At 71.0% G+C, this 55,015-nt stretch carries 58 protein-coding genes; 29 read left to right on the top strand and 29 right to left on the bottom strand.

Going from position 1 to position 55,015, the window contains the following annotated elements; translation table 11 throughout:
• Nucleotides 1–93: 93 nt before the first annotated feature.
• On the bottom strand, nucleotides 94–294 hold the full coding sequence (locus ACFHWE_RS13070; protein ID WP_028646613.1) for a BldC family transcriptional regulator: 201 nt from the start codon (nucleotides 292–294) through the stop codon (nucleotides 94–96).
• Nucleotides 295–726: 432 nt separating this feature from the next.
• Between ACFHWE_RS13070 and ACFHWE_RS13065 the strand changes: the two genes are divergently transcribed.
• Complete coding sequence (locus ACFHWE_RS13065; RefSeq protein ID WP_416601544.1) at nucleotides 727–1,047, top strand: DUF4229 domain-containing protein; 321 nt, start codon at nucleotides 727–729, stop codon at nucleotides 1,045–1,047.
• Between the two features lie 618 nt (nucleotides 1,048–1,665).
• Here ACFHWE_RS13065 and ACFHWE_RS13060 read toward each other — a convergent pair.
• Nucleotides 1,666–2,937 carry a delta-60 repeat domain-containing protein gene (locus ACFHWE_RS13060; RefSeq protein WP_416601543.1) on the bottom strand — a complete coding sequence of 424 codons (1,272 nt, stop codon included), beginning with the start codon at nucleotides 2,935–2,937 and terminating at the stop codon, nucleotides 1,666–1,668.
• Nucleotides 2,938–3,060: 123 nt separating this feature from the next.
• Nucleotides 3,061–3,333 (bottom strand): hypothetical protein, encoded by a 273-nt coding sequence (locus ACFHWE_RS13055; RefSeq protein ID WP_416601541.1) that lies wholly within the window; start codon nucleotides 3,331–3,333, stop codon nucleotides 3,061–3,063.
• 117 nt (nucleotides 3,334–3,450) lie between these two features.
• On the opposite strand from ACFHWE_RS13055, the gene ACFHWE_RS13050 reads away from it, so the two are divergent.
• From ACFHWE_RS13050 to ACFHWE_RS12970, 17 genes are all read left to right on the top strand, one after another.
• Nucleotides 3,451–4,161, top strand: a complete 711-nt coding sequence (locus tag ACFHWE_RS13050) for a demethylmenaquinone methyltransferase (RefSeq protein WP_416601539.1) — start codon at nucleotides 3,451–3,453, stop codon at nucleotides 4,159–4,161.
• A 403-nt stretch (nucleotides 4,162–4,564) separates the two neighbouring features.
• The gene (locus ACFHWE_RS13045) at nucleotides 4,565–5,869 is read left to right on the top strand and encodes a geranylgeranyl reductase family protein (RefSeq protein ID WP_416601538.1); all 1,305 of its coding nucleotides are present in this window, start codon (nucleotides 4,565–4,567) and stop codon (nucleotides 5,867–5,869) included.
• A 129-nt stretch (nucleotides 5,870–5,998) separates the two neighbouring features.
• Nucleotides 5,999–6,358 carry an NADH-quinone oxidoreductase subunit A gene (locus ACFHWE_RS13040; RefSeq protein WP_028646596.1) on the top strand — a complete coding sequence of 120 codons (360 nt, stop codon included), beginning with the start codon at nucleotides 5,999–6,001 and terminating at the stop codon, nucleotides 6,356–6,358.
• Nucleotides 6,359–6,410: 52 nt separating this feature from the next.
• On the top strand, nucleotides 6,411–6,956 hold the full coding sequence (locus tag ACFHWE_RS13035) for a NuoB/complex I 20 kDa subunit family protein (RefSeq protein ID WP_416601537.1): 546 nt from the start codon (nucleotides 6,411–6,413) through the stop codon (nucleotides 6,954–6,956).
• Nucleotides 6,957–6,961: 5 nt separating this feature from the next.
• A complete protein-coding gene (locus ACFHWE_RS13030) occupies nucleotides 6,962–7,705 on the top strand; it encodes an NADH-quinone oxidoreductase subunit C (protein ID WP_416601536.1) in 744 nt (247 codons plus the stop codon).
• Between the two features lie 43 nt (nucleotides 7,706–7,748).
• A complete protein-coding gene (locus tag ACFHWE_RS13025) occupies nucleotides 7,749–9,044 on the top strand; it encodes an NADH-quinone oxidoreductase subunit D (RefSeq protein WP_416601535.1) in 1,296 nt (431 codons plus the stop codon).
• On the top strand, nucleotides 9,041–9,787 hold the full coding sequence (gene nuoE, locus ACFHWE_RS13020) for an NADH-quinone oxidoreductase subunit NuoE (protein WP_416601534.1): 747 nt from the start codon (nucleotides 9,041–9,043) through the stop codon (nucleotides 9,785–9,787). The genes ACFHWE_RS13025 and nuoE overlap by 4 nt, the downstream gene beginning before the upstream one ends.
• Nucleotides 9,784–11,109: an NADH-quinone oxidoreductase subunit NuoF gene (gene nuoF, locus ACFHWE_RS13015; protein WP_416601533.1), complete on the top strand. Its 1,326-nt coding sequence runs from the start codon at nucleotides 9,784–9,786 to the stop codon at nucleotides 11,107–11,109. The genes nuoE and nuoF overlap by 4 nt, the downstream gene beginning before the upstream one ends.
• Nucleotides 11,106–13,568 carry an NADH-quinone oxidoreductase subunit G gene (locus ACFHWE_RS13010; RefSeq protein ID WP_416601531.1) on the top strand — a complete coding sequence of 821 codons (2,463 nt, stop codon included), beginning with the start codon at nucleotides 11,106–11,108 and terminating at the stop codon, nucleotides 13,566–13,568. The genes nuoF and ACFHWE_RS13010 overlap by 4 nt, the downstream gene beginning before the upstream one ends.
• Nucleotides 13,565–14,935, top strand: a complete 1,371-nt coding sequence (gene nuoH, locus ACFHWE_RS13005) for an NADH-quinone oxidoreductase subunit NuoH (protein WP_416601529.1) — start codon at nucleotides 13,565–13,567, stop codon at nucleotides 14,933–14,935. The genes ACFHWE_RS13010 and nuoH overlap by 4 nt, the downstream gene beginning before the upstream one ends.
• Nucleotides 14,928–15,467, top strand: coding sequence for an NADH-quinone oxidoreductase subunit NuoI (gene nuoI / locus ACFHWE_RS13000; protein ID WP_028646588.1), 540 nt, complete (start codon nucleotides 14,928–14,930; stop codon nucleotides 15,465–15,467). The genes nuoH and nuoI overlap by 8 nt, the downstream gene beginning before the upstream one ends.
• Entirely contained in the window at nucleotides 15,464–16,399 is a 936-nt protein-coding gene (locus tag ACFHWE_RS12995; RefSeq protein ID WP_416601527.1) for an NADH-quinone oxidoreductase subunit J, read from the top strand. Before nuoI ends, ACFHWE_RS12995 begins: the two co-directional genes overlap by 4 nt.
• Nucleotides 16,387–16,686: an NADH-quinone oxidoreductase subunit NuoK gene (gene nuoK, locus ACFHWE_RS12990; protein WP_416601525.1), complete on the top strand. Its 300-nt coding sequence runs from the start codon at nucleotides 16,387–16,389 to the stop codon at nucleotides 16,684–16,686. The genes ACFHWE_RS12995 and nuoK overlap by 13 nt, the downstream gene beginning before the upstream one ends.
• Before the next feature lie 14 nt (nucleotides 16,687–16,700).
• Nucleotides 16,701–18,644, top strand: a complete 1,944-nt coding sequence (gene nuoL, locus ACFHWE_RS12985; RefSeq protein WP_416601628.1) for an NADH-quinone oxidoreductase subunit L — start codon at nucleotides 16,701–16,703, stop codon at nucleotides 18,642–18,644.
• 3 nt (nucleotides 18,645–18,647) lie between these two features.
• The gene (locus tag ACFHWE_RS12980) at nucleotides 18,648–20,183 is read left to right on the top strand and encodes an NADH-quinone oxidoreductase subunit M (RefSeq protein ID WP_416601523.1); all 1,536 of its coding nucleotides are present in this window, start codon (nucleotides 18,648–18,650) and stop codon (nucleotides 20,181–20,183) included.
• Nucleotides 20,180–21,844: an NADH-quinone oxidoreductase subunit NuoN gene (nuoN, locus tag ACFHWE_RS12975; protein ID WP_416601522.1), complete on the top strand. Its 1,665-nt coding sequence runs from the start codon at nucleotides 20,180–20,182 to the stop codon at nucleotides 21,842–21,844. The genes ACFHWE_RS12980 and nuoN overlap by 4 nt, the downstream gene beginning before the upstream one ends.
• Nucleotides 21,845–21,984: 140 nt before the next feature.
• Complete coding sequence (locus ACFHWE_RS12970; protein ID WP_416601521.1) at nucleotides 21,985–22,989, top strand: polyprenyl synthetase family protein; 1,005 nt, start codon at nucleotides 21,985–21,987, stop codon at nucleotides 22,987–22,989.
• 71 nt (nucleotides 22,990–23,060) lie between these two features.
• Here the strand turns inward: ACFHWE_RS12970 and ACFHWE_RS12965 are convergent, their stop codons facing one another.
• The 3 genes from ACFHWE_RS12965 to rarD form a co-directional block, all read right to left on the bottom strand.
• Nucleotides 23,061–23,945, bottom strand: a complete 885-nt coding sequence (locus ACFHWE_RS12965) for a hypothetical protein (protein WP_416601520.1) — start codon at nucleotides 23,943–23,945, stop codon at nucleotides 23,061–23,063.
• 205 nt (nucleotides 23,946–24,150) lie between these two features.
• Complete coding sequence (locus tag ACFHWE_RS12960; protein WP_416601518.1) at nucleotides 24,151–24,933, bottom strand: hypothetical protein; 783 nt, start codon at nucleotides 24,931–24,933, stop codon at nucleotides 24,151–24,153.
• Nucleotides 24,934–25,052: 119 nt separating this feature from the next.
• Nucleotides 25,053–25,967 carry an EamA family transporter RarD gene (gene rarD / locus ACFHWE_RS12955; RefSeq protein ID WP_416601516.1) on the bottom strand — a complete coding sequence of 305 codons (915 nt, stop codon included), beginning with the start codon at nucleotides 25,965–25,967 and terminating at the stop codon, nucleotides 25,053–25,055.
• Between the two features lie 114 nt (nucleotides 25,968–26,081).
• On the opposite strand from rarD, the gene msrA reads away from it, so the two are divergent.
• Together msrA and ACFHWE_RS12945 are read left to right on the top strand one after the other, a co-directional pair.
• Nucleotides 26,082–26,747, top strand: coding sequence for a peptide-methionine (S)-S-oxide reductase MsrA (msrA, locus tag ACFHWE_RS12950; protein ID WP_416601514.1), 666 nt, complete (start codon nucleotides 26,082–26,084; stop codon nucleotides 26,745–26,747).
• A 216-nt stretch (nucleotides 26,748–26,963) separates the two neighbouring features.
• Nucleotides 26,964–28,085, top strand: coding sequence for a hypothetical protein (locus tag ACFHWE_RS12945; RefSeq protein ID WP_416601512.1), 1,122 nt, complete (start codon nucleotides 26,964–26,966; stop codon nucleotides 28,083–28,085).
• 70 nt (nucleotides 28,086–28,155) lie between these two features.
• Here ACFHWE_RS12945 and ACFHWE_RS12940 read toward each other — a convergent pair whose 3' ends face one another.
• The 3 genes from ACFHWE_RS12940 to ACFHWE_RS12930 all read right to left on the bottom strand — a co-directional run bounded on the left by ACFHWE_RS12940 (nucleotide 28,156) and on the right by ACFHWE_RS12930 (nucleotide 31,190).
• A complete protein-coding gene (locus tag ACFHWE_RS12940) occupies nucleotides 28,156–29,151 on the bottom strand; it encodes a LuxR C-terminal-related transcriptional regulator (RefSeq protein ID WP_416601511.1) in 996 nt (331 codons plus the stop codon).
• A gap of 228 nt (nucleotides 29,152–29,379) precedes the next feature.
• Nucleotides 29,380–29,859: a hypothetical protein gene (locus tag ACFHWE_RS12935; protein ID WP_416601510.1), complete on the bottom strand. Its 480-nt coding sequence runs from the start codon at nucleotides 29,857–29,859 to the stop codon at nucleotides 29,380–29,382.
• Nucleotides 29,860–29,864: 5 nt separating this feature from the next.
• Nucleotides 29,865–31,190: an MFS transporter gene (locus ACFHWE_RS12930; protein ID WP_416601509.1), complete on the bottom strand. Its 1,326-nt coding sequence runs from the start codon at nucleotides 31,188–31,190 to the stop codon at nucleotides 29,865–29,867.
• Nucleotides 31,191–31,261: 71 nt separating this feature from the next.
• Between ACFHWE_RS12930 and ACFHWE_RS12925 the strand changes: the two genes are divergently transcribed.
• Nucleotides 31,262–32,260 carry a GlxA family transcriptional regulator gene (locus tag ACFHWE_RS12925; RefSeq protein WP_416601507.1) on the top strand — a complete coding sequence of 333 codons (999 nt, stop codon included), beginning with the start codon at nucleotides 31,262–31,264 and terminating at the stop codon, nucleotides 32,258–32,260.
• Between the two features lie 73 nt (nucleotides 32,261–32,333).
• Here ACFHWE_RS12925 and ectA read toward each other — a convergent pair whose 3' ends face one another.
• From ectA to ACFHWE_RS12885, 8 genes are all read right to left on the bottom strand, one after another.
• Nucleotides 32,334–32,855: a diaminobutyrate acetyltransferase gene (ectA, locus tag ACFHWE_RS12920; protein WP_416601505.1), complete on the bottom strand. Its 522-nt coding sequence runs from the start codon at nucleotides 32,853–32,855 to the stop codon at nucleotides 32,334–32,336.
• 49 nt (nucleotides 32,856–32,904) lie between these two features.
• Nucleotides 32,905–33,309 carry an ectoine synthase gene (locus tag ACFHWE_RS12915; RefSeq protein ID WP_416601503.1) on the bottom strand — a complete coding sequence of 135 codons (405 nt, stop codon included), beginning with the start codon at nucleotides 33,307–33,309 and terminating at the stop codon, nucleotides 32,905–32,907.
• Between the two features lie 27 nt (nucleotides 33,310–33,336).
• A complete protein-coding gene (locus tag ACFHWE_RS12910) occupies nucleotides 33,337–33,594 on the bottom strand; it encodes a phosphopantetheine-binding protein (protein WP_416601501.1) in 258 nt (85 codons plus the stop codon).
• 58 nt (nucleotides 33,595–33,652) lie between these two features.
• Nucleotides 33,653–35,158 (bottom strand): class I adenylate-forming enzyme family protein, encoded by a 1,506-nt coding sequence (locus tag ACFHWE_RS12905; protein WP_416601499.1) that lies wholly within the window; start codon nucleotides 35,156–35,158, stop codon nucleotides 33,653–33,655.
• Nucleotides 35,155–35,613 carry a 3-aminobutyryl-CoA ammonia lyase gene (locus tag ACFHWE_RS12900; RefSeq protein ID WP_416601498.1) on the bottom strand — a complete coding sequence of 153 codons (459 nt, stop codon included), beginning with the start codon at nucleotides 35,611–35,613 and terminating at the stop codon, nucleotides 35,155–35,157. The genes ACFHWE_RS12905 and ACFHWE_RS12900 overlap by 4 nt, the downstream gene beginning before the upstream one ends.
• The gene (locus ACFHWE_RS12895; RefSeq protein ID WP_416601496.1) at nucleotides 35,594–36,013 is read right to left on the bottom strand and encodes a holo-ACP synthase; all 420 of its coding nucleotides are present in this window, start codon (nucleotides 36,011–36,013) and stop codon (nucleotides 35,594–35,596) included. The genes ACFHWE_RS12900 and ACFHWE_RS12895 overlap by 20 nt, the downstream gene beginning before the upstream one ends.
• Complete coding sequence (locus ACFHWE_RS12890; protein ID WP_416601494.1) at nucleotides 36,010–37,275, bottom strand: type III PLP-dependent enzyme; 1,266 nt, start codon at nucleotides 37,273–37,275, stop codon at nucleotides 36,010–36,012. The genes ACFHWE_RS12895 and ACFHWE_RS12890 overlap by 4 nt, the downstream gene beginning before the upstream one ends.
• Nucleotides 37,276–37,578: 303 nt before the next feature.
• Nucleotides 37,579–37,872 (bottom strand): hypothetical protein, encoded by a 294-nt coding sequence (locus tag ACFHWE_RS12885; RefSeq protein ID WP_416601492.1) that lies wholly within the window; start codon nucleotides 37,870–37,872, stop codon nucleotides 37,579–37,581.
• Between the two features lie 218 nt (nucleotides 37,873–38,090).
• On the opposite strand from ACFHWE_RS12885, the gene ACFHWE_RS12880 reads away from it, so the two are divergent.
• Both ACFHWE_RS12880 and ACFHWE_RS12875 read left to right on the top strand, forming a co-directional pair.
• On the top strand, nucleotides 38,091–38,690 hold the full coding sequence (locus ACFHWE_RS12880; protein ID WP_416601490.1) for a hypothetical protein: 600 nt from the start codon (nucleotides 38,091–38,093) through the stop codon (nucleotides 38,688–38,690).
• Between the two features lie 281 nt (nucleotides 38,691–38,971).
• A complete protein-coding gene (locus ACFHWE_RS12875; RefSeq protein WP_416601488.1) occupies nucleotides 38,972–39,565 on the top strand; it encodes an RNA polymerase sigma factor in 594 nt (197 codons plus the stop codon).
• A gap of 22 nt (nucleotides 39,566–39,587) precedes the next feature.
• Here ACFHWE_RS12875 and ACFHWE_RS12870 read toward each other — a convergent pair whose 3' ends face one another.
• On the bottom strand, nucleotides 39,588–40,835 hold the full coding sequence (locus tag ACFHWE_RS12870) for an MFS transporter (RefSeq protein WP_416601486.1): 1,248 nt from the start codon (nucleotides 40,833–40,835) through the stop codon (nucleotides 39,588–39,590).
• Nucleotides 40,836–40,991: 156 nt separating this feature from the next.
• Between ACFHWE_RS12870 and ACFHWE_RS12865 the strand changes: the two genes are divergently transcribed.
• From ACFHWE_RS12865 to ACFHWE_RS12855, 3 genes are all read left to right on the top strand, one after another.
• A complete protein-coding gene (locus ACFHWE_RS12865; protein WP_416601484.1) occupies nucleotides 40,992–41,714 on the top strand; it encodes a methyltransferase in 723 nt (240 codons plus the stop codon).
• Nucleotides 41,711–42,496 (top strand): Rossmann-like domain-containing protein, encoded by a 786-nt coding sequence (locus ACFHWE_RS12860; RefSeq protein ID WP_416601483.1) that lies wholly within the window; start codon nucleotides 41,711–41,713, stop codon nucleotides 42,494–42,496. Before ACFHWE_RS12865 ends, ACFHWE_RS12860 begins: the two co-directional genes overlap by 4 nt.
• A gap of 83 nt (nucleotides 42,497–42,579) precedes the next feature.
• On the top strand, nucleotides 42,580–43,599 hold the full coding sequence (locus ACFHWE_RS12855) for a pyridoxal-phosphate dependent enzyme (protein WP_416601481.1): 1,020 nt from the start codon (nucleotides 42,580–42,582) through the stop codon (nucleotides 43,597–43,599).
• A 62-nt stretch (nucleotides 43,600–43,661) separates the two neighbouring features.
• On the opposite strand, the gene ACFHWE_RS12850 is transcribed toward ACFHWE_RS12855, so the two are convergent.
• From ACFHWE_RS12850 to ACFHWE_RS12830, 5 genes are all read right to left on the bottom strand, one after another.
• Nucleotides 43,662–44,660 (bottom strand): ABC transporter substrate-binding protein, encoded by a 999-nt coding sequence (locus tag ACFHWE_RS12850; protein WP_416601480.1) that lies wholly within the window; start codon nucleotides 44,658–44,660, stop codon nucleotides 43,662–43,664.
• Nucleotides 44,657–45,451 (bottom strand): ABC transporter ATP-binding protein, encoded by a 795-nt coding sequence (locus ACFHWE_RS12845; RefSeq protein WP_416601478.1) that lies wholly within the window; start codon nucleotides 45,449–45,451, stop codon nucleotides 44,657–44,659. Before ACFHWE_RS12845 ends, ACFHWE_RS12850 begins: the two co-directional genes overlap by 4 nt.
• Nucleotides 45,451–46,557, bottom strand: a complete 1,107-nt coding sequence (locus tag ACFHWE_RS12840) for a FecCD family ABC transporter permease (protein ID WP_416601476.1) — start codon at nucleotides 46,555–46,557, stop codon at nucleotides 45,451–45,453. The genes ACFHWE_RS12845 and ACFHWE_RS12840 overlap by 1 nt, the downstream gene beginning before the upstream one ends.
• A gap of 275 nt (nucleotides 46,558–46,832) precedes the next feature.
• Entirely contained in the window at nucleotides 46,833–47,240 is a 408-nt protein-coding gene (locus ACFHWE_RS12835) for a type II toxin-antitoxin system VapC family toxin (RefSeq protein ID WP_416601475.1), read from the bottom strand.
• A complete protein-coding gene (locus ACFHWE_RS12830) occupies nucleotides 47,233–47,472 on the bottom strand; it encodes a FitA-like ribbon-helix-helix domain-containing protein (protein ID WP_416601473.1) in 240 nt (79 codons plus the stop codon). Before ACFHWE_RS12830 ends, ACFHWE_RS12835 begins: the two co-directional genes overlap by 8 nt.
• Nucleotides 47,473–48,090: 618 nt before the next feature.
• Between ACFHWE_RS12830 and ACFHWE_RS12825 the strand changes: the two genes are divergently transcribed.
• The 3 genes from ACFHWE_RS12825 to ACFHWE_RS12815 all read left to right on the top strand — a co-directional run bounded on the left by ACFHWE_RS12825 (nucleotide 48,091) and on the right by ACFHWE_RS12815 (nucleotide 50,550).
• Nucleotides 48,091–49,038, top strand: a complete 948-nt coding sequence (locus ACFHWE_RS12825) for a cation diffusion facilitator family transporter (protein ID WP_416601471.1) — start codon at nucleotides 48,091–48,093, stop codon at nucleotides 49,036–49,038.
• A gap of 148 nt (nucleotides 49,039–49,186) precedes the next feature.
• Nucleotides 49,187–49,624 (top strand): hypothetical protein, encoded by a 438-nt coding sequence (locus ACFHWE_RS12820; RefSeq protein WP_416601469.1) that lies wholly within the window; start codon nucleotides 49,187–49,189, stop codon nucleotides 49,622–49,624.
• 170 nt (nucleotides 49,625–49,794) lie between these two features.
• Nucleotides 49,795–50,550, top strand: a complete 756-nt coding sequence (locus ACFHWE_RS12815) for an STAS/SEC14 domain-containing protein (RefSeq protein WP_416601467.1) — start codon at nucleotides 49,795–49,797, stop codon at nucleotides 50,548–50,550.
• 21 nt (nucleotides 50,551–50,571) lie between these two features.
• Here the strand turns inward: ACFHWE_RS12815 and ACFHWE_RS12810 are convergent, their stop codons facing one another.
• The 6 genes from ACFHWE_RS12810 to ACFHWE_RS12785 all read right to left on the bottom strand — a co-directional run bounded on the left by ACFHWE_RS12810 (nucleotide 50,572) and on the right by ACFHWE_RS12785 (nucleotide 54,776).
• Nucleotides 50,572–51,423: a cytochrome c biogenesis CcdA family protein gene (locus ACFHWE_RS12810; protein ID WP_416601465.1), complete on the bottom strand. Its 852-nt coding sequence runs from the start codon at nucleotides 51,421–51,423 to the stop codon at nucleotides 50,572–50,574.
• Entirely contained in the window at nucleotides 51,420–52,007 is a 588-nt protein-coding gene (locus tag ACFHWE_RS12805; RefSeq protein ID WP_416601463.1) for a redoxin domain-containing protein, read from the bottom strand. The genes ACFHWE_RS12810 and ACFHWE_RS12805 overlap by 4 nt, the downstream gene beginning before the upstream one ends.
• A gap of 36 nt (nucleotides 52,008–52,043) precedes the next feature.
• Nucleotides 52,044–52,949 (bottom strand): RNA polymerase sigma factor SigJ, encoded by a 906-nt coding sequence (gene sigJ, locus ACFHWE_RS12800; RefSeq protein ID WP_416601461.1) that lies wholly within the window; start codon nucleotides 52,947–52,949, stop codon nucleotides 52,044–52,046.
• A gap of 56 nt (nucleotides 52,950–53,005) precedes the next feature.
• A complete protein-coding gene (locus ACFHWE_RS12795) occupies nucleotides 53,006–53,623 on the bottom strand; it encodes a Uma2 family endonuclease (RefSeq protein ID WP_416601460.1) in 618 nt (205 codons plus the stop codon).
• A 157-nt stretch (nucleotides 53,624–53,780) separates the two neighbouring features.
• Nucleotides 53,781–54,398: a Uma2 family endonuclease gene (locus tag ACFHWE_RS12790; RefSeq protein WP_416601459.1), complete on the bottom strand. Its 618-nt coding sequence runs from the start codon at nucleotides 54,396–54,398 to the stop codon at nucleotides 53,781–53,783.
• A gap of 168 nt (nucleotides 54,399–54,566) precedes the next feature.
• On the bottom strand, nucleotides 54,567–54,776 hold the full coding sequence (locus tag ACFHWE_RS12785) for a hypothetical protein (protein WP_416601457.1): 210 nt from the start codon (nucleotides 54,774–54,776) through the stop codon (nucleotides 54,567–54,569).
• Between the last annotated feature and the right edge of the window lie 239 nt (nucleotides 54,777–55,015).

Genomic DNA, 55,015 nt, shown 5'->3' with positions numbered 1-55,015 from the left:
GGGAACCGGCTCGGGTCGCGGAGCACGGCCGCGGGGGACCGACTGAGGACGGCGGGGCGTCCCCATCGTGTCCCTGGCTTGTCGGAAGCCTGATCAGCGGGTGGTCTCGCTCGGCTCCCCCAAGAGGAGCGCGCGGACCTCGGACTCACGGAACCTCCGGTGTCCGCCGGGCGTCCGGATGCTGCTGATCCGCCCGGAGGCGGCCCATCGAGTGACGGTCTTGGGATCAACCCGGAAGAGTGAGGCCACTTCCCCGGGGGTCAACAGGCGTTCGCTTGCTCGTTCCACCTTCACATTCCCCCAATCCTGCCCGCCTCGGACTGCCGGGGGCGGCGGGCGTTTGATCCCCTAGTGTGCACGAGTTGGTCCGTTTCCTCCCTAGTTTTCGGAGAAATTACGTTGCTGGGGGGAGGAGTACGGGATATGTGACCGGAACGTGATGTTCAGGCCTTGCTGTCGGGATTGGAAACATCCCATGACCATCCCGATCAACGGCCAGGCTGTTCCGATCACCTGAGAGGAGACACACGGCACCCAGGTATGGGCCTCCTCCGATACGCCCTTAACCTGGAGTGCAAGGGCTGATGATCGCCGTCCGACCGGCGCGGCCGACCAACGGTGACACCGTCCGGAAGGCTACCGGCCCCTTTGGTGGAGCCAGAACCGCGCGCCGACAGGCGTTGCCACCAATCTAGTCCAGGTAATCGTCTGTTGTGAGGCTTTTCGATGCGTAGCTGGCTGATTTATACCGCTGCCCGCCTCGGGCTGTTCGCGGCGGCCTTCGGGGTGGTCTATCTGTTCGGCGCCCGGGCGTGGGTGGCACTGGTGCTGGCATGGCTCGTCAGCGGCCTCGCCTCCTACGTCCTCCTGTCCGGCCTGCGCGACAGGATGTCCACCGCGGCCGTGGACCGGCTGGAGCGTCGCAGGGCCGGTGTCGGAGACCTCCTGGAGGAGGGCGCGGCGCGCGAGGACCACATCCAGGACGCGTCCGGAGCCGCCGAGGCGGAAGACGGTGACCAGGCGCGCGCCTCGTCCAAGGACGCCTGAGCGCCGTCCCGGACCGGGCGGCGGGCCCTGGTCGGCGTTCGCGCGCAAGCCGGCGCCCGGGAACCGCCCGCCGCGCGGGGGCCGCGCCGCGCCTGGTCGACCGTCGCCCCGGCCGGTAGAATCCCCTCCGGGAACTGAGAAGGGGCCGCCTGTACGCAGGCGGCCCCTTTCGTGTGTCCTAAGCGCGGCGCACGGTGGCGAGCCGGGCGCCCCACTCGGCGGCGGCGGAGCGGACGGCCACCTGCCCTATCTGGAGCTGGTCCGCGACCGGGGCGCGGTGGCGCACCGCCCACCCGGCTGGTCGGGGCCGGGCGATGCCTTCGAGGAGATCACCGCACCCGACACCGCCGCGCTGCGCGCCCGGCTCGCCCACAGGTGCCGCCGGGACGCCTAGTCTCCGCGCGCCCGGGACCCCTGGAAGCCTCCCGGGCGCGCGGGGTCGAGGTGCGTTGTCGTGTAGTCGAGGTTCGCTCTGGGGCGAACCTCGGCGCTGAGTTTCGTCCTGGGGCGAACCTCGACGGCGCGGTGACACGCCGAGCCCCGCACCAGTGCAGGGGTCGACCGGCGAGAGGCGTCAACCGCGCGTCGGATCGGCCGCCCTTCCCGGCGCCGCGCGGCTCAGGCGGGTGGGAACAGGCCGATGCGGGCGTGGTACTCCCCGCCGAGGTCCTCGGTGTCGCTGCCCACGTACAGGCCCTCGTCGGTGACGAGCAGCGCCTCCACGCCGTGGCCGCGGGTGCGCCCCGGGTTCCAGGGCAGGGCGCGGCCGGTCGCCGGGTCCAGGGCGGCGATCCCCTTGCGCTCGACGGCCCCCGGCCCCGCCGCGTGGTCCCCGGACTCGTTGTCCATCCAGCGCTGGTGTCCGCCCACGTAGACCGCGGAGAACGTGGCCTCGACCGCGTACACGGCATCCCCGCCGGTCTTGTTGACCCAGGTCGGATGGGCGCCGGGCCGGTCGACCGTCTCGAAGCGCGCGGCCGACTTGCACAGCCCGGGCTTGATCTCGGGGCCGCCCGCGGTCACGACGGTGAAGAAGGAGCCGTCGGGGGAGAAGGCCATCTCCCGCATGTAGGTGTGCATCCGGTCGTAGTCGCAGTTGGGCCGGTAGGCCGTGGTGGACCACGGGCTGAGCGCGCCGTCGAAGGTGTCGATCATCGCGATCTGGTGGCGTTTCCGGCCGTCGACCTCGGTGAACGGGCCGTTGATGAGTAGCCGGGTGCCGCCGGGGCTCAGAGCGAGGTCCTGTACGCGCAGGGTGCCGCGCCTGGGGGCGGAGATCCGGGGCGCGAACCCGGGGTCGACCTGGCCGGTACGCGTGTCGAGCCGTGCCAGGCCCACGCGCTCCCAGCCGTCGATACCGGTGAACGTGCCGCCGACGTAGAGCAGGCCGCCGTGTTCGGCGACGCGGTGGACGGAACCGTTCTCCAGGGCGGCGTCGAAACCCGGAACGGTCTCCCCGTCGTCGAGGGACAGCAGCGCCAGCCCCCGGTGCTCCTCCCCGTTGACCCGGAGGAAGCTCCCGCCGACGACCACCGAGCCGCCCGGCCCCTCGGCGAGCGATCGGACGGTGCCGGAGACCTCCGGGACGAAGTCCTCCAGGATGCGGCCCGTGCCGTGCTCGAAAGCGAAGACGTTGTGTACGTCGTAGGTGTCGTCCCGGTCGGCTTCGGCCACCCGGGTGAAGTCGCCGGCGACCACGACGGTGTCGCCCACGCGGGCGATGTCCTTGACCCTTCCGTCCATGACGTGGGGGGTCCACGGCGCGGGCCGTTCGCTCACCACGCCGTGGAGAGGTGTGTCGGAGGGCGGTGTGGCCGCCGCGGGCGCAGCGGTGAGCGCGAGCGTCACGCCCAGGGAGGCCAGGGCGGCCAGCGGTCGAGTGTGCTCCACAGCGGACTCTCCTCAGGGTCTGCGACCGGGCGCCGATGACACCGAAGTATCGCAAAGAGTCTGATGTTCGTCACACAGGGTAACTTATCTGGGGGTGGGTGGGCACCTGACGTGTCGGGCACCTCAGGAACGGCGGCCGGAGAAGGCCCCCGCACGGAAGTTCCGCGGCGGCGCGGCGGCGGTGCGCCCCTCCCGCTCCTCGTTCCGCGCCGTCGCGACGGCCTGGCCCAGCCGGTTCAGCGATGAGTGGAGCGCCGCCAGGTCGGCCCTCAGCCGGTGGTGCATCGAAGCGGAGGCACGCCCGAGGCGGAGGGGGGCCTCCTCCGCCACGGGGCCGCCTTCGGGCTCCTCCGGCGGGTCCTGCCCGTCCACGGGGTCCACAAGGTCGAACTTCACGCCGGTCCACCTCTCGCTCGCACGGTCCGCACCCATGGGACGGCCCCCGCCGGTGATCGGTTCACGCCGGGTGCGGACCGGTCCCGGCGGGCGGTCGCGGCCCCTTAGTCTTGTGCCATGACCCGCCCCAGACTCGACAAGAAGCCCCAGGACGTCGCGGCGATGTTCGACGGCATCGCAGCCAGATACGACCTCGTCAACGATGTCGTCTCCCTCGGCCGGGACCGCGCCTGGCGGCGGGCCGTGGTGAACGCGGTGGACGCCTACAGCGGTGAGTTGGTCCTGGACCTGGCCGCCGGCACGGGAACATCCTCGGAGTCCTTCGTGCGCAAGGGGGCGCGGGTCATCGCCTGCGACTTCTCACTGGGCATGCTGCGCGCGGGCGTCGAGCGGCGCGGCGGCGCCTCCACGGGCGGGGTCACCTTTGTGGCGGGCGACGCGCTCAGCCTGCCCTTCGCCGACGCCACCTTCGACGCGGTGACGATCTCCTTCGGTCTGCGCAACGTCAACGACGTCGACCAGGCGCTGCGCGAGCTGCTGCGGGTGACCAGGCCCGGGGGGCGTCTGGTCATCTGTGAGTTCAGCCATATCCCGGTGCCGGTGGTGGACCGGGTCTACTCCACCTACCTCATGGCGGCCCTGCCCAAGATCGCGGGCGCGGTCACGGGGCGCGGCGAGGCCTACGACTACCTGTCCGAGTCGATCATGGCCTGGCCCACCCAGCCCGAACTGGCGCGCATCCTGCAAGGCGCCGGGTGGTCGCGGGTCGCCTGGCGCAACCTGACCCTGGGGACGGTGGCCCTGCACCGCGCCTTCAAGGCGGGGTAGCCGCCCCGGACCGAAGATCCCTGGAGCCCCGAGGAGTCCCCGGACGCCTCGGGGTCCTTCGTCGTGCCTCCACCGCTCCCCCAGGTGTGGGAAGCCGTCCCTGAGCTGGGTGCCCTTCGGAGGGTGACGGTTTCTGAGGACAATGTGCCGTCTGTGGCCTTATGGGGTGAATATTGACAACCGGCCTCGAATACCCCCTCGGGGGTCGCCTCCCGGCCCTCGGAGGGTCTAGACTGCGGAAAAGAGCCTTGTGAAGTGCTTCACAAGGGTGCGAGGTTCATCCCACAGTCCACAAAATGGACATTTTGGACAGGGTGGGCTTCGCACGACCCACGCCGTGAGCAGGCCGAACCCGCACCGGGCCCGCAGCGGCGCACCGCGCGAGTAGTCGAGGACCCCACCCGTGAGCGAGACAGCCACCTCCTCCCCCAGAGGCCGGGAGCGGACCGAGTACGACGCCGACGTCATCGTCGTCGGCGCCGGCCCCTCGGGCTCCACGACCGCCTACTACCTTGCCCAGTCCGGACTGGACGTCCTCCTCCTGGAGAAGACCTCCTTCCCACGCGAGAAGGTCTGCGGAGACGGACTGACCCCACGCGCCGTGAAGCAGCTCACGGCCATGGGGATCGGCTTCGAGGACGAGGGGTGGGTCAAGAACCACGGGCTGCGCATCATCGGGGCCGGGGTCCGCATGGACCTGCCGTGGCCCGACCTCGCGGCCTACCCCGGGTTCGGCCTGGTCCGCACCCGCTACGACTTCGACCAGATCCTGGTCGACCGCGCGGTCTCCGCAGGGGCCAAGCTGCTGGAGCGCACCACCGTCACCGGACCCCTCATGGACGAGCGCAGCAACCGCATCGTCGGCGTGCACGCCAAGGACGCCGACCGCGAACCCCTGCTCTTCCGGGCGCCGCTCGTGGTCGCCGCCGACGGCAACTCCTCCCGGCTGTCCGTGGCCATGGGCATCCGCAAGCGCGACGACCGCCCGATGGGCGTGGCCGTGCGCACCTACTTCGAGAGTCCCCGCCACGACGACGACTACCTGGAGTCCTGGCTGGAGCTGTGGGACCGCAGCGGGGAGAGGGACGTCCTCCTCCCCGGGTACGGCTGGGTCTTCGGAGTCGGCGACGGCACCTGCAACATCGGCCTGGGCATCCTCAACTCCACGGCCTCCTTCCAGGACGTCGACTACCGCAAGCTCCTGCGCCGGTGGACCGAGAGCATGCCCGAGGAGTGGGGCTTCACCGAGGACAACCAGCGGGGCGCCATCCGCGGCGCCGCCCTGCCCATGGGGTTCAACCGGGTCCCCCACTACTCGCGCGGGCTCATGCTCGTGGGCGACGCCGGAGGCATGGTCAACCCCTTCAACGGCGAGGGCATCGCCTACGCCATGGAGGCCGGCCACATCGCCGCCGACGTGATCGTCCAGGCGCACGGCCGTACCACCCAGCAGACCCGTGAACGCGCCCTGCTGCGCTACCCCGACGTGCTCGCCGACGCCTACGGCGGCTACTACACGCTCGGGCGCTACTTCGTGAAGCTCCTCGGCCAGCCCGAGTTCATGAAGTACGCGACCCGTTACGGCCTGCGCCAGCGCACGCTCATGAAGTTCGCGCTGAAGATGCTCGCCAACCTCACCGAACCGACCCAGGGCGACGCCATGGACCGGGTCATCAACGGCCTGTCGCGTATCGCCCCCGCCGCCTAGGAGCGGGGCCGGACGGCACGGGAAGGACACGAGTCGGCCGCCTCGACGGCCGGGACACGAGATGGGCCCTCGCTAGTGAAAGCAATCACAAGCCACGGACTCCCCGACCAGCCAGAAGGAAAGTGACGGATGGAGCTCTACACACCGCTCTTCGTGCTTGGCGGGATCGGCGCCGCGTTCGTCGTGGTGTCGATGGTGGTTGGGGCGGTCATCGGCCCCAAGCGCTACAACCGGGCCAAGATGCAGGCCTACGAGTGCGGCATCGAACCCACCCCGCAACCGGCGGGCGGCGGCCGGTTCACGGTCAAGTACTACATGACGGCCATGATGTTCATCGTCTTCGACATCGAGATCATCTTCCTCATCCCCTGGGCCGTGCACTTCGACGCCCTGGGCTGGTTCGGACTGGTCGCGATCGTCCTCTTCCTGGTGAACGTCTCCATCGCCTACGCCTACGAGTGGCGCCGCGGGGGGCTCGAATGGGACTGACCCCGCAGCCGCCCCGCACCACAAACCCGCGCACCGAGGAGGTCCGTCGCTGATGGGACTCGAAGAGAAACTGCCGAGCGGCGTCGTCCTGACCACCGTGGAACAGGTCGTCGGGCTCGCCCGCAAGAGTTCGATGTGGCCCGCCACGTTCGGCCTGGCCTGCTGTGCCATCGAGATGATGTCCGTGGGCGGACCCCACTACGACCTGGCTCGTTTCGGCATGGAGAAGTTCGGCGCCACCCCCCGGCAGGCCGACCTCATGGTCGTCGCCGGCCGGGTCAGCCAGAAGATGGCGCCCGTCCTGCGCCAGATCTACGACCAGATGCCCGAACCCAAGTGGGTCATCGCCATGGGCGTGTGCGCCTCCAGCGGCGGCATGTTCAACAACTACGCGATCGTCCAGGGCGTGGACCACATCGTCCCCGTCGACATGTACCTGCCCGGCTGCCCGCCCCGGCCGGAGATGTTCCTGGACGCCGTGCTCAAGCTGCACGACAAGGTGCAGAACACCAAGCTCGGCGTGCACCGGGAGCGGGAGATCGAGGAGACCGAGGAGCGCATGCTCCGCCGTTCGCTGCCGCTGGTGACCAAGGACTGACGAATATGAGCACCGACAACGAGGCCGACCGTCCGGACGCGGAGAACCTCCCGGAAGTGCGGGGCCGCGAGCGCCTGGCCGCCCCCGTCAAGCGGACCGGCATGTTCGGCACCGCGACCACCGGCGACACTTCCGGCTACGGCGGACTCCGGGTCCGCGAACGCGCGCCGCTGGCGAGCACGCGCCCCTTCACCGACCCCGACGACCCGCGCACCGCCGACTTCGACCGGGTCGCCGACGCACTGGAGGCCGCCCTCGGCGCGACCGGCGACGAGACCTCCGTGGAGCGGGTCGCCGTCGACCGGGGGGAGATCACCTTCCACGTGCGGCGCGACGCGCTCGTCGCCGTCGCCCGGGTCCTGCGCGACGACCCCGCACTGCGCTACGAACTGTGCACCGGAGTGGTCGGCGTCCACTTCCCCGACGACACAGGCCGGGAACTGCACGCCGTCTACCACTTCCGCTCCATCACACACAACAGCGAGATCCGCGTCGAGACCACCTGCCCCGACGCCCACCCGCACGTGCCCTCGATCGTCTCCGTCTACCCGACCAACGACTGGCACGAGCGCGAGGCCTGGGACTTCTTCGGGATCGTCTTCGACGGGCACCCCGCCCTGACCCGGATCCAGATGCCCGACGACTGGCACGGCCACCCCCAGCGCAAGGACTACCCGCTGGGCGGTGTCCCGGTCGAGTACCGGGGGGCGACCGTGCCCCCGCCGGACGAGCGGAGGTCCTACCAGTGAGCCACCGGACCGTGACGCGCCGCGCGCAAGAGGGAGGGACGGCATGACCGTCACCGAGGACTACATCGACGCCTCCGGCGGGGACTGGGACGAGGTCATCGAGAAGGCGCAGGCCACGAGCGCCGAACGCCTCGTCGTCAACATGGGGCCCCAGCACCCGTCCACACACGGCGTCCTGCGGCTGATCCTGACCCTGGACGGCGAGACCGTCACCGAGGCCCGGGTCGGCATCGGCTACCTGCACACCGGGATCGAGAAGAACCTGGAGTACCGGACGTGGACGCAGGGCACCACGTTCGTCACCCGGATGGACTACCTGACGCCGCTGTTCAACGAGACGGCGTACTGCTTGTCCGTGGAGAAGCTGCTGGGCATCGACGACCGCATCCCCGAACGGGCCAGCGTCATCCGCGTGATGCTGATGGAGCTCAACCGCATGGCCTCGCACTTCGTCGCGATGGCCACCTTCGGGATGGAGCTCGGCGCGACCACGGTCATGACCAACGGCTTCCGTGAGCGCGAGATGATCCTCGACATCTTCGAGCTCGTCACCGGCCTGCGGATGAACCACGCCTACATCCGCCCCGGCGGCGTGGCCCAGGACCTGCCGCCCGGCACCGTCGGCAAGGTCCGGGAGCTGCTCAAGGAGATGCCCAAACGCATCGCCACCATGCGCAAGCTCCTGGACGAGAACCCCGTCTACCTGGCGCGCACCAAGGACGTGGCCTACCTCAACCTGCCCGGCTGCATGGCCCTGGGCGTGACCGGGCCGCTGCTGCGCGCCTCCGGCCTGGCCTGGGACCTGCGCAAGGCCAAGCCCTACTGCGGGTACGAGGGGTACGAGTTCGACGTTCCGGTCTCCGACGGCGGCGACGTGTACGCGCGCTACCGCGTGCGCATCGCCGAGATGGAGGAGAGCCTGAAGATCGTCGAGCAGTGCCTGGACAAGCTCGCCCCCGGCCCGGTGATGATCGAGGACGCCAAGATCGGGTGGCCCGCCAGGCTGGCGCTGGGCCCCGACGGGATGGGCAACTCCCCGGACCACATCGCACACATCATGAGCGGCTCCATGGAGGCGCTCATCCACCACTTCAAGCTGGTCACCGAGGGCTTCCGGGTGCCCGCGGGCCAAGCGTACGCGGCCGTCGAGAGCGCCAAGGGCGAACTCGGGTGCTACGCGGTCAGCGACGGGGGCACCCGCCCCTACCGCGTGCACTTCCGCGACCCCTCGTTCACGCACCTGCAGGCCGTCGCCGCCATGTGCGAGGGCGGAACCGTGGCGGACGTCGTCGCGGCCGTGGCCAGTATCGACCCGGTGATGGGAGGCGTGGACCGGTGACCGAGCACAACACACCCGGCAGCGGGGAGACCGGACCCGACCGGTTCCCCGACGAGGTGGCCGCGCGTCTGGAACAGGACGCCAAGGAGCTGATCAGCCGCTACCCCAAGGAGCGCTCGGCCCTGCTGCCGCTGCTGCACCTGGTACAGGCCGAGGAGGGGCACGTCAGTCGGGCCGGGATGCGCTTCTGCGCGGACCAGCTCGGCATCACCCTCGCCGAGGTGAACGCGGTGGCCACCTTCTACACCATGTACCGGCGCCGCCCCGGTGGCGACTACCAGGTGGGCGTGTGCACCAACACCCTGTGCGCGGTGATGGGCGGCGACGAGATCTTCTCCGCCCTCAAGGAGCACCTGGACGTGGGCAACAACGAGACGACCGAGGACGGCAAGGTCACGCTGGAGCACGTCGAGTGCAACGCGGCCTGCGACTTCGCGCCCGTCGTGATGGTCAACTGGGAGTTCTTCGACAACCAGACGCCCGAGAGCGCCAAGCGGCTGGTCGACGACCTGCGGCTGGGCAGGGACGTCGCCCCCACCCGCGGCCCCGACAGCCTGTGCACCTGGAAGCAGGCCTCGCGGGTGCTGGCCGGGTTCGAGGACGGCCGCGCCGGCGAGGGCGTCCAGGCGGCCGAGCCGTCCCTGGCCGGGCTGAGGCTCGCCCGTGAACGCGGCTGGACCGCACCCGACCCGGCGCACCTTCCCACTCCCGACACCGCACAGAGCGAGGAGGGGAACCAGTGACCACCCTGACCCCGATCCTGTCCGAGAACTGGGACCGGCCCGACTCCTACACCTACGAGGGCTACCGGGCCACCGGCGGGTACGAGGCCTTGCGCAAGGCGCTGGCCATGGAGCCCGACGCCATCGTCGACGCGGTGAAGCAGTCCGGACTGCGCGGCCGCGGCGGCGCCGGGTTCCCCACCGGGATGAAGTGGGGCTTCCTCCCGGCCGACAACCCCAACCCCCGCTACCTCGTCGTCAACGCCGACGAGTCCGAGCCGGGTACCTGCAAGGACATCCCGCTCATGCTCGCCAACCCGCACGTGCTGGTGGAGGGGGTGGCGATCGCCTCCTACGCGATCAGGTCCAGCCAGGCGTTCATCTACGTGCGCGGCGAGGTCGTCCACGTCATCCGCCGCCTGCGCCGGGCCGTCGCCGAGGCCTATGAGGCCGGACTGCTCGGCAGGAACATCCTGGGCACCGGCTTCGACCTCGACGTCGTCGTGCACGCCGGGGCGGGCGCCTACATCTGCGGCGAGGAGACGGCCCTGCTGGACTCCCTGGAGGGCTACCGGGGCCAGCCCCGCCTCAAGCCGCCCTTCCCCGCGGTCGCCGGGCTCTACGCCTCACCGACCGTGGTGAACAACGTCGAGTCCATCGCCAGCGTCCCGGGCATCGTCGCCAACGGCGCCGAGTGGTTCACGTCCATGGGCACCGAGAAGTCCGCCGGGTTCGGCTTCTTCTCCCTGTCCGGGCACGTCGCGAACCCGGGCCAGTACGAGGCGCCGCTCGGCATCACCCTGCGCGAACTCCTCGACATGGCGGGCGGGATCCGTGCCGGGCACCGGCTCAAGTTCTGGACCCCGGGCGGCTCCTCCACGCCGATCTTCACCGAGGAGCACCTCGACACCCCGCTCGACTTCGAGTCGGTAGGCGCCGCCGGGTCCATGCTCGGCACCCGCGCCCTCCAGATCTTCGACGAGACCACCTGCGTGGTCCGGGCCGTCGGCCGCTGGATCGCCTTCTACGCCCACGAGTCCTGCGGCAAGTGCACGCCCTGCCGCGAGGGCAACTTCTGGATGGTCCAGGTCTTGGACCGCCTGGAGCGCGGCGAGGGCACCGAGGCCGACCTCGACAAGCTCCTGGACATCTGCGACAACCTGCTCGGCCGGTCCTTCTGCGCCCTCGGCGACGGCGCGACCAGCCCGGTCATGTCCTCCATCAAGTACTTCCGACAGGAGTACATCGACCACGTGGAGAAGGGCGGCTGCCCCTTCGACCACTCCAAGGCCACCCTCTGGGGGGACCGGCCGACCCAGAAGGAAAGGGGAGGGAACCAGTGACCGTCACGTCCAACTCCTCCGGTGGGGCGGCCCCGGCCCCGCCACCGGAGGACCTGGTCACCGTCACCATCGACGGGTTCGAGATCCGGGTGCCCAAGGGCACGCTGCTGATCCGGGCCGCCGAACTGCTGGGCATCCAGATCCCGCGGTTCTGCGACCACCCGCTGCTCGACCCCGTCGGGGCCTGCCGCCAGTGCCTGGTGGAGATCCCCGACATGGGCAACGGCCGGGGGATGCCCAAACCGCAGGCCTCCTGCACCATCACCGTCATGGAGGGCATGGTGGTCAAGACCCACCTCACCTCCGAGGTGGCGGAGAAGGCCCAGCGCGGCATCATGGAGTTCCTCCTGATCAACCACCCGCTGGACTGCCCGGTCTGCGACAAGGGCGGCGAGTGCCCCCTCCAGAACCAGGCGATGTCCAACGGGCAGGGCGAGACCCGCTTCGTCGACGTCAAACGCACCTTCCCCAAGCCGATCGCGCTCTCCAGCGAGGTGCTGCTCGACCGCGAGCGCTGCATCCAGTGCGCCCGCTGCACCCGCTTCGCCGCGCAGATCGCCGGGGACCCGCTCATCGAACTCATGGAGCGCGGCGCGCAGGAACAGGTCGGCATCGCCGAGGGGGAGGCCTTCGACTCCTACTTCTCCGGCAACACCGTGCAGATCTGCCCGGTCGGCGCGCTCACTGGTGCCGCCTACCGCTTCCGCTCCCGCCCCTTCGACCTGGTCTCCACACCCAGCGTGTGCGAGCACTGCGCGGGCGGCTGCGCCCAGCGCACCGACCACCGGCGCGGCAAGGTCACCCGTCGCCTCGCCGGGGACGACCCGCAGGTCAACGAGGAGTGGAACTGCGACAAGGGCCGGTGGGCGTTCACCTACGCCACCCAGGCCGACCGGCTCACCCGGCCGCTGGTCCGCGACGAGGACTCCCGGGCCCTGGAGACGGCCTCCTGGCCCGAGGCCGTGGGCCTGGCGGCGCGTGGCCTGGCCGCGGCGCACGGCAGGGTCGGCGTCCTGGTCGGCGGGCGCCTCACCTACGAGGACGCCTACGCCTACGCCAAGTTCGCCCGCCTCGCCCTGGGCACCAACGACGTGGACGCCCGCGCCCGCGCCCACTCCGAGGAGGAGGCCGACTTCCTGGCCGCGCACGTGGCGGGAACCCCCGTCCGGGTGGACTTCACCGCGTTGGAGCAGGCGCCCGCCGTGCTCCTGGCCGGGATCGAGCCCGAGGACGAGTCCCCGAGCATGTTCCTGCGGCTGCGCAAGGGCTACCGCAAGAACGGCACCCGCGTCTTCGCCCTCGCCTCGCACAGCACCCTGGGGCTGGCCAAGACCCACGGCACGCTCGTCCGCTCGCTGCCCGGCGACGAGGCGCGTGTCCTCAACGCCCTGGAGACCGAGAGCCCCGAGGCGGCCGAGCAGATGAACCGCGACGGGGCGGTCCTCGTCGTCGGCGAACGGCTCGCCGCCGTCCCCGGCGCCCTGACCGCCGCCCTGGCCCTGGCCCACCGGACCGGGGCGCGCCTGGTGTGGGTGCCGCGCCGCGCCGGCGAGCGCGGGGCAGTCGACGCCGGGGCGCTGCCCGGACTGCTGCCAGGCGGACGCCCCGTGGCCGACCCCGAGGCACGCGCCGAGGTGGCGCGCGCCTGGAACACGTCCGCGCTGCCGGAACGGCCGGGCCGCGACACCTCCGCGATCATCGCGGCCGCCGCGGCGGGAGAGCTCGACGCCCTGGTCATCGCCGGGGTGGAGCTCGACGACCTGCCCGACCCCGAGGCCGCGCGCGCCGCACTGGCCAGGGTTCCGTTCATCGTCAGCCTCGAACTGCGGGCCAGCGAGGTCACCGACCGCGCCGACGTGGTGCTGCCGGTCGCCGCGGTCGCCGAGAAGTCCGGCACCTTCGTCAACTGGGAGGGACGCCACCGGCCCTTCGGTGACGCGCTCAAGGTGCCCGGCGCCCTGTCCGACCTGCGGGTGCTCTCCGCGGTCGCCGACGCGATGGACGTCCACCTCGGCCTGCCCGACGCCGCCAGCGCCTACCGGGAGCTCCTCGAACTGGGGGCGTGGAGCGGCCAGCGGCACAGGGCACCCGCGGTCCGCCCCGCGCCGGTCGCCGAGCCCGGACCGGGCCAGGCGCTCCTGTCGACCTGGCGCCAACTGCTGGGCACCGGCCGGATGGAGGACGGCGAGCCGTTCCTGGCCGGCACGGCCCGCAGGGCCCGCGCCCACCTGTCCCGCGCCACGGCCGCCGAGATCGGGGTCCCCGACGGCGGGGAGCTTCGCGTCACCGGCACCCGCGGCTCCGTGACCGTGCCCGTCATCGTCACCGACATCGCCGACCGGACCGTGTGGCTGCCCGCCAACGCCGACGGCTGTGACGTGCCGCGCGACCTCGGCGGGCGCGCGGGGGAGACGGTCGTCCTGGCCCCGAACACCACCGACACCGGGAGGCAGTCGTGACCCCCGCCGTCCTCGAACCGCCCGCGGCCCTCCTGGCCTCGGAGGCCCACCTGGAGGCCTTCGGGCAGGACCCGTGGTGGATCACGACCATCAAGGCGCTGGCGATCTTCGTCTTCCTGATGGTGTGCGTGCTGATGATGATCATGGCCGACCGCAAGGTCATGGGCCGGATGCAGCAGCGGCACGGGCCCAACCGCATGGGTCCCTTCGGCCTCCTCCAGTCGCTCTTCGACGGGATCAAGCTCTCCCTCAAGGAGGACCTGATCCCGCGCGGGGTGGACCGGTTCGTCTACATCGCCGCGCCGATGATCGCGGCCGTGCCCGCCTTCATCGCGTTCTCGGTCATCCCGATCGGCCCCGAGGTGAACCTCTTCGGCGTCCTCACCCCGCTCCAGCTCACCGACCTGCCCATCGCCGCCCTCGTGGTCCTGGCCACCGCGGCGCTGGGCGTCTACGGGTTCGTGCTCGGCGGATGGGCCTCGCAGTCGCCCTACGCCCTGCTGGGCGGACTGCGCGCCTCCGCACAGGTGATCAGCTACGAGATCGCCATGGGCCTGTCGTTCGTGGCGGTCTTCATCATGTCCGGCACGCTCACCACCTCCGGGATCGTCGACGCCCAGCGCGGGCTCTGGTTCGCGGTGCTGCTCGCGCCGTCGTTCCTCATCTACCTCGTGACGATGGTCGGGGAGACCAACCGGCTCCCGTTCGACCTCGCCGAGGGCGAGGGCGAGATCGTCGGCGGCTTCATGACCGAGTACGGGTCCATGAAGTTCACGATGTTCTTCCTCGCCGAATACGTGAACATGTGCACCGTCGCGGCGGTGTCCGTCACCCTCTTCCTCGGCGGCTGGCTCGCGCCCCCCGGGGTCACCCTGCTCCTGCCGGGTGCCAACGAGGGCTGGTGGCCCGCCCTGTGGTGGCTGCTCAAGTTCGTCTGCGTCATGTTCCTGTTCATCTGGGCGCGCGGCAGCCTGCCCCGCGTCCGCTACGACCAGTTGATGAAGCTCGGCTGGAAGGTGCTCATCCCCGTCCAGCTCGTCTGGATCACCGCCGTCGCCGTCGTGCGGATGCTCGTCCTGGAGGACGCCTCCCCGGTGGTCGTCGCCGCGGTCGTCGCGGCCTTCACCGCGGCCACCGTCGCGGCGTTCTGGGCCTGGCTGCGCCACGCCCGCAGGGAACGGGCCGAGGCGGCGGCCGAACGCGCGCACAACGCGCGCCGCGCCCACGAGGACGCCGCCTTCGGCGGCTTCCCGGTGCCCCCGAGCACGGCCGCGCACTACGGAAGCAGCGTGCTCGCCGAACCGCCGCGGACGGCCACGGCCGCGGCCGGAAGCAACAAGAAGGGTGAGGAGGTCAACGGTGCTTGAATGGCTCAACCCGGTCAAGGGGTTCGGTGTCACCTTCCACACCATGTTCACGAAGGTGCCCACCGTCGAGTATCCGGAGGTCAAGCGCCCCACGGCGCCGCGCTTCCACGGTCGGCACCAGTTGAACAGGTGGGCCGACGGTCTGGAGAAGTGCATCGGGTGCGAACTGTGCGCCTGGGCCTGCCCGGCCGACGCCATCTACGTCGAGGCTGGTGACAACAGCGAGGACGAGAGGTACTCGCCCGGTGAGCGCTACGGGCGCGTCTACCAGATCAACTACCTGAGGTGCATCCTGTGCGGGCTGTGTGTGGAGGCCTGTCCCACCCGCGCCCTGACCATGACCAATGAGTACGAGCTGGCCGACGACAGCAGGCAGAGCCTGATCTGGACCAAGGAGCAGTTGCTCGCCCCGCTCAAGGAGGAGATGGAGGCGCCGCCGCACCCGATGCGTCTCGGTGAGACCGAGGAAGACTACTACGCCACCGGCCGCGGCCAGCACGGTTCGCAGGAGACGACGGAGGCCACGCGTTGACCTCCCACCTCGTCACCAGCGCACCCGCCCTCTCGGGCCCCGGCGGCTCGGGTGAGGCCGTCGCCTTCTGGATCCTGGGCACCCTGGTCGTCCTCGGCGCCCTGGGCGTGGTTTTCTCCCGCAAGGCCGTGCACTCGGCGATGTCGATGGCCCTGGCCATGGTCGGCCTCGCCGTCTTCTACGGCATCAACGAGGCACCGTTCCTCATGGTCGTCCAGATCGTCGTCTACACCGGCGCCGTCCTGATGCTGTTCCTGTTCGTGCTGATGCTCGTCGGCGTCAGCTCGGCCGACTCCCTCGTGGAGACGCTCAGCGGGCAGCGCCTCCTCACCGCCGTGGTCGCCCTGTGCTTCGTCGGAGCCCTGGCCACCGGCATCGGCCGCATCGTCGTGGACGAACCCGTGGGTATCGCCGCGGGCGCCGCCGCCGCGGGGGGCAGCATCCCGTGGATCGCCAACGAACTGCTGCTGCGCTACGTCGTGGCCTTCGAGGCCACCGGCGCACTGCTCATCACGGCGGTCCTGGGGGCACTGGTCCTGGCGCACACCACACGGACGAAGAAGCGCCGCACCCAGCGGGAGATCTCCGAGGACCGCATCCGCGGCGACCACCCGACACCGCTGCCCGGCCCCGGCACCTACGCCCGGCACAACGCGATCGACATGCCCGCGCTGCTGCCGGACGGCACGGTCGCCACGCTCTCCCTCAACCCCGTGCTCACCGCGCGAGACCCCGAGTTCCAGTCGGGTGTGCCCAGTGAGGTCCGGGCCGGCCGTCCGCCGCTCCCCGGCGGGGCGTCGGACTCTGCCCTGTCCAAGGAGGGCGTGCTGACCCGGTCCGACGGCGACGGAGCCGACCCGGCCGGGGAGGCCGACGGGGACCGCGACCACGACGGCAACGGTCAGGAGGTCGAGTCCACGTGGACCCGATGAACTACATCGTCCTGGCGGCGCTGATCTTCACCATCGGCGCGGTCGGCGTGCTCATCCGGCGCAACGCGATCATCGTCTTCATGTGCGTGGAGCTCATGCTCAACGCCTGCAACCTGGCGTTCGTCTCGTTCGCCCGGCTGCACGGGAACATCGAGGGCCAGGTGATCGCCTTCTTCGTCATGGTGGTCGCCGCCGCCGAAGTGGTCGTCGGGCTGGCGATCATCATGCAGATCTTCCGAACCCGCAGGTCCGCATCGCTCGATGACGCGAACCTGCTCAAGCACTAGAAGGCGACGTGGAAGTGACACCTCACACCAACCTCGCCGCCGAACCCGCGGTGGCGGTCGCGGCCGACGGAGCGGTGCTGTCGAACGCCTGGCTGCTGATCGCCCTCCCGCTGGCTGGGGCGGCGCTCCTGCTGCTGGGCGGCCGACGCACCGACTCCTGGGGCCACTGGCTCGCCACGGCCCTGCCGGTGGCCTCCTTCGCCTGGGCCCTGCTGGTCCTGTTCGAACTCCTCGGCAGGGGCGCCGCGGACCGCGCCGTCGCGGTCCCGGTCTACGAGTGGTTCTCCTCGGGCGGCGTCGCCGCCGGGGTGGACCTGCTGATCGACCCCCTGTCGATCACCTTCGCCCTGCTCATCACCTTCGTCGGATCGCTGATCCACATCTACTCCATCGGCTACATGGCCGAGGACCCGAGGCGGCGGCGGTTCTTCGCCTACCTCAACCTGTTCGTCGCCGCCATGCTCACGCTGGTGCTGGCCGACAACTTCGTGCTGCTCTTCCTCGGCTGGGAGGGCGTCGGCCTGGCGTCCTACCTGCTCATCGGGTTCTGGCAGTACAAGACCTCCGCGGCCGTCGCGGCTAAGAAGGCGTTCCTGATCAACAGGGTGGGCGACATCGGCCTGCTCGTGGCGATCATGATCATGTTCACCACCGTCGGCGCGGTCGGCTTCAGCGACGTGTTCGCCGAGGTCCCCGCGATGAGCGACGGGGTCCTCCTCGCCATCGGCCTCCTCCTGCTCCTGGGGGCGTGCGGAAAGTCCGCGCAGCTCCCGCTCCAGGCGTGGCTCCTGGACGCGATGGAGGGCCCCACCCCGGTGTCGGCCCTCATCCACGCGGCGACCATGGTCACCGCAGGCGTGTACCTGGTGGTGCGCGCCGGACCGATCTTCGAGGGAGCTCCCGCCGCCCAGACCGCCGTCACGGTGGTCGGAGCCGCCACGATGCTGGCGGGCGGCGTCATCGCCTCGGCCAAGGACGACATCAAGAAGTCCCTCGCCGGGTCGACGATGAGCCAGATCGGCATGATGGTCCTGGCCGCCGGGCTCGGCCCGATCGGCTACGTGGCCGCCATCGCCCACCTGGTCACCCACGGCTTCTTCAAGGCCGGACTGTTCCTGGGCGCCGGCTCGGTCATGCACGCCATGAACGACGGTGTGGACATGCGCCGCTACGGCGGACTGCGCAGGGCCATGCCGATCACGTTCGCCACGTTCGGCCTCGGCTACCTCGCCATCATCGGCGTCCCGTTCCTGTCGGGCTGGTGGACCAAGGAGAGCATCATCTCCGCCGCCTTCGACCTCGGCGGCACCACGGGCACCGTGCTCGGCGTCTCGGTCATCGCCGGCGCCGCACTGACCGCGTTCTACATGTCGCGGATGGTCTTCATGACCTTCTTCGGCGAGAAGCGCTGGGACGAGGGCGTGCACCCGCACGAGTCCCCGGCGGTCATGACCGCACCGATGGTCGTGCTGGCGCTCGGCTCGGTGGCCCTGGGCGGCTTCCTCATGTTCGGTGATCGGTTCGCGGGCTTCCTCGCCCCGGCCGTGGCCGCCCAGCCGCACCACTTCGACGTGGCGCACGCCTTCACCAGCCCCTACGGGATCGCGGCGCTGGCCGTGCTGGTCCTCGGCGTGGTCGCGGCCTGGCTGGTGTACCTGCGCAGGCCGGTCGCCCGCGTGGCCCCGGCGGGCAACCTCGTCACGGTCGCCGCCGCGAGGGAGCTCTACGGCAACGAGATCAACGAGGAACTGCTCATGAAGCCCGGACAGGTCCTCACCAAGGCCCTGGTCAAGGTGGAGGACAAGGTCATCGACGGCGTGGTCGAGGGGCTCGGCATGGGTGTGCGCGACTCCTCGCGGGGGCTCGGCCGGTCCCAGACCGGGTTCGCCCGCACCTACGCGCTCACGATGCTCTTCGGCGCCGTGATCGTCGCCGCGACGCTGGTTGTGAGGTTCTAGACCATGATCCCCTGGCTCACACTCGCCATCGCCCTGCCGGCGGTCGGCGCACTCGTCCTGTGGGCGCTCCCGCGCGCCTCGGCCGAGACCGCCAAGCGCACCGCGCTGGGCTTCTCCCTGGCCACACTGCTCGTGGTCGCGGCAATGGCGCTGTCGTTCGACGTCTCGGCCGCGGGACGGCTCCAGTTCGAGGAGGTCCACCCCTGGATCCCCTACTTCGGGGTCAACTACGCGGTGGGCGTCGACGGGATCGCGCTGGCGCTGATCCTGATGTCGGTCGTCCTGGTCCCGCTGGTCGTCCTGGCCGGCTGGAACGAGCACGACGACCGGCCCGACGGCGGGCGCGGCTACCTGGCGCTCGTCCTCCTCCTGGAAGCGATGATGGTCGGCGTCTTCGCCGCCACCGACGTCTTCCTGTTCTACGTGTTCTTCGAGGCCATGCTGATCCCGGTCTACTTCATGATCGGGCGGTACGGGCGCGGGGACGGCCGCGCCCGCGCGGCCGTGAAGTTCCTGCTGTACAGCCTCGCGGGCGGCCTGGTCATGCTGGTCGCCGTGATCGGGGTGTACGTCTACGGCGGCACGTTCCTCTGGTCCGACCTGGTCGGGGAGGGCGGCGCGCTGAGCGCGCTGTCACCGGAGACCGCGCGGTGGCTGTTCCTCGGCTTCTTCATCGCCTTCGCGATCAAGGCGCCGATGTGGCCCGTGCACACCTGGCTGCCGTCGGCCGCCGGAGCCTCCCGGCCCGGCACCGCCGTCCTGCTCGTCGGCGTGCTGGACAAGGTCGGCACCTACGGGATGCTCCGCTACTGCATGGAGCTGTTCCCGGGCGCCGTCTCCTGGTTCGTGTGGCCCGTGGTGGGGCTCAGCCTGGTGAGCATCGTCTACGGCGCGGTCCTGGCCATCGGCCAGACCGACATGATGCGCCTGGTCGCCTACACCTCGGTGTCCCACTTCGGGTTCATCACCCTGGGCATCTTCGCCCTGACCCCCTCGGGCCAGGCCGGGGCCGCCCTGTACATGGTCAACCACGGGCTGGCCACCGGGGCGCTGTTCCTCATCGTGGGCTTCCTCATCGCCCGCCGGGGCACGGCGCTCATAGCCGACTACGGCGGCGTCCAGAAGATCGCCCCGAAGCTCGCCGGGACCTTCCTGGTCGTCGGCCTGGCCGGGCTCGCGCTGCCCGGACTGGCACCGTTCGTCAGCGAGTTCCTGGTGTTCGTCGGCGTGTACGAGTTCAACGCGGTCCCGGCGGTCCTGGCCACGGCCGGTGTCGTCCTGGCCGCCCTCTACATCCTGTGGATGTACCAGCGCACCATGACCGGACCGCTGCCCGACAAGCTGTCCGGGCTGCGTGACCTCTCCGGGCGCGAGGCCTGGGCGGTCGGCCCGCTGGTCGTCCTGATCATCGCGTTCGGCCTCTACCCGCAGCCGGTCCTGGACGTGATCAACCCCGCAGTGGAACGCACGGCCGAAGAGAACGCCTCCGAGGCCGCCGCCGTCGCCGACGGCGGTGCAGAGGAAGGAGACGAGGAGTGATCCCCCTCATCCCCGCCGAGGCCGTGGAGCCGGAGCTTCCCGGACTCACCGAGGCGGCACCGGCACTGGACTGGTGGCTGCTCGCGCCGCTGCTGACGGTGTTCGCGGCCGGTGTGCTCGCCGTGCTGTTCGAGGCGTTCGTGCCCGCACGGCGCCGACGCGGCCTCCAGATCGCCCTGGCCGCGCTCGCCCTGCTCGCCGTGTTCGGTCTGGTCCTGGCCCAGATGGCCACCCTCCCCGAGGAGGGGGCTCTGCTCGCCGCCGGGGTGCTGGCCGTGGACCGCACGGTGCTCTTCTTCCAGGGAACCGTGGCGGTCCTGGCCCTGGTCAGCCTCATGCTGATCGCCGAGCGCCGCGACGGCCGCGACGCCTTCGCCGCGCAGGCGGCCACGGTGCCCGGCAGCGAGGAGGAGCGCGCGCACATCATGGCGGGCTCCCAGCACACCGAGGTGTACCCGCTGGTGCTGTTCGCGGTCCTGGGAATGCTCATGTTCCCCGCCTCGAACGACTTCCTCACCATGTTCATCGCCCTGGAGGTGATGAGCCTGCCGCTGTACCTGATGTGCGGTCTGGCCCGTCGCCGCCGCCTCTTCTCACAGGAGGCCGCGGTCAAGTACTTCCTGCTGGGCGCGTTCGCCTCGGCGTTCTTCCTGTTCGGCATCGCCATGGTCTACGGCTACGCGGGATCGGTGGACTTCGCCGACATCCGCGCGGCCGTGGAGAGCGGCGGCGCCGCCGTCTTCGCCGGAGGGGAGGGGGAACCGCTGCTGGTCATGGGGATCGGGCTGGTCGGTGTCGGACTGCTGTTCAAGGTCGGCGCGGTGCCGTTCCACAACTGGAAGCCCGACGTGTACCAGGGCGCGCCCACGCCCATCACCGCGCTCATGGCCTCCTGCACGCTGGTCGCCGCCTTCGGTGCGCTGCTCCGAGTGTTCTTCGTCCCCTTCGGCGGGTCCGTGCAGGTGTGGGAGCCGATGCTGTGGACCGTGGCGATCCTCACGATGGTGGTCGCCGCGGTCATCGCCGTCACCCAGCGCGACGTCAAGCGGCTGCTGGCCTACTCGTCGGTGGTGCACGCCGGGTTCATCCTCACGGCCGTGGTCGCCAACAGCGTCGAGGGGCTCGCGGGCGCCATGTTCTACCTGGCGGCCTACGGGTTCACGACCCTGGGCGCGTTCGCCGTGGTCACCCTGGTGCGCACCAAGGACGGCGGGCAGGAGGTCGGCGACCTCGACCAGTGGGCCGGGCTGGGACGGCGCTCCCCGCTCCTGGCGGGATCCCTGGGCCTGTTCCTGCTCGCCTTCGCCGGGATCCCGCTCACCAGCGGGTTCATCGGCAAGTTCGCCGTGTTCGAGGCGGCCGTCGCCGGAGGCGCCACACCGCTCGTGGTCGTGGGCGTGCTCAGCAGCGCGGTCACCGCCTTCTTCTACGTCCGGATCATCGTCGTGATGTTCTTCCGGGATCCGGAGGGCGAGGGTCCGACGGTGGCTCCGGCGGGCGTCCTCACCGGTGGGGTGATCGCCCTCGGCGTGGCCGCCACCCTGGTGCTGGGCGTGTTCCCGCAGGCCTTCCTGGACCGCCTGCTGCCCGGGTCCGAGCCCGGGGCCGAACCCGTCTCGGTCACGGTGCACCAGGTCACAGCGGCTTCGGGAGAAGGATGACCGTCGAACGGGGGATGGCTTTGGATGAGCAATCCGGGTCGGATACCGTGGCAAGTCGAATCATGTTCATGTGCTGAGCGCGAGGTGGGCCCCCTCCCCGGGGCGCCCACCCGCGCCCGTTCAACAGGTGGAGCCTTACGGTGAGCGGTGCTGTCCCGAGCGGTTTTCTCGCTCTGCCGAGAGTCGATCCGACACTCGCCCGGGAGGTCCAGGAGAACCTCGACAGGGTCGAGGCGCTCCTGCGGTCGACCGTGGAGTCCAGCAACCCCATGCTGACGGAGGCGGCGTCCCACCTGATCACGGCGGGCGGCAAGCGGTTCCGCGCCATGCTGGTGCTGCTCGCAGCCCAGTTCGGCGATCCCCGAGCGCCCGACCTCATCCCCGCCGCGTCCGTGGTCGAACTCACCCACATGGCGACGCTGTACCACGACGACGTCATGGACGAGGCGGAACTGCGGCGGGGCAGCCCCAGCGCCAACCAGCGGTGGGGCAACAGCGTCGCCATCCTCACCGGGGACTACGTGTTCGCGAAGGCCTCCGAACTGCTCGCCGACCTGGGTCCCGACGCGGTCCGGTTGCAGGCGGCCACGTTCGCCCGGCTGGTCCAGGGGCAGATCCTGGAGACCTCCGGACCGGCGCAGGGCGTCGACCCGCTGGAGCACTACCTCCAGGTCATCAGTGACAAGACCGCCTCGCTCATCGCGTCCTCGGCCCAGTTCGGCGGAATGTTCGGCAAGGTGGACCCCCAGACCGTGGCCACGCTCACCCGGGCATGCGACGCCCTGGGAATGGCCTTCCAGATCTCCGACGACCTGCTGGACGTGGCCAGCGAGACCTCCGACTCCGGCAAGACGCCCGGTACCGACCTGCGCGAGGGCGTGCTCACCCTGCCGATGTTCCACGCGCTGCGCTCCACCGCGCCCGAGGACGAGCGGCTCCGCTCGCTCCTGGGCCGCCCCCTGGACGATGAGGAGGCCGAGGAGGCACTGGTGCTCCTGCGCAAGCACTCCGCGATGGCCGAGGCGGAGGCGACACTGGACAACTGGGCCGACCTGGCCCGCGCCGAACTGGCCACACTGCCCCACGGGGCGGCGCGCGGCGCCTTCGAGACCCTGTGCGACTACGTGGTGCGCCGCAGCGGCTGACCAGAGCGAACACGGGCGACGTCCCCGGCGCCCGGGCAGGGCGGCGGGGACGCCGTGTCTCAGGGAGCCGGTCAGCTCACGGCGGGCAGGGCCGTGGAGCCGGGCAGCGGGTTGAGGAAGGTCGGGTGGCTCGTGAGCCCCTCGGCCCCGGACCCCGCGGTGCCCCGCGGGGTGCCGCCCTCGATGGAGACCGGGTCGCTGAGGTCGAGTTCGCTCAGCAGGTCGCCCTCGGCCACCCGAGCCCCCAGCGCCTCGACCGTGCCGGTGTCCAGGCCCTCGGCGATCCGGGGCAGGCCCAGCCCCGTCGCGTCGGACACCTGCGAGGTCAGGTCGCCGATGCCGGTCTCGCCCGTGAGGTCGGCAAGCGCGGGGGCGGGGGCGCTCTGGTGGACGGTGCCCGCTTCGGGGAGCAGGCCGGAGGGCGCGGGCAGGACGTCCCTCTTCAGGCCGTCCACCTCGCCCACGGTGCTCGGCAGGCTCCGGGACGCGGAGTCCTCCAGGCCCGCGCCGGCGCCCCGGAGCGTGCCCTCGACGACGGTCCCAGTGTCCGTGGCGGCCCCCGCCAGGGCGTCGCCCGCCGCGTGACCCACGGTGTCCGAGGTGTCGCCGTCCAGCCCGGTGCCGTCCTGGACGGCGGCGACGGTGTCGGCGAGGGCGGGTGACCCCACGCCCTCACCGGCCCGCAGGGGAGCGGACAGGTCCGGGGCGGGCTTGTCCTGCTCCCGGGCGGTCCTCTGGAGCTCCTGGAGTGCGGTGTCGGCTGCGGGGACGAACCCGCCCGGGGCCACGGTCCCCATCGCCGGGGCGATGGTCTCCGACAGGATCCGGCCCGCGGCCGGGCCGAGGCCGCTGGTGCCGGGTTCGGCGAGGGAGACACCGGCCCCCAGGGAGATGAACCCGGCGGTGGCGGCGGCGAGGACGAGGGTGCGGGCGCAGGTCCGCGTGGTCTGGGCCATGGTCGTGCCTTTCAGGGTCGGTTCGTGGAACACGGGTGGCCGCGTGCGTGTGCGGGCGCGTGCGTGCCGGGCCGGAGGAGTGGTGGACCACCGGCTGACCTGAGTCACGTGAGCGAGCGCACGGAACTCAGGTCAGCCCCCAGTGGCGGCGCTGAAGGGCACGGTGCCGGGCGGGACTGGGAACGGTCCGAAAGGGGGACCGGTCCTAGTCGGGGGAGACCGTGGGGTCCTCGGTGGGGCCGCCGGGCACGGTGCGTGGAAGGCGCCCGTAGGCGCGGACGGGCGCTGCGGCGGGAGCGGCCAGGTGTGTGGAGGTGAGGTACCCGGCGACGCCCGGTGCGGACACCGACCCCGGTGCGCCGGTGGCGGCGGGGCCGCTCTCGGGCTCGGGCGCGGGCACCGGTCCGGGGTCGGCGGCGGTCGCTGTGGTCCGGCCGGTGTCCGGAGCGGGAAGGTGCGCCGGGACCTGTGCGGTGGCGGGTGCGTCCGGCGGCGGTGCGGTGCGTGCCGTGGCCGGGGGCTCGGTCGGCGATGCGGGGCCGGTGTCCGGGGCGGTGCGCTCCTCGCCGCGCGGGACCGGCGCGTGGACGGTCCCCGGAGCCGAAACGGGGGACAGGGCGGTGGCGAGCGCGGCCACGGAGCCTCCGGGAGGGGTGTCGTCGATCCCCTGGACGACGTGCCGCGCCCCGTCGCCGACCGTGCCGAGCGCCTCCGCCGTCGAGGGGAGCACGGTGGCGGTCCGTGTCGCCGATCCCTCCAGGCCCGCGTGGACGGTGCCCAGGACGGCGGTGACCGGGGAGGTCACCCCGGTGGGCACGGCCGCAGTCAGGGGCTTGGCGCCGTCGGGGCCGTCGGCGTGTGCCGGGGCCGCCGTCAGAACCCAGAGGAGGACCAGAAGGGCCCCGGACAGCAGCCACACGCCGAGGAGGGCCGGGGCGATGCCGGGCGCGGTCGAGGCGGCGCGTGCCGCTCGGCCGGTGCCAGGCATGGTCGAACCCTCCGCGACGTGTGGATGTGTGTTCCGAGCGGGGGACCCCCACTCCGGGCTTAAAGTTATCACAGTGCTACGGAGTGTGGTTTCGTTCTCGCGGATCGGGGAACCGGATCTCAGGCCGCCGAGGCCTCCCGCCTCCGTGTGGCCGACCTCTGCCGGGAGGCGCGCAGTTGGTCGTAGGCGAACACGGCCACCGCCAGCCACACGATCGCGAACCCGAGCCACCGGCTCGGCGGCATCTCCTCGCCCTGGAGCAGCCAGCCGATGAAGAACATCATCGTGGGGACGATGTACTGGAGCATGCCGATGACGTTCAGCGGCACCCTCTGGGTGGCCATGCCGAACAGCAGCAGCGGAAGCGCGGTCACGAAGCCGCCGCCGACGAGCAGCGCCGTGTGGGCGGGGGAGACGGAGAGGGCGGTGCCCGAACCGGTCGCCTCCAGGTAGAGGACGAAGCCCAGCGCGGGCAGGAACATGACCATGGTCTCGACGGTGAGGCTCTGCGCGCCGTCGAGGTCGACGTACTTCTTGATCGCCCCGTAGGCCGCGAACGAGGAAGCCATCAGCAGGGAGAGCCACGGCGCGGAGCCGTAGGCGAGGGTCATGACCACGATCGCCAGGGTCCCCAGGCCGACCGCCGCCCACTGCAGGCGGCGCAGCCGCTCGGAGAAGAACACCACGCCCAGGCACACCGACATCAGCGGGTTGATGAAGTAGGCGAGCGAGGCCTGGAGCGTCTCCGTGATGGAGACCGAGTAGATGAAGCCCCACCAGTTGACGGAGATGGCGACCGCGGCCGCCGCGACCGGCAGGAAGCGCCGCGGGCTGCGCAGGACGCCGGGGAGCCAGGACCAGCCCCGGCGGGAGGCGAACAGGAAGAGGGACATCGCGAGGAGGGACCACACCATGCGGTGGGCGAGTACCTCGCTGGGTTCGGAGGCGGACAGGAAGGGCCAGTACAGGGCGGCGAAGCCCCAGAGGAGGAAGGCGCTTGCCCCGAGGAGGACGCCGTGGTTGGATTCGCGCACGGCTTCGATCGTAGGATGAATCCTCCGGCGTGTCTGCCCGTTTTGTGGCGGAACGCCGTCCACGGGCCCCGAAGAGCCCGTGTGCGGCGCGGGCTTTCCGATTACGCTGGACACATGTTCGGTATCAGGACCACCATGGTCGATCCAGCACGCGCCCTGCCCGGCCGGGACGCCCCGATGCCCGTACCCGCGGCGCACACCGTCCTTGGAACACCGCTCACCCCGCCCTACCCCGAGGGGACACAGGTCCTCGACGTGGGCATGGGCTGCTTCTGGGGCGCCGAGCGCACGTTCTGGCGGCTGGGCGCCGAGCACGGCATCGTCACCACCGCCGTGGGCTACGCCGGCGGCTACACGCCCAACCCCACCTACGAGGAGGTCTGCTCCGGCCTGACCGGCCACACCGAGGCGGTGCGCGTGGTCTTCGACCCGGAGCGGATCACCTACGCCGAACTGCTCAAGGTCTTCTGGGAGGGGCACGACCCCACCCAGGGGATGCGCCAGGGCAACGACGTGGGCACGCAGTACCGCTCCGCCGTCTACCACCACGACGACGCCCAGCGAGCCGCCGCCGAGGCCACCCGGGACGCCTTCCAACCGGTGCTCACCCGGGCCGGGTACGGGCCTATCACCACCGAGATCGCCCCGCTGCGGGAGTTCTACTTCGCCGAGGGCTACCACCAGCAGTACCTGTCCGACGCCAAGAACCCGGGCGGCTACTGCGGCATCGGCGGCACCGGCGCCAGCTGCCCGATCGGTGTCGCGGGTACCGGCGGCTGACGTTCAGGGAGGCCGGTGGTGGCGGGTTCCGTCCGCCACCGCCGCGCTACTCGGCGGGCAGGTAGTCCCGGCGCACGGCGTTGACGCCAGCCTGGAACCGGCTCCTCGCGGACAGGCGCACTGGGAGCGGATCAGGCGGCGGCGTACACGGAAAAGCCCCGGGCGCTTGCAGCAGAGGCGACACCGGGGCGTTCACCGCAACGATACCCTCACCGTATGGCCCCTGTCGATGACGCAGTCAACATCGTCTGGAACCGACTGTCGGAGCCTCGTATGGCTCCCTATCTGCGAAAGACCGGTGGGGACAGACGCGATGCCCTCGCGGTGTACGAGTGGAGTGCACGGACCGCGGCCGCGGCTTTCGAGGACGTCGGGCATCTTGAGGTGCTATTGCGCAATGCCCTCGACGAATGCCTGCGTGAGCATGTTCGCGAGAGTGAGTGTGGGATCCCCTGGTTTCTCCTTCCTACCCCTGGTGGGGAGCATGTGGCTGAGGCCGTCCAGGTTGTACGGGAGCGTCTTCGGAAACAGAAACAGGAATCCCGGGATCAGATCGTCGCGGGGCTGACCTTTGGTTTCTGGTCGGGCCTCCTCGGCACGCGGTACGAGGAACTCTGGCGGGAGTGCTTGTACAGGGCCTTTCCCAACGCATCGGGTCGGCGTAAAGAGGTGTCGGTCGAACTGGACGGTGTCCGAAAGTTCAGGAACCGCTTGGCCCACCACGACTCCATGCTCAGCGTTGACGTCCCTTTCGAGGCCCGGCGAATCTTCACACTGGCCCGCTACATCGACCACGATGTAGCGGACTGGCTGGAGCAAAGGAGCCGTGTGCTCAAGGTCTACGGTGAACGGCCGGTCGACATCGAGGACACGGTGGTCGTCGCCGCCCGGAACGCCTGGCCGCTCTATGAGTACTGCCGTGCCTATGTCTGTCAGGCGGGGCGTACGTTCCGTCAGGTCGAACGCGTTGCCTTCTATACCGACCGTGAGATCAAGCCCGACGTTCCGAAGGTCGTCCACCGACGCGACCATGTTGAGTGGACACCTGAGAACGCGGCGCATCTCCGCGCCTCACCGGACCGCAATGACCGGAAGATCGCCGAAGTGATCGAGAAGTCCCGCGCGGAGGGCTGGACGGAGGGGCGTTACCAGGTCTTCCTCCTCTCCCATGGCCGAGACCCCGATCACCGACGCCTGGCTGCGTGTCTTCCGCATGATGGAGCGGGTCGGGGGGCGGGGTACACGCAGCGGCAGCGCTACACGTCCCTCCATTCGCTGGAGACGGCGACCACGACAAGAGACCTGCTCGGCTCGCCACCTGAGGGAGTGAGCGATTGATTCCGTTCCCCGGAAGAGTCATCGCGCCTTGAGGCGGTTCGTGTGCGGTCCCGCTGCCGTGCCCGCCGCGCTACTCGGCGGGCAGGTAGTCCCGGCGCACGGCGTTGACGCCCGCCTGGAACCGGCTCCTCGCGGACAGGCGCACCATGATCTCCGACGCGAAGCGCCGGGCCGTGCGCTGGGAGACGCCCAGCCGCCGGGCGATCACCTCGTCGGTGTGCCCCTGGGCGAGCAGTCTGAGGGCCTCGCTCTGCTGCGGGGTCATCTCCTCACCGGGGTCCTTGCTCGGTGCGGCGGCCAGCTCCCGGGCACTGCGCCACACCTCCTCGAACAGGGTGCACAGCGCGGTCACCACACCGGGTGCCCTGATCACCGCCGCGCCCTTGGCCGTGTCCTCGTCGTCGATCGCGACCATCGCGACCGCCCGGTCGCAGATGACCATGCGGGTCGGCAGTGACGGCACCGTGCGGACCCGTGCGCCCAGGTCCACCAGGTTCCTGGCGTGCGTGGCGCTGTCCGGATCGTTGGTGAGGCTGTCCAGGTACACGGTCCGCATCCGTACGCCCCGGTCCAGGAGCCTGCGGTTGAGCGGCTGCGAGGACTTCATGTTCTCCGGTGTCTGGGAACCGCCGGGGGCGAAGGTCCAGAACTCCTCCCGCACCTGTTCGTTGAGCAGGTGGAGGGTGTCCCGGATCCGGTCCAGCCCCCGGATCACGGACAGTTCCTCGCTCTCGGGGGCGGCACCGAAGTTCTCGCTGAAGTCACCGATCAACTGTGCCGCCGCGGCCCGGCTCTCCTCCAGCCGCTGCTGTTGCCGGGCCAGGTCCGCCTGCTGGTGGGCGAGGAGGATCTGTGTGCCCAAGTGGGGATCGATCGCGTGCAGAAGTCCGCCGGAACTGGTGGAGGAGCGCACCATCGCCAGTTCACTGAGAACGTCCAGGCCCTCTCGGACCTTTCCCTCGGAAAGGTCCAGGCCGGCGGCCAGTTCCGAGACCCCTTCCTCCGGGTGGAACAGCATGCGCCGATAGACGGATTCGGCGACAGGATCGATGCCCAGGTCATCCATGCCCCTCTCACCCCCGGGTGGAGTAATGTTCTCTTTCTTCTTTTTTGGGGCCATATACTTATATCACGTGGTCGCCAATCTGCCGAGACCCTGGGGTTCTGATCGATGAAATCCCTGTTCAAAGGTGTTTCCGGGTGGGGCAGAGGCTTTTAACCTGCGATTTTCCGACTCCGTCGGAGGGTGTGGTCCGCATTCCGGAAGAATGGATGGACGATGAATCCGTGCCCCTTACCCGAAACGCGTCGTACGGTGGTGCAGGTGGCGCGCCCACAACAGCCCGTGGACCCCGATGACGGCCAGCGGGGCCGCGAGAAGGAGCAGGGACAGGATCCACTCGCGGGACCCGTCCGGACCGTAGACGCGGTTGTCCGCGCCCACGTCCACCGCCGCGATCCGTTCCCCCTCCACGCAGGTGTCCCGACCGGCGGCGTGCAGGTACACCCCGCGCGTCTCCCCGCCGTCGCCGGGGGCGAAACGGCCGTTGCAGGTGCACGACTCGTGCCCCGGGTGCTGGATACAGGACAGGCTCACCGCGGTGAACGTCCCGGGGGCGCCCTCGCCGCGCGCCGCCCTCAGGTTCTGGTCGAGTCCGGAGAAGCCGATGTAGGCCACGGCCGTCGCCATGAACAGCAGCACTAGGGCGAACGACAGGGAGGGTGCCTTGCGGGAGCCGCGCTTGGTGGCGCTCACGCTGGTGGTCTCGGCCATGGCGCTCACGCCTCCGCCGGCTCGGAGGGGGCGTCGCTCCGCTCCGTACGGTCGTCGGCGGAGCCCTCCCCCGTGCGGCCGACCCGGAACGCGGCCACCGCGGCGACCCCGCACAGCGCGGCGGCCAGCAGCCACACGGGCCCGTAGTCGCCGGTCGCGTCGCGGGTGAAGCCGCCGAAGGCCGCCATGGCCCCCGCTCCCACCTGGTGGACGGCGTTGACCCAGCCGAACACGATCGCGCCGTCCGCGCCGAAGACCCGGCGGCACAGCAGGATGGTCGGGGGCACCGTCGCGACGTCGAGCAGGCCGAACACCACGACCCAGGAGACGATGGCCGGCCCGGCGTCCGGGCCCAGCAGCGCGGGCAGGGCGGCCAGCAGCAGTCCCCGGCCCGCGTAGTAGCCCACCAGCAGCAGGCGCGGATCGAACCGGTCGGTGAGCCACCCCGACAGCACCGTCCCCACCAGGGCGAACACGCCGATCATCGACACCAGGGAGGCGGCCGCGGTGACGGCCATCCCCTCGTCCTGGGCGGCGGGAACGAAGTGGGTCCACATGATCCCGTTGGTGGTCGCGCCGCACACGGCGAACGCCCCCGCAAGCAGCCAGAACCCGCGGCTGCGCACGGAGCGGTACAGCACCCCGACCGTCCGCCGGGCCGCGCCCTCGTCCGTCCTCGGCTTCTCCACGAAGGCCGTCGCGCCGTAGGGGCGCTGCCCCACGTCGGCGGGGTGGTCGCGCAGGATCAGGGCGATGAGGACGATCATCGTGCCCGCGGTCAGGGACAGGGTCACCAGGGCCGGGCGCCACCCCTGGTGGTCGACGATCCACGCCAGGGCGGGCAGGAAGACCAGCTGTCCGAAGGCACTCGAACCGGTCAGGGCCCCGATCACCAGTCCCCGGCGCTTCACGAACCAGTGGCCGGCGATGGTCGCGGCGAAGGTCATGGACAGCGACCCGGTGCCCGCACCGATGAGCACGCCCCAGTACAGGGTCAGTTGCCACACCTCGGTCATCACCGTGGTCAGCAGGGCGCCGACGACGATGGTGGACAGGGCCACCAGGGCGATCCGGCGGATGCCGAACCGGTCCATCAGGGCGGCGGCGAACGGGGCGATGACCCCGTAGAGGATCATGTTGACCGACGCGGCGACACTGATGGAACCGCGCGACCACTGGTACTCGGTGTGCAGGGGGTCGATGAGGATCCCGGGCATCGCGGCGAAGGCCGCCGCGGCCACGATGGTCAGGCAGGCGATCAGGGCGATCGCCCACGCCCGGTGGAACAGTACGGGTGTCGGCCTGTGCTGTGAGGCGGTCTCGCGTGTCATGGAACCAGAATCCTCGGAGAGCCCGCACCACTGACAGTGTCCTGAAGGACAGGATGTGAAAGAATCGGGCCATGTCCAGTTCCTGTGCCCCCGACCGGCTCCACCGCGTGGTCGTCCTCGCCCGCCACGGCCTGCTGCCCATCGAGGTCGGCATCGTCCACCGGCTGTTCGGGCGGGCACGCGACGCCGCCGACCGGCCCCTCTACGAGGTCCTCACCTGCGGTCTGGAACCCGGCGAGGTCAGGACCGACACCGACTTCACGATGAACGTCGCCCACGGCCCCGAGGCGATCGACGGGGCCGACACGGTGATCGTCCCCGCCGCCGAGGAGGACTACGGGCAGCGCCCCCACGATCCCCTCGCCCCGGAACTCGCCGCTGTCCTCGCCCGAGTGCGGCCCACGGCCCGGCTCGCCTCCATCTGCACCGGGGCGTTCGTGCTCGCCGCCGCCGGGGTGCTCGACGGCTGCCGGGTGACCACCCACTGGATGTCCGCCGGGCCCTTCCGCGCCATGTACCCGCACATCCACCTGGACCCCGACGTGCTCTACACCGACAACGGGCGGGTGCTCACCGCCGCCGGGGTCGCCTCCGGCATCGACCTGAGCCTGCACATGATCCGCACCGACCACGGCGCCGCCGTCGCCAACGAGGTGGCGCGCAACACGGTCGTCCCTCCCCACCGGGACGGCGGCCAGGCCCAGTACATCCGGCACCCCGTACCGGAACCGGAGCGCTCGGCGACCGCCCGCGCCCGCGCCTGGGCCCTGGACCACCTCCACCTCCAACCCGGCCTGAAGGAGATGGCCGAACAGGAGTCGATGAGCGTGCGCACCTTCACACGCCGCTTCCGTGAGGAGGTGGGACAGTCACCGGGCAAGTGGATCACCCAGCAGCGCCTGGACCTGGCCCGCCAGCTCCTGGAGGAGTCCGACCTGCCCGTGGACCGCATCGCGGCCCAGGCCGGGTTCGGCACGGCCGCGTCCCTGCGCCAGCACATGCACGTCGAACTCGGGGTGTCCCCCAGCGCCTACCGCCGCACCTTCCGCGGTACGGTCCCCGCCGTCTGACACGGCCCCGCGCACGCCGGCGCCGGGACGGTGGTCCGCCACCGCCCCGGCGCCGTGTTCACCGGGCCTGCGCTCAGGGGAGGACCGGACCGATCCGGTAGAGGGTCTCCTCGTGGTGGCCCCCGCCGAAGTCCGCGCTGGAGAAGAGCACGCTCTTGTGCGTCGGAGCGCTCCAGCGCTTGGCGAAGCGCTTGAGCACCATCACGATCGGCGTGTTCTCCTCCGACACGGTCGCCTCCACGTACCGGGCACCGTTGAGGAGCTGCTCGCCCACGGCGTGGTCGAAGAGCTTCACCCCCAGGAAGGGGATGCCGTGCCGGGGCCGGACCGCCTCCTGCCAGACGAAGTAGGTCTCCGGCGCGTCCGGTCGGCGGTAGCCGGTGAGGAAACCGATGACCTCCCCGTCGAGCTCGGCCACCACGGAGGTCGCCGCGAAGTCGCGGAACCAGATCATGTAGTAGTACTCGCTGTTGTCGTCGAGCTGGTCGGACTCCCGCACCAGGTCCCGGACGGCGCGGGCGTCGGCCGGGACGGGACGGCGGAAGACGACCCTGGCGCGCGCGGCGGATTCGGGTGCGTCCAAAGTGACGGTCATGACGGGCTCCCAGGTTCTGTTCGGGCGGGCTGTGGGGGCGTCGGCGGGGTCAGGAGCCGACGGGCTCGGTCAGCAGGGGGTAGGCCCCGTTCTCGTCGTGGTCCTCCCGGCCGGTGACCGGCGGGTTGAACACGCAGATGAACCGGGAGTCCTTGGTGGGGCGCAGCGTGTGGTGCTCGTGTCCGTCGAGCAGGTACATGACGCCGGGGGTGATCCAGTGCTTCTCGCCGGTCTCGTCGTCGGTGAGCTCCATCTCCCCCTCCACGCACAGCACGGCCTCGTAGTGGTTCGCGTACCACAGGGACGTCTCCGTGCCCGCGTAGACGGTGGTCTCGTGCAGGGAGAACCCGACGCCCTCGCGGGCGAGCACGATCCGTTTGCTCTCCCAGGTGCCCTTGGCACCCTTGATGTGGCGTTCGGTGTCCTCGATCTCGGCGAAGGAACGGATGAGCATGGTGGCCTCTCAGACGGGGAAGGGGGTTCAGACCGCGGCCGGCTGCGCGGACAGGACGAAGTCGGTGAGGGTGTCGACGGACTCGAACGCCTCGATCTCCAGGTCCTCGGGCTCGACCTGCAGGCCGATGGACTCCTCCAGGGCCATGAGGACCTCCAGCATCGAGGTGGAGTCCAGGTGCAGGTCCTCGAAGAGGCGGACACGGCCCTCCAGGCCGGTCACCTCGCGCTCCAGGGCCTCGGACAGGGCCGCTTCGAGGGCGGTGACGACGTCGTTGCGCTGCATGGGTTTCTCCTAGCGTTGTCGGATCGGTGTGGTGCGTGGTGTGTGCGGGCCGGAGCGCTCAGGTGCGCCCCGAAGCCGAGATCAGGTCGGCGAGCCGGGCCCGGTCGACCTTGCCGTTGCTGTTGGTGGGCAGGTCGTCGAAGCGGACACAGACCCGGGGGACCTTGAACTCCTCGATCTCGTGGCGCATCCCCTCCAGGACCTCCTCCTTGGAGACGCTGGAGATGACGGCCAGTTGGGCTGGCCGCCCCTCGGCGGGGGGCAGGACGATCGCGGAGGCCACCCCTTCGACCCGGTGCGCCGCGGCCTCCACCTCGGTGGCGCTGACCCGGAAGCCGCGCTCCTTGTAGATGTCGTCCCTGCGGCCGTCGAAGTACAGGTAGCCGTCCTCGTCCACCCACCCGTAGTCGCCGGTGCGCAGCTCGGGGAAGAGCCCGTCGCGGCGGTGGAAGCGCTCGGCGGTCAGCTCCTCGCGCCGCCAGTACCCCGCCATGACGTTGGGGCCCCGGACCACGATCTGGCCGGTCTCCCCGGCGGGCAGGCGCGCGCCGTCGGGGCCGACCACGAAGATCTCGGTCCCCTCCAGCGGCAGTCCGCACGATCCGGGGCGCTCCAGGTCCCCGTCGGGCGGCATGATGGCCGCGCGCTTGCACTCGGTCAGGCCGTACATCACCTGCACCCGCAGCCCGGGCAGGGACGCGCGCAGCGAGGAGACGGTCTTCTCCGACAGCGCCGCGCCGGTGTTGGTGAGCAGGCGCAGCCCGGTGGGGAGCCGCTTGCCGCGGGAGGCCAGCCAGGCCAGGCGATCCGACACGGCCGGAACACCCGCAAGGACGGTCGCCCCGCTCTCGACGAGGGTGCGCAGCAGAGGGGGACCGGACTCGGCGGCGGTGCCGAAGCGCAGCCGGGCACCGGAGAGCAGCGCCAGGTACACCTGGTAGAGGCCGTAGTCGAAGGAGACCGGCAGGGGGCAGTAGACGGTGTCGTCGGGCCGGTAGGCCAGGCGCCGCTGGATCGCCCGGGCCGCGAACAGCACCTGCTGGTGCGTGCTCACCACGGCCTTGGGCCGCGACGTGGTGCCCGAGGTGTAGATCATGCAGACCGGGTCGACCTCCAGGACCGGGGGAGGGCCGTCCGCGTCTGCTGGGGCCGGTGCCTCGGCCAGGGCGAGTAGCTCGCCGGTGGTGAGGAAGTCGGCGCCGGCGGCGGTGGCCTCCGCCCTGGCCCCGTCGGTGTCGCAGACCACGGCCGCGGGCTCGGCGTCGCCGAGCACGTGGGTGAAGGCCCCCTCCCGCACGCTCTCGTGCAGCAGGCTGAACACCGCGCCCGCCCGGGAGACCGCGAAGAGCGCGGTGACGGCTGCCAGCGGGTCGTCCGTGCGCACGGCCACGCGGTCGCCGCGCCGCAGGCCCCGCGCCCGCAGGTGGAGCGCGATCCGGGTGCTGTCGGCCGCCAGGGATCCCAGGCTCGCCGTCCGGTCGCCGAACCCCAGAGCCGGGGTGTCCGGGTCCCGCCGGGCGGCCTCGTCGAGCATCTCGTGCAGGAGTCCCACGTCGGTGCTCATCGGGACCCCTCGCGGGTCAGGGCCGCACGGGGCACCACGGTCGTCGCCGTGGCCGTGCACACCGGCTGCGGCTCGTCCAGGAGCCGGGCCGCGCTGGGCCGCACCCCGGGATCGGCGCTGATGACCTTGACGGCGCTCAGCTCCACGACCCTGCGCAGGCGGGTCCGGCGCACCAGCTTCCCGCGGACCTCCAGGTAGTCGCCGGCGACGACGGGTGCGGTGAAGCGCACGTCGGTGTAGCCCGAGAGCAGGCCCTCGTCGCCGTCCTCGCGCACGGTGATCTCGGTGACCAGGTCGCCGAACAGGCGCAGGACCCGGGCGCCCTCCACGACGCCCCCTCCGTAGTAGGCCTCGGCCTCACTGATGCGGACCCGCAGGAACGCGGTCACGGGCCCGGCCGGTTCCTCCGGCGGTGCGGCGGTGGACGCGGTCGGTTCAACGGTTGCGGTCGGCATGTGCTCCTCTTTCCCTTCCGGTGTCGGCGTGGCCGGTGCACAGCGCCACGGCGACCACGACGTCGTTCTTGTGCGAGATGGACAGGCTCACGGGGGGGAGCCCCATGCGGGCGGCGGCGCCGAGGAAGACCACGCGCGGCGCGCCCCTCCCGGTCCGGGCCACCCGGATGTCGCTCAGGGCGATGCCCTGGAGCATCCCCCTGCCCAGTGCCTTGAGGACGGCCTCCTTGGCGGCGAAGCGCCCGGTGAGGAACTCGGCCCGCCGTCGCGGCCCCAGCCCCTCGGCCTCGGCCCGCTCCTGCGGGGCGTAGCCGAAGCGCAGGAACCAGGGACGGAGCAGCAGGCGGTCGAGTTCGCGGCGGTCGAGGACGTCCACGCCCACGCGGACGGCGGGCGTCATCGGGTCCGGACCAGCCGCTGCCGGCCCAGCAGGTCCTCGGTCGTGTCCGGGACCCGGACCAGGTCGGCGCCGCCGCCGTGGACGAGGACCTCCGCCGGGTACCCGTGGCTGAGGAACAGGACGGGTGAGGCGGTCGGCCCGTAGGCCCCCGACCGGCCGATGCCGATCAGGTCCCCGGGGCGCACCTCGGGCAGCAGGGCCTTCTTCACGATGAGGTCGTTGGGCGTGCACAGCGGCCCGGTGACGGAGTACCGGTGGGTGGGCGGCGCGTCCGGCGCGCCCAGGTGGCGTACCGGGAAGTCGCGTTTGACGAAGCTGCCGATGCCCACGGCCGCCATGTGGTGGTTGGTGCCTCCGTCGGCCACGGCGAAGAGTTCGCCCATCGACTCCTTGACCTCCCGGACGCGCACCACGTAGGTGCCGGCCCGGGCGGTCAGGAAGCGGCCGGACTCCATCATCAGCCGACAGTGGGGGTTGCGTTCGCGGAAATCGGCGATGACCCCGTCCATGTCCCGGCGCAGCAGGTCCATGTCCGGGTCGCTCTCGCCCGCGAAGTAGGCCACCCCGAGGCCGCCCCCGAAGTCGACGGTCTCCAGGCCGATGCCCAGGTCGGCGGCGAGCGACTCGGCCAGGGCGAGGATGCGCCCGGTGTTGGCCGCGACACTGGCGTGGTCCAGAAAGCGCGTACCCATGTAGGCGTGGATCCCGGTGACGCGGACACCGGTGAGGTCGGCGAGGCGGCGCTTCGCGTCGCGGACGGTCCGCTCGTCGATGCCGAACTGGCGGGGCTTGCCACCCATGGCCAGCCCCTGCCCCTTGGCGGTGAAGGACGGGTTCACCCGCAGCATCACCGGGAAGGGCTCCGAGCCGCGCCGGGCCACGAGCGCGTCGAGCCGCTCGACCTCCTCAAGCGATTCGCAGACCAGTGCCGCGATCCCGGCGTCCACGCACGCCCGCAGCTCCGCGTCGGACTTGCCGGGGCCGAGGAAGATGATGTCCCGGGGCGCGACCCCGGCGCGCAGGGCGGTGACGAGTTCGGCGTGCGAGCTGACCTCGGCGCCGGCCCCGAGGGAACCGAGCAGCGCGCAGACACTGATGTTCGGGTTGGCCTTGAGTGAGTACATGATGTCGACGCCGTGGGGGAGCGCCTGTCTGAGTTGGGTGTAGGACCGTTCGAACTCGTCGGCTTCGTAGACGAAGAGCGGGGTGGTGAACCGCTCAGCCAGTTCGGCGTAGTCGGGTCCGGGCTCCGTGGTGTGCACCGCTGTCCTTCCTTCGGTTCGTGCGGGGCGGCGTGTTCACTGCCAGCCGGAGTCGCCGGCCGAGTCGTCTCTCCACAGGCCCCCGAAAAGGGAAACGAAGGCCGGAGAGGGAATGGCTGTGACCGTGTCGGAGAAATCTGTGTTTCTCGGGGGCATCGTGTTTTCCTTCGTTTCTTCGGTGTCCTTTGCGACGTCTTCATTATGAGCACGTGCTCTGATCGAAGTGAAGGATTCGATGATGTCCTAAACGGTCCATGTCCCCTTTCGTCCATGCCTGTGGCGCCTGGGGGCGAGGGCTGATCGCTAGGGGAAGGTGTCGTCTATGAGGGGTACCTCGCACCTGAAGAGCTGATATTCCCGCAGTTCACAGTGGATTTCGACGGTCCTGCGCCAGAGGCGGGAGGCGGTGCGCTCGGTGTCGTCGAGGCTGTGGGAGCGCAGGAAGAGTCCGATGACGGGGTCCGCTCCCGCCCTTTGGTGCACGCTGATGTGTTCCAGTCCGTCCCCGGGTTCGGACGCGGATTCGATCATTTCCCTGATGTCGCAGGGGAAGCGTTTGTGTTGAGGGGAGAGGAAGGTCAGGTGAACCAGATACATGTGTGAACTCTTTTATCGATGCCTCGGGGGGAGGTGCGTCGATGTGATGGAACCCCCGGCCTCCAGGCTCCGGTACGGCCCCCGGCACGGCTAGCGGCTTGAAGGACAGCATGTGCAAGATTCCGGCCAAAGCGGTCCGGTGCGCGCGCCGTCGGGCTGTCCCGGAGCGGAGCAGTCCCGGAGAAGCCGGTCCGTGAGGAGGTGAGACCATAGGGGAGATGTCCGGGAAACAGACGTGCCGTCCGCTGCGCGCCGGGGTGTTCGCCCTGGTGTGCGCGAGCCTGTCCGCGCACGGGCACGCCCTGAGCTCCGGACACGATGTCCCCCTGAGCGGCCTCCTGCTCGGACTGGCCGTGGTCGCGGCCGTGGCGTGGGCCGCGGCCGGGCGCCGCCACGGCCCCCTGGCCCTGGCCGGATGGATGCTCTGGGGCCAGCTCGCCCTGCACCTGTCCTTCAGCTACACCCAGCTTTCGGACGGGCACGCCGGACACGGGGGCGCGGACGCCTACTCGGCCGCCCTCAGGGCCTCCGCCGGAGCGGACCTGTCCGGCTGGCAGATGATCGCCATGCACGTGGTGTCCGCTCTGCTCAGCGCTTGGTGGCTGCACCGCGGCGAGAACGCCCTCTTCGCCTTCCTGCGCTTCATGGCGCTCACCGTCTTCCCGCTCCTGCTCGTCCTCGGACAGGTGCGGGTCCTCCCCGAGCCCTCCGTCGGCCGGGGAACCTGGTTCGACGAGGGGCGCGTCCGCCCCCTCCTGCCCTACCTCCGGCACACCAGGATCCTGCGCGGTCCGCCTCCGGCGCCGCGTACCGCCTGAGCACCCGCCACCACTCTCAGGGGGCCGCTCTCGACGGACACCCCGCGTGGTCCGCCGCAGAGGTGGCCCGCCCCTGCCCTTCCCGGTGCCGCGGGTCCGTCGTGCCGTGAGCCGTGTCCCCGACACCGGCGCTCCCGGTGCCCCAGGCCGTACGCCGCCACCGCCGGCGGATCCCCCGCCGGCGCGTACACGGACCCTGTCATCCCCCGCGCACACGTGTCCCGCGGTCGGCCCTCGCGCCGCCCGGCGGGTCCGCCTGCGCGGTGACCGAAGGAGCACCTGTGACCGCGCTCATCGAGACGCGTCCCTCCCCGCTGGGCACCCCCGCGACCGCTTCCGCCGACGCACGCCGCGACCACGAGGACCTCCACCTGGCGCTGCGCGCCAAGGAGGGCGGCGAGGAGGAGATGAACGCCCTCTTCACCAGGACCCGCGACCACGTCGCCCGGTTCATCGCCCGCCGTGTGGACCCCTCGTGGGTCGACGACCTGACCCAGGAGACCTTCTCCCGGGCCATGCGCGGCCTGGCGCGCTACGAGGGCCGGGCCCCGGTCCGCTCGTGGCTGCTGTCCGTGGCACGGCACACCGTCGCCGACCGCTACCGCTCCCAGGCCCGCACACCCCGCCACGAGCCGGTGGACGACTGGTCGCGGATCGGCTCCGGGACGGTGTCCGAGCGGTTCGACGAGTACCTGGCCCTGCTCGACCTGCTGAAGGCGCTGCCGGAGTGCCGCCGCAGGGCGTTCGTCCTCACACAGATCGAGGGCGTGCCCTACGCCGAGGCGGCCCGGACCCTCGGCGTCCCGGTGGGCACGGTCCGCTCCCGGGTGGCGCGCGGGCGCCGCGACCTGCTGCACATGCTCAACGACTCCTGACCCAGCGCCGGAGCGGGCGCGGTCAGGCGGTGCGGGCGCTGAAGCGCTTCGCCCCGGGCGCCAGGGCGGCGGCGCCCGGGGCGAGGAAGCACAGGGCCGCGCACACGGCGAGCACCGCGTCGGTGCCCACCGCCTGGGCGGCCGGGGCGATCAGGGCCAGGCCGACCGGGGCCAGCCCGTAGGAGAACAGGAAGTCCAGCGAGGAGACCCGGGCGAGTTTGTCCGGTGCCACCTCGCGCTGCGCGGCGGTGAACCAGGGCACGTTGAACAGTTCGATGCCGATCCCCGCCAGGACGTAGGCCGCGGCCACCGTCCACGGGCTCACCGGCACCAGCAGGCTCAGCGGGGCGAACCCGTACAGCGCCAGCCCGCCCAGGGACGCCCACCCCCGTGCGGAGGGACGCCACCGCCCGATGAGCAGTGCCCCGGCCAGGGCGCCGGCGGTGTAGGCGGTCATCGCACCCGCCAGCACCGCCTCGGTGCCGAACGTGTCGCGGCTGACCACGGGCAGCAGGACACCCGTCGCGGAGTACCCGGTGGCGATCACCGCGGTCAGCGCCCCCAGTCCCGCGAGGAACCAGGGGTGCCGCCGCGCCTCGCGCAGCCCCTCGGCGAAGTCGGTGACCGGCGACCACCGTCCGGGGGAGACGGATCCGGGACGGGTCCGCGCGCCCTTCGGCGGTGCCAGGGCGGCGACCGCCCACAGCAGGGCCGTGACCAGCAGCAGGGCGCTCGTACCCAGGGCGGTGGACAGCAGGGCCGTCATCCCGGGGGCGACCAGGGTGGTCACCCGCACGGAGATGGTCAGCGCCGCGTTCGCCCGCTGGCGCCTCGGTTCGTCGACCACCTCGGCGGTGAGCGCCTGGAACGCGGGTCGGCACGCGCCCTGCCCCGCGCCGACGGCCGTCGCCGCGACCGCAGCGAGCACGAGGGCCGACGCCTCCACCCCTGCGGCGACCACCGGGGTGGCCAGGGCGGCGGTGAGCCCGGCCCACAGCACCACCGATCGGCGGGAGAAGCGGTCGGCGAGCAGGCCGCCCAGGGGGAGGGCGACGAGGAACCCGGCGGTGCGCGTGGCCAGCACCACGCCGAGCCCCACGGCGGTGAGCGACCCGTCGAGGACGGCCAGGCCGAGGATGAACGGCATCGCCCACGTGGCCAGGCCGGAGGCGGTGCTCCCGGTCCACAGCCGGAGGAAGGCCGGGTCCGTCAGTACGTGCGTGCGCGGTGGGGCGCCGCGGCCGGCGGCGGTCTTCTGGGGATGGGACACGGTCGTCCGACGTCCTTTCCGGGAGATCGAGTGTGTGGTGCGTAACACCAACTAGTGACAACGGTTATCGTTTTCACTACGATAGCGCACGCCCCCTGATGCGGGAGCGCCGACCCCGCAGGCGTTCCCTCGTCTCCGCGTCATGGAAGGACTCCCGTGGAGCGCTCCCTCGCAGACCAGTTGCCCCCTCCGCTGCCCGAAGAACAGATCCTCGCCGTCAACCCGCCCAGGAACGACCTGCACACCACCCGCTCCTACACCTGGAACGGCTGGGACTTCCAGGTCCCGCCCGGGGTCTTCCTTCCCGGCGGCACCAGCCGGATGATCCACCAGCGCCTCCTGGACGACGACATCGACGTCCGCGGCAAGCGCTACGCCGCCATGGGCGTCGGCCTGGGCGTGGAGGCCGTCGCCGCCGGGGTACGCGGGGCCGCCGAGGTCCACGCGATCGACGTACACGCGCCCAGCGTCGAGGCCGCCGCCCGCAACTTCGCCCGCCTTCTGGACGGCAGGACCGACACCAGACTCGTACCCGTGGTCAGCGACATGTTCACCGACCTGCCCGACGGCACCCGCTTCGACACGGTCACCTTCAACCCCCCTGCCGTCAGCCGCCCCACCAGCACCGACCCCGATGTGGTGCGCAACGTCTGCGTCGGCGCCCCCATCGCCGCCGCGTTCTTCGCCCAACTGCGCGACCGCGCCCTCCTGGCCCCCGGCGCCGACGTCTACCTCATCGCCTCCAACACCGCCGATCTGCGCGCCATCGTCACCCACGCCGAGAAGTCCGGTTTCCTCGGCGAGGTCCACTACCGGCACGACTGGGGCGACGGGGTCCTCACCTACCTTCTCCGCTTCCGGGAGGACGCCCGCCGATGACCGTCGACGACCTCTTCCGCGATGCCCTCGGCCGGGCCGGGGACACCGTGGCCACCAGTGTCTTCTGGCTCCACCACGGCACCCGGCTCGCCGGAGGGGACACCACCTACCTCAACCACTACGTCGCCGTCCGCGTCGGGGCGTCCTTCGGCGCCTGCTCCTTCGAGGCCGGGCGGATCACCCCGGAGCTGTGCGAAAAGGCCTCCGGCGCGCCCCTGGCCGACCTGCTGGCCGACGGCCCGCTGCCCCTGCGCATCGCCGCACTGGACGCCTACCTCGCCCACACCGCCCCCCACCGCGACGACCCCCGGGCCGAACCGGTCACCCTGCCCGCCGGAACCCCCGAGCGGCGCGCCGCCGCCCGCGACGCCGCCATCGCCGAACTGGCCCCCGTCACCGAGGGCGCCAGGATCGCGCTCATCGGGGTCGTCAACCCCCTCGTGGCCGCCATCCGCGCACGCGGCGGCGTGTGCCTGCCCTGCGACCTGAACCTGCGCACCACCCGCTGGGGCGACCCGGTCACGGACTCGATGGAGGAGGCGGTCGACGCCGCCGACGCCGTCGTGGCCACCGGCATGACCCTCGGCAACGGCACCTTCGGCCCGCTCCTCGACCGGTGCCGGGGGCGCGGGATCCCGCTGTACGTCTACGCCCAGAGCGCGAGCGCCGTCGCACGCGCCCTCCTCGGCCACGGGGTCGCCGGGGTGTGCGCCGAACCCTTCCCCTTCTCCCAGTTCAGCGCCGATCCCACCGTGCTCTACCGCTACCGGGCCGCTGTTTGACCGGCTGCCCCCACCAGCAGGGCGGGCGCGCGCCGTCCATCCCTCCCGCGCGCCCGCCCGCCCCCTGCCAAGGAGTAGAACCCGTGGACCAGCACGCGTCCGACGCCATCGGCCGCCCCGACCTCATCGACCTCGGCGGCGGCCTCGTCTGCCTGCGGTTCGAGACCCTCAAGGTGGTCTCCGCCCTGGCCGCCGTCCGTCGGCTCATCGAGACCGGGACCGTCCGCCCCGGTGACACCGTGATCGACAGCTCCAGCGGCGTCTACGCACACGCACTCGCACTGGCCTGCCACCGCTACGGCCTGCGCTGCCACATCGTCGGCTCCACCACAGTCGACCCCACCCTGCGCGCCCAGCTCGACATCCTCGGGGTCCGCCTGGAGCAGATGGCCTCCACCGACGACCTCAGACTCGACCAGAACCGCCGCGTCCGCCGCGTCCGGGAGATCATCGCCGCCCACCCCGACTACCACTGGATGCGCCAGTACCACGACCCCGTCCACTACCTGGGCTACCGCGAGGTCGCCGAGACGCTCCGCCGCGAGGTTAGCGGGGACCTCACACTCGTGTGCGGTGTCGGCACCGGAGTGTCCAGCGGAGCACTGGGCACCTACCTGCGGGAGGGGGACCCGGACACCCGGATGGTGGGCGTGCAGCCGTTCGGCAGTGTCACCTTCGCCAGCGACGGCGTCCCCGACCGGGACATCATCATCGCGGGCATCGGCAGCGCCATCCCCTTCGGCAACGTCGACCACGCCCTCTACGACACCGTGCACTGGACCGGGTTCGACGCCGCCCTGTCCGGGACGGTCGACCTGCTGCGGCGGCACGCCGTGTTCGCGGGCCTCTCCAGCGGCGCCGCCTACCTGGCAGCCCGGTGGGAGCGCGCGCACGACCCCGCGCGGACGGTGGTGTTCGTCGCCGCCGACACCGGCCACCGCTACACCGACTCGGTCTTCGCCCGGCACCGGGAGGCCACCGCGGTGGAGGACCTCAAACCCCTGGACATCGCCGACACCGCCGAGCTCCGCCTGCCCTGGGCACGCATGGAGTGGCGGCGGGCCGGGCCGCCCCGCCAGGCCAGGTTCGACCGGAGCGCCTGAGCCCCGCGCCACGGACGGGCCCGCGCGGATCGCCTCCGCGCGGGCCCGTGGCGTCGCCGCCGCTACGCGTCCAGCGTGCGCAGGTACTCGGCGAAGCCCTCCAGGCCGTCGATGTTGCGCGGACTGGAGATGCCCTCGTTGTAGTCGAGGATGTAGAAGTTGTCGTCGCGGACCGCGGGCAGGTCGGCGGTGGCCTCGTACTCCTCCAGGAACGCGATCTTGTCCTCGGCGGGCTGGTCGCCGTAGTCGAAGATGATGATCACCTCCGGCTGCGCCTCCACGACGGCCTCCCAGCCCACCTGGGTCCAGCGCTCGTCCAGGTCACCGAAGACGTTCTCACCGCCCGCGAACTCGATGATCTCGTTGGCGGGGACCTGGCTCGCCGCGGTGAACGGCTGGTCGGTGCCCGAGTCGTAGAGGAAGACCGGCACGGGGTCGCCCTCGGGCGCCTGCTCCTGGACGGCCGCCACGCGCTCCCGGTACTCCGCCACGAGCTCCTCGGCCCGCTCCTCCACCCCGAAGATCTGCCCGAGCCGCTCCAGGTCGGTGTACAGGCCCTCGAACGGCGTGTGCCGTTCGGGGAACCCGGGGTAGTTGTAGCAGGACTCGGCGTGCATGAAGCTCTGGATGCCCAGGCCGTCGAGGATCTCCGGGGTGATCCCGCGCTCGTCGCTGAACCCCGAGTTCCATCCGGCGAGGACGAAGTCGGCCTCGGCGTCCACCACGAGTTCGCGGTTGAGCAGGTCGTCGCTGAGGAACTCCACCTGCTCGTACTCCGCCGCCCAGGGCGACTCCGACACCGGCGGGTTGGCAGGCGGCAGTACGTAGCCGTGCACGTGGTCGGTCAGGCCGAGCGCGAACATCTTGTCGGCGCTGCCGCCCTCGTAGACCACCGCGCGCTGCGGGACGGTGTACTCGACCTCCTCGCCGCACCGCTGGACCGTGACGGTCCCGGTCGCGGCCTCGGTACCGCCCTCGACCTGGGCTCCGCAGCCCGCGGTGAGGAGCGCGAGGGCGCCCAGCGCGGCGGGGGTGCCCAGCCGGACTCGTCGGTGACTCATAGGGTCCTACCTTCTTTCTCTGTCTCATCGGTGAGGGAGTAGAGGAGTTGGGGTGCTCCGGTCCGGGGGTGGGCGACGACCGTGGCCGCCACACCGAAGACCCGCTCGATCAGTTCGGGGACCAGAACCTCCCGGGGAGTGCCGGAGGCGACCAGGCGACCCCCCGACAGCACACCGACGCGGTCGCAGGCCGCTGAGGCCAGGTTCAGGTCGTGCAGGACGACCAGGACGGTGATCCCGGCCCGGCGGACCAGGGACAGCAGCCCGACCTGGTGCCGCACGTCCAGGTGGTTGGTCGGCTCGTCCAGGACGAGGACCCGCGGCTCCTGGGCCAGGCAGCGCGCGAGCAGGACCCGCTGGCGCTCACCGCCCGACAGCGAAAGCACGCCCCGGTCGGCGAGGTGGGCCACGTCCATGCGCTCCATCGCCGACCGGCACACCTCCCGTTCCCGCGCGTCCAGGGGCCGGTTGCCCCTCTGGTGGGGCGTACGGCCCAGCGCGACGATCTCCGCCGCGGTGAAGTCCAGGTCGCTGCCGCCCTCCTGGGTGAGCGCGGCCACCGACCGGGCGCTCTCGCGCAGGCTCAGGGCACCCAGATCCCGCCCGTCCAGCCACACCGTGCCCCGCGAGGGGCGCAGCGCCCGGTAGACGCAGCGCAGAGCCGTCGACTTGCCGGAGCCGTTGGGGCCCACCAGACCCACCACCCGGCCCCCGGGCACCTCCAGCGACAGCTCGCGCACCAGCTCCGCGCCGTCGACGGTGACCGACACACCATCCATACGCAGATCCATCAGCGGCCTCCGAACAGGTAGCCCCTGCGGCGCAGCAGGAGGACGAACACGGGCACGCCGACCAGCGCGGTGATGAAGCCCAGCGGTATCTCCCGGGGCGCGGCGACCACCCGGGCGAGCAGGTCCACCCAGACCATGAACACCGCGCCGACCAGCGGCGCGACCACCAGGACGCGGCGGTGCCCCGCCCCGGCGACGATGCGCACGACGTGCGGCACGATCAGGCCGACGAACCCGATTGCGCCGCTCACCGCGACCATCGCGCCGGTCATCAGGGCGGTGAGCAGGAACAGGCCCCGGCGCAGGCGGTCGGTGTCCACGCCCAGGCTGGCGGCGGTCTCGTCGCCCAGGGTCATCACGTCCAGGCGGCGGCTCACCGAGGCCAGTACCGCGATCCCGGCGACCACGACCGCCGCGACCAGCGGCAGGGAGCCCCACGTGGCCGCGCCGAAGCCGCCCATGGTCCAGAACAGGACGGTGCTCGTGGCCTCGTTGCCCGGAACGAAGTAGACGATCACCCCCATGACCGCCTGGAAGCCGAAGGACAGCGCGACACCCGTGAGGACCAGGCGCAGCGGGGTCACCCCGCCCGCCGACAGCGACGCGAGGTAGACGAGCGCCGTCCCGCCCAGCGCTCCCAGGAAGGCGCCCGCCGAGACCGCGTAGACCCCCAGCGAGGCCAGCACGCCGAACACGCCCACCGAGACCGCGCCGACCGACGCCGCCGAGGAGACGCCCAGGATGAACGGGTCCGCCAGCGGGTTGCGTACCAGCGCCTGCACGGCCGCACCGACCGCGCCCAGCCCCGCGCCGACGACCGCGGCCAGCAGGACGCGGGGCGTGCGCAGCTGCCAGGTGATCTGGTAGCGCGTCACCTCATCGGCGCCGATCACGCCGCCGCTGGTGCCGGCCCACAGGTAGCGCAGGGTGTCGAGCGGCGCGATGACCGCCGAGCCCAGGCCGATCGCGAGTACGGCGGAGACGGCCAGCACCGCGCACAGGGCGGCGACCGTCCAGGGGCCGCCGAGGCGGCGCCGAGCCGGTCGAGGGGGAGGCGGTTCGGCGGTGGCCGGGGGAGGGAGGGGTCGGGCGGTGGTCCGCGCCACGGTGCGCCTTTCTGGGGACAGGGGTGGGGGAGCGGCCGGAGCACGGGTTCGCGGGGATCCGTGGCGGCCGGGGGAGGAGGGGACGCGGGGGACGCGCCCCCGGGGGAAGCGAAGTGGCAATGAAAATGATAATCATTCTGTCAACCCCCTGGCCACGGGGGTGCGGAAACGGCGACGGCCACGCGCGGACATGTTGTCGCGCGTGGCCGTCGCCGATCGCTGTCACGTGCCGGAGGTGCGTCGTGCGTCGTCGGCTTCTCCCCGGCCGCGGGTTGTCAGTGCCCGGGGGAGACGATGTCCAGACCGGGAAAGTAGCTCGTGAAGTCCTTCCTGTTGCGCGTCAGCAGTTGGTATCCGTGTACGGCCGCGTGCGCGCCGATGTAGAAGTCGGGCATGGGGGAGGTCTTGGCCCCTCCTCGCCTGCGGTACTCGGCATGTGCGGCCGCCGCGAGCTCGGCCGCTTTCCAGGGCAGGTCCTCACGATCCACGAGATCGTCAAGGGCGGCGTCCAGTTGACCGGGGGCGGCTAGGGACAGGGACACCTCGGCGTACACCAGTTGGTTGATGACCACACGTCCGGTGTCGGCTGCCTTTGTCAGCGCAGTCGCCGACCACTCGGCCCACAGGGGGTCTTCCTTGATGACGTCGATGAGGACACAGGAATCGACCATGGTGTCAGCCACGAATCAACTCCAGGTACTCATCCGTGCTCATGTGGGCATAGTCGGATCGCTGCTCAAGGGCACGGAGGCGCATGACCAGCCGTGTTCCCCGGCTGCCTTCGTGGGCTGGCGGCGTGTTCCGGGCGTCTCGTTCAAGGAGCTCGCGAACGTAGCCCTGAAGGCTTTTTCCCTGATTGGCGGCATGGGCGCGAACTCTGTTGACAACCTCGTCCGGCACGTCTCTGATGCTCACATTCGTCATGAGACGACGTTAGCACGCGATGCATGCAATGCGTTCTTCCATGGGGAATCCTCGTTCGGCCGGAGGGCGGACACCCCGGCCCGGCCGCCGGCCACGTGCTCTGGCACGGCAAGGAGGTCTTCCGAGGGGACCCGGACGCCCCCGCCCGGTAGCCCGGCGGCGCGGAGGACGGGGGAGTCGGTCAGGACCGTCGGCCGCAGATCAGCTCCAGGTACTCGTCCGTGCCCATGGGGGCGTACCCGGGCCGCTGCTCAAGGGCCCGCAGCCGCGCCACCAGCCGTGTCCCCCGGGTGGCCCCGCACGTCGGCTCGCCAGCGACCGGTTGTACCGCACCCCGCGGCCGCTGCGGGGAGGCACACCGCACCGGGGTTCGTTCCGGGGTCGAAGTTCGCCCCAGGGCGAACCTCGACGGCCGACGCGCTCTTACCGTGGTCGCACGCACTCTACTTCGGTCGCTCGGCGGTTCCCGGAACCGATGGGCCGCCCATACACGACAGTGGCCAAGCCGACCACTGGTCGGTGTTCGTTCACCTCCGGTATGACCGGTGACACCGGGCATCGCTAGGATGCGGACCTGACCGAGCCGGAAGACGCAGAGAGAAGAGCACAGTGGCTGCTGATGGAAGTACCAAGGCCGTCGTCGTGGCGCTGGGGGCCAACCTCGGAATCGCCGTGACGAAGTTCGTCGCGTTCGTGCTCACCGGTTCCTCGTCCATGCTGGCGGAGGCCATCCACTCCGTCGCAGACTCCGGGAACCAGGGCCTGCTCCTGCTCGGCGGCAAGCGTGCCAAACGCGACGCCACCGCAGCCCACCCCTTCGGCTACGGCCGCGAACGCTACATCTACGCCTTCCTCGTCGCCATCGTCCTCTTCAGCGTCGGCGGCCTGTTCGCGCTCTACGAGGCCTGGCACAAGATCTCCCACCCCCACCCGATCGACTCCTGGCAGTGGGTCCCGATCGTGGTGCTGGGCGTGGCCATCGTCCTTGAGTCGATCGCCATGCGCACCGCCATCAAGGAGTCCAACGCCGTCCGCGGCAAGGCGAGCTGGGTCGACTTCGTCCGCCGCTCCAAGTCGCCCGAACTCCCGGTCATCCTGCTGGAAGACGCCGGCGCCCTCCTCGGCCTGGTCTTCGCCCTCATCGGCGTCAGCCTGACCCTCATCACTGGCAACGGCGTCTGGGACGGCCTGGGCACCGGGGCCATCGGCCTCCTGCTCGTCGCGATCGCCGTCGTCCTGGCCGTGGAGATGAAGAGCCTCCTGGTCGGCGAGTCCGCCACGGAGGAGCACGTCACCAAGATCGAGCGGGCCATCTCCGCCACCGAGGACATCGACGCGGTGATCCACATGCGCACCATGCACATCGGCCCCGAGGAGCTGCTGGTGGCCGCCAAGATCGCCGTCGACGGCCAGGACGACGCCCAGCGCGTGGCCCGTGCGATCGACGCCGCCGAGGCGCGCGTCCGGCAGGAGGTCCCGATCGCCACGATGATCTACCTGGAGCCCGACCTCATGCGCTCGGCCCGGGCCGCCGACCCCACTGCGGCCTCCGAATAGCCTTCGGACGTCTGAGGGCATGTTCCACCGCCCACGGGCACCGGCCGGTCTCCACGGCGTGACCACCGGTGCCCGTGGGGGTAGGTCTCCGAGTGAGGAACACCGTGTGCGGGGTTCCCGCACACGAGCCCCGCTGGAGGTGAGGGCCATGTCCGCCACCATCACCCACGCGCGCTCGCACGCGTTCACCCACGCCTGGAGGGGCGCGGCCGCCGGTCTCGTCGGCGGTGTGGTCTTCGGGGTCCTCATGGCCCTGACGGGCATGCTCCCGATGGTCGCCATGCTCGTCGGAAGCGAGAGCGTCGTCGCGGGCGCGATCGTGCACCTGGCGATCTCGGCGGTCTTCGGAGCGGTGTTCGGGATCATCGCCGGAGCCTTCGCCGACCGTGTGTGGTCCGTCCTCGGCGCCGGCCTGGCCTTCGGCCTCGTGCTGTGGGTCCTGGGCGGCCTCATGGCGATGCCCGCGCTGCTGGGCATGGCCATGTTCCCCATGGGTCAGACGTCGATGATGAGCCTCATGGGACACGTCCTCTACGGCCTGGTCACCGCAGCGGCCCTCTACGGTCTGAGCATGCGCAACGTCTGACCCGGAAGCGGACGCGCCCCGGTGCCGGGGCGGAGCCGGGCAGGTGACCGGCTCCGCCCCCGTGCCCACGGGCACTGATCCGAGGACCGTGTGTACCCGCAGGTGGCGCGGGTAGACCCTTCTGTGCCGCCTTCCCCCCACGGCGTACACCGCGACGGAGGGAGAGGACCGTGCTGGAGAGGATCGCCGACGTTCCCAAGGGGATCGACGCCGTGAAGGCCCATGGCGAGGTGACCAGGACTGACTACGAGACGGTGATCGACCCGATCATCGACGAAGCGCGGCGCGAGAAGCACCGCATCCGCATGCTCTGCGAGTTCGGACCCGAGTTCGACTCCTTCACACCCGGGGCCGCCTGGGAGGACTTCAAGGTCGGTATGGGCGCGATGCGGCTCTTCGAGGGGTGCGCGGTCGTGACCGACACCGCCTGGATCCGCGAGTCCACACGCCTCGGCGCCTTCCTCATGCCGTGCCCGGTCCGGGTCTTCGACGTCGGCGACCGCGACGAGGCCCTGCGCTGGCTGGAGTCCCTGCCCGAGGGACCGGGGGTGTCCCACCGCATGGACACCGAGTCCCGGGTCCTCGTGGTCGAACTGGAAGGGCCGCTGCGGGCCCAGGACTTCGACGCCCTGGCCCAGACGGCGGACTCCTGGATCGCCTCGCACGGCGAACTCGCCGGGCTGGTGGTCCACAGCCGGGACTTCCCCGGATGGGAGAACATCAGCAGCCTCCTGCACCACGCGCGTTTCGTCCGGGACCACCACAAGCGGATCCGCCGAGTGGCGCTGGCCGCCGACAGCAGACTCGCCGACCTCATGCCACATCTGGCGAACCACTTCGTCGACGCCGAACTGAGGCACTTCGACCACGACGACCTCACCGGTGCCGTCGAGTGGGCCTCGGGCCGCTCCCCGGCAGGGGACTGAGCGCCGCCGGTCCCGCCGCGCCTACCGCGTCGCGCGGCGGGACCGCCACCACGCCGCGCCGCCCACGACCGCGACGAGCGTACCGAGGGCGAGCGCGGCCCACCCCGGACCGATCCCCTCGACCAGGCGCACCAGCTCCCCCTGCACCCGGGTCGCCGCCCCCACCACGGGGTCGTCGGCCGCCCCGCCGGAGAGCACCCGCAGCTCGAACCACCCGTAGTAGGCCACGTACAGCCCCGCCAGCACGAGCAGCATGCCCCCGGCGCGCGTCACGTACGGCATGGCCTGGCGCAGGCGCGCGGCCACCGTGTCCCGGGCCAGCGCCACGGCCACGGTCAGGACGCCCACGACCAGCCCCATCCCCGCCGCGTAGGCCAGGAACACCGCCACCGCCCCCAGCGGACTGGTCGAGCGCAGCGCGGCCGTGGTCAGGGCCAGGAACGGACCCACCGTGCACGACAGCGAGGCGATCGCGTACGTGATCCCGTAGACCAGGGCCCAGCGCAGGGACCGCACCGGACGGCCGGGGGAGGGCCTGGGCAGGAGCAGGGTGATCTCCCGCCCCGCCGCAAGCCACGCGCCCAGGGCGACCAGCGTCGCACCGATCACCACCGTCACCCAGGGCAGGTGGCGTTCCACCGACAGGGCGAGCGGGGTGATGAGCAGGCCGAACCCGGCGAAGACGAGCATGAAGCCGCCCGTCATCGCCGCCGTCGTGGCCAGGGCCCGGACCAGCGGACGCCACCGGCCGTGGGAGCCCTTGCCCTCGGAGACCAGCAGCGCCAGATAGCCGGGCAGCAGCGCGAAACCGCACGGGTTGAGCACCGCGAGCATGCCCGCCACCAGCGCGATCGCGAACGGGAGCTGGCTCATGCGCCGTCGGTGACCGCTGCGACGCGGGAGTCGAGCTCCTCGTCGGTCAAGGCGCCCTGGACCGTCTCGAAGGTCCCGTCGGCGGACAGGAAGGCGAAGGCGGGCTGGCTCGCCACACCGAAGCCCGACCAGAGCGAGCCGTCCCCGTCCACTAGGTGGGTCAGGCCGCCGGTGCCGGTGTCCGACACGAAGCCGTTCATCGCGTCGACCTCACCCAGCCCGGCGACGCCGATAAACTCGACGTCGTGGCGCTCGGAGGCATCGACCACGCTCGCCGCCTCGGCCCGGCAGACGGTGCACCACGGCGCCCAGAACCACAGGACGGCGGGCTCACCCGCGAGCGAGGCGCCGGAGAAGTCCGCGCCGTCCACGGTGGTGGTGTCGAACGCCAGAGCCGCTGGGACCTCGGAGGAGGTGTCCCCCGACTCCGGGGCGGCCTCCGGAGCCGCCGTGTCCTCAGCGGCCGGTGCCGGAGTGGTGGTCTCTTCCGGTTCGGCGGTGGAGCCGCAGGCGGTCAGCACGAGGACCAGGGCCGTCGCGGTTGCTGTCAGGGCCAGTGCAGGGCGGCCGAAGGTCGTCGTCATGGTCACCTCGGGGGGTCGGTGGGAACGCGCTCGCCGTCAGGGGGTGCCGGGCGTCCGCAGGCGGGACAGTTTGTCCGGGTTGGACACAAGGTACACGCTGCGGATCCGGCCGTCGGCCACGTCCAGGATCCCGAGCGTCACGATACGGCCGTGCACGGCGACATAGCCCGCCGGAGCCCCGTTGACCTCGGTGATCCCGCTGTCGATCCCCTCGATCCCGGTGAGCCCCACCGAGGCGAGGAAGCGCCGGGTGTTGCGCCCCTGGGCGACGCCGTGGAGGAACCCCGCGACCCGGCGCACGCCGTGCAGGATCCGCAGCGGGGAGCGGGCCTTGCCGCCGCCGTCCGCGACGAGGACCGCGTCGTCGGCGAGCAGGGCGGTGAGGCCGTCCAGGTCGCCCTCCAGGGTGGCCCGCAGGAACCGCTCGGTGATGCGGCGACGGCTCTCCTTGTCGGTGTCGAACCGGTGGCGCCGCTCGCGGACGTGGTCGCGGGCGCGCCTGGCCAACTGCCGGGTGGCGGCCTCCTCGCGGCCGATGATCTCCGCGATGCGGGAGTAGGGGAACTGGAACGCCTCGCGGAGCACGAAGACGGCGCGTTCCAGGGGGCTCAGGCTCTCCAGGACGACGAGGAGCGCGTACTCCACGGTGTCGGCGAGTTCGGCGTGGTCGGCGCCGTCGGGCAGGTCGCTGACCGGTTCGGGGAGCCACTCGCCCACGTAGGACTCGCGCCGGGAGCGCGCCGACCGGAGGCGGTCGATGGCCAGGCGGGAGGCGATGGTGACCAGGTAGGCGCGCGGGTCGTCGACGGCTGTCTGGTCGACCGCGTTCCAGCGCAGCCAGGCCTCCTGGACGACGTCCTCCGCGTCGGCCGCGGTGCCGAGGATCCGGTAGGCCGCACCGGTGAGCAGGGAGCGGTGCTCTTCGAAGACATCGGTGGTCATGTCGCAAAGACGTACCACGGTGCCCCGGGTGTGACATCCCGGGGCGGTGACGGGGGTCACTCGGTGTCGGCGGTGCCTTCCGCGGAGCGTCCGCCGATGTGCTTCTGCCAAGGGCCGTTGGCGACGAGCCAGTGCGGTACGAACCGGACGGGGAAGGGGAGTTCGGTCTCGAACACCTCCTCGCCGTAGGCCTGGGTGACCTCTTGGTACAGCCCGTCCTTCAGGCGGAACTCGACGATGCCGACCTTGTCGGGGAGCGGGTTGATGATCCAGTACGAGGGGATGCCGAACGCGGCGTACTCCGCGCGTTTGGTGTGGTTGTCGCGGAGTACGCTCTCGGGGGAGACGATCTCCACGGCCAGCACCGGAGGAACCTGGAAGTAGCCCCGGTCCGGGGGGTCGCAGTCGAAGACCGCCAGGTCGGGGATTCGGTGGTGGGTCCGGTTGGCGTTGAGGTTCACCCCCGGACCGGTCAGCACGGTGAACTCGTCCGGTGCCTCCATACCGAGATGTACCGTCAGTCGGCTGTCCACGGAACTGTGCATGGGCATGGGTGCGGGGGACACGTCAAACCGCCCGTCGACCAGTTCGTACCGCCGTCCGTCGTCCGGGGTGTGTTCCAGATCGTCCACGGTCAGACGCCGTTCGGGTGCTTCCGTGTGCCTGATGGTCATGACTGCCATCTTGCCTCCTTGTCTGCATGTTGACCAGGATGGCGGACACACCTTCGGTTACCGTCCGGTTTCACAGGGAGAGAACAGCGGTTCCCGATCCGGACACGCGAACGGGGCACGGCGCCCCGGGTGTGACATCCCGGGGCGGTGACGGGGGTCACTCGGTGTCGGCGGTGCCTTCTTCGGACCGTCCGCCGATGTGTTCGCGCCACGAACCCCTCGCGGTGAGCCAGTGCGGTACGAACCGGACGGGGAAGGGGAGTTCGGTCTCGAACACCTCCTCGCCGTAGGCCTGGGTGACCTCTTGGTACAGCCCGTCCTTCAGGCGGAACTCGACGATGCCGACCTTGTCGGGGAGCGGGTTGATGATCCAGTACGAGGGGATGCCGAACGCGGCGTACTCCGCGCGTTTGGTGTGGTTGTCGCGGAGTACGCTCTCGGGGGAGACGATCTCCACGGCCAGCACCGGAGGAACCTGGAAGTAGCCCCGGTCCGGGGGGTCGCAGTCGAAGACCGCCAGGTCGGGGATTCGGTGGTGGGTCCGGTTGGCGTTGAGGTTCACCCCCGGACCGGTCAGCACGGTGAACTCGTCCGGTGCCTCCATACCGAGATGTACCGTCAGTCGGCTGTCCACGGAACTGTGCATGGGCATGGGTGCGGGGGACACGTCAAACCGCCCGTCGACCAGTTCGTACCGCCGTCCGTCGTCCGGGGTGTGTTCCAGATCGTCCACGGTCAGACGCCGTTCGGGTGCTTCCGTGTGCCTGATGGTCATGACTGCCATCTTGCCTCCTTGTCTGCATGTTGACCAGGATGGCGGACACACCTTCGGTTACCGTCCGGTTTCACAGAGGGAGAACAGTGGTTCCGGCACCGGACACGCGAACGGGGCACGGTGTGCGGACCGTGCCCCGTCTCTGGGATCCTGCGTGCTCGCGGCGCCTTAGTCCACGAAGGTGGTGAAGCCGCTCTTCTTGTCGACGACGTTGCAGCCGTCGATGCTGGCCAGGGCGGCCTGGACGGCGTCGACGCAGATCGGGACCGTGATGTTCTGGACGTCGGAGTTGTTGTCCGCGGAGGCGGGGGCGGACAGGGCGCCCAGCGCCAGGCCGGTGGCGAGCACGAGCCCGGAGACGGCGGAGAAGCGCTTCATGTTGCTGGTCCTTATCGGTTGGCGGTGCGACCGCCGGTGCTGCCGGAGCCCGGTCGCACCGGCGGGCCGAGGGAGTCCCTAGTCGACGTGGATGCCGGTGGACTCGTTCCAGTCGACGACGTTGCAGCCGTCGGCGCTGATGCCGGCGAACTGGAGCACGTCGGCGCAGATCGGGATGGTGATGTTCTGGACGTCGGAGTTGTTGTCCGCGGAGGCGGGGGCGGACAGGGCGCCCAGCG

The organism is Nocardiopsis sp. LOL_012 (genome assembly GCF_048060475.1).
Taxonomy (GTDB): Bacteria; Actinomycetota; Actinomycetes; order Streptosporangiales; family Streptosporangiaceae; genus Nocardiopsis.
This window is presented reverse-complemented; position numbering and strand designations above follow the sequence as displayed.

What these genes read in the sequence shown, in the direction of transcription:
- ACFHWE_RS13065 (WP_416601544.1), top strand. Translation starts at nt 727, where the DNA reads ATGCGTAGCTGGCTGATTTATACCGCTGCCCGCCTCGGGCTGTTCGCG.
- ACFHWE_RS13050 (WP_416601539.1), top strand. Translation starts at nt 3,451, where the DNA reads ATGACCCGCCCCAGACTCGACAAGAAGCCCCAGGACGTCGCGGCGATG.
- ACFHWE_RS13040 (WP_028646596.1), top strand. Translation starts at nt 5,999, where the DNA reads ATGGAGCTCTACACACCGCTCTTCGTGCTTGGCGGGATCGGCGCCGCG.
- ACFHWE_RS13035 (WP_416601537.1), top strand. Translation starts at nt 6,411, where the DNA reads ATGGGACTCGAAGAGAAACTGCCGAGCGGCGTCGTCCTGACCACCGTG.
- ACFHWE_RS13030 (WP_416601536.1), top strand. Translation starts at nt 6,962, where the DNA reads ATGAGCACCGACAACGAGGCCGACCGTCCGGACGCGGAGAACCTCCCG.
- ACFHWE_RS13025 (WP_416601535.1), top strand. Translation starts at nt 7,749, where the DNA reads ATGACCGTCACCGAGGACTACATCGACGCCTCCGGCGGGGACTGGGAC.
- ACFHWE_RS12980 (WP_416601523.1), top strand. Translation starts at nt 18,648, where the DNA reads ATGATCCCCTGGCTCACACTCGCCATCGCCCTGCCGGCGGTCGGCGCA.
- ACFHWE_RS12965 (WP_416601520.1), bottom strand. Translation starts at nt 23,945, where the DNA reads ATGGCCCAGACCACGCGGACCTGCGCCCGCACCCTCGTCCTCGCCGCC.
- ACFHWE_RS12960 (WP_416601518.1), bottom strand. Translation starts at nt 24,933, where the DNA reads ATGCCTGGCACCGGCCGAGCGGCACGCGCCGCCTCGACCGCGCCCGGC.
- msrA (WP_416601514.1), top strand. Translation starts at nt 26,082, where the DNA reads ATGTTCGGTATCAGGACCACCATGGTCGATCCAGCACGCGCCCTGCCC.
- ACFHWE_RS12945 (WP_416601512.1), top strand. Translation starts at nt 26,964, where the DNA reads ATGGCCCCTGTCGATGACGCAGTCAACATCGTCTGGAACCGACTGTCG.
- ACFHWE_RS12940 (WP_416601511.1), bottom strand. Translation starts at nt 29,151, where the DNA reads ATGGATGACCTGGGCATCGATCCTGTCGCCGAATCCGTCTATCGGCGC.
- ACFHWE_RS12935 (WP_416601510.1), bottom strand. Translation starts at nt 29,859, where the DNA reads ATGGCCGAGACCACCAGCGTGAGCGCCACCAAGCGCGGCTCCCGCAAG.
- ACFHWE_RS12930 (WP_416601509.1), bottom strand. Translation starts at nt 31,190, where the DNA reads ATGACACGCGAGACCGCCTCACAGCACAGGCCGACACCCGTACTGTTC.
- ACFHWE_RS12925 (WP_416601507.1), top strand. Translation starts at nt 31,262, where the DNA reads ATGTCCAGTTCCTGTGCCCCCGACCGGCTCCACCGCGTGGTCGTCCTC.
- ectA (WP_416601505.1), bottom strand. Translation starts at nt 32,855, where the DNA reads ATGACCGTCACTTTGGACGCACCCGAATCCGCCGCGCGCGCCAGGGTC.
- ACFHWE_RS12915 (WP_416601503.1), bottom strand. Translation starts at nt 33,309, where the DNA reads ATGCTCATCCGTTCCTTCGCCGAGATCGAGGACACCGAACGCCACATC.
- ACFHWE_RS12910 (WP_416601501.1), bottom strand. Translation starts at nt 33,594, where the DNA reads ATGCAGCGCAACGACGTCGTCACCGCCCTCGAAGCGGCCCTGTCCGAG.
- ACFHWE_RS12905 (WP_416601499.1), bottom strand. Translation starts at nt 35,158, where the DNA reads ATGAGCACCGACGTGGGACTCCTGCACGAGATGCTCGACGAGGCCGCC.
- ACFHWE_RS12900 (WP_416601498.1), bottom strand. Translation starts at nt 35,613, where the DNA reads ATGCCGACCGCAACCGTTGAACCGACCGCGTCCACCGCCGCACCGCCG.
- ACFHWE_RS12895 (WP_416601496.1), bottom strand. Translation starts at nt 36,013, where the DNA reads ATGACGCCCGCCGTCCGCGTGGGCGTGGACGTCCTCGACCGCCGCGAA.
- ACFHWE_RS12885 (WP_416601492.1), bottom strand. Translation starts at nt 37,872, where the DNA reads ATGTATCTGGTTCACCTGACCTTCCTCTCCCCTCAACACAAACGCTTC.
- ACFHWE_RS12880 (WP_416601490.1), top strand. Translation starts at nt 38,091, where the DNA reads ATGTCCGGGAAACAGACGTGCCGTCCGCTGCGCGCCGGGGTGTTCGCC.
- ACFHWE_RS12860 (WP_416601483.1), top strand. Translation starts at nt 41,711, where the DNA reads ATGACCGTCGACGACCTCTTCCGCGATGCCCTCGGCCGGGCCGGGGAC.
- ACFHWE_RS12850 (WP_416601480.1), bottom strand. Translation starts at nt 44,660, where the DNA reads ATGAGTCACCGACGAGTCCGGCTGGGCACCCCCGCCGCGCTGGGCGCC.
- ACFHWE_RS12845 (WP_416601478.1), bottom strand. Translation starts at nt 45,451, where the DNA reads ATGGATCTGCGTATGGATGGTGTGTCGGTCACCGTCGACGGCGCGGAG.
- ACFHWE_RS12820 (WP_416601469.1), top strand. Translation starts at nt 49,187, where the DNA reads ATGTCCGCCACCATCACCCACGCGCGCTCGCACGCGTTCACCCACGCC.
- ACFHWE_RS12810 (WP_416601465.1), bottom strand. Translation starts at nt 51,423, where the DNA reads ATGAGCCAGCTCCCGTTCGCGATCGCGCTGGTGGCGGGCATGCTCGCG.
- ACFHWE_RS12805 (WP_416601463.1), bottom strand. Translation starts at nt 52,007, where the DNA reads ATGACGACGACCTTCGGCCGCCCTGCACTGGCCCTGACAGCAACCGCG.
- sigJ (WP_416601461.1), bottom strand. Translation starts at nt 52,949, where the DNA reads ATGACCACCGATGTCTTCGAAGAGCACCGCTCCCTGCTCACCGGTGCG.
- ACFHWE_RS12795 (WP_416601460.1), bottom strand. Translation starts at nt 53,623, where the DNA reads ATGACCATCAGGCACACGGAAGCACCCGAACGGCGTCTGACCGTGGAC.
- ACFHWE_RS12790 (WP_416601459.1), bottom strand. Translation starts at nt 54,398, where the DNA reads ATGACCATCAGGCACACGGAAGCACCCGAACGGCGTCTGACCGTGGAC.
- ACFHWE_RS12785 (WP_416601457.1), bottom strand. Translation starts at nt 54,776, where the DNA reads ATGAAGCGCTTCTCCGCCGTCTCCGGGCTCGTGCTCGCCACCGGCCTG.